Here is a 57671-nt window from a genome sequence, read left to right as displayed (position 1 = left end):
CCCCCTAGTGATAAAACTGCAACTTCCGTAGTGCCTCCTCCAATATCAACAATCATCGAACCGGTCGCTTCCGTTACGGGTAGCCCTGCTCCGATCGCTGCCGCCATAGGTTCTTCAATTAAATAGACATCCCTACCCCCTGCACTTTCTGCTGCTTCTTGAATAGCACGACGCTCAACCGGCGTAGAACCGGAAGGTACACAAATAACAATTGTCGGACCAAAAAAAGAGCGATGATTATGCACCATTCTAATAAAATACTTTATCATTTCCTCTGCACCCTTAAAATCGGCAATAACACCGTCTTTTAAAGGTCTTTTTGCTTCAATATCCGTAGGAGTACGCCCAAGCATCATTTTTGCTTCATGACCATAAGCATAAGGCACAAAAGCACCGTCTTTTTTTATTAACGCAATAACAGAAGGTTCCCTTAGAACAATTCCACGACTTTTTTGATAGACAATAGTATTTGCCGTACCAAGATCTATGGCCATACCGGAAGAAAACCCTTCCAAAAATTTCATTATCATTTTATTTTTTCTCTCTAAATTCTAAAAACGCTTCTATGGGACTGTTTATTTTATTAACAGTCCCATAGTAAATAAAAATTTAATTATAGACGAAGTTTAATTTGGAAAAGAGCAAGAAGCCTCGGAATTTTTGACCGCAGCGTAGGATACTACGTGAGGATCAAAAATGAGAAGCGACGCAGCCAATTTTTCAAATTAAACGAGTATATATTAAATTTCCTTATAATGTAAAATAATAAAGTTACTAATAAAAAATATTAGCATACTAGGCAATAAAATAGCAGCAATTAAAGACAAATTATTATAAGTAAGTATTTTTAATAATATTTCTGATAACGAATATGCTATAAAACCTAAAAATAAACCTAATATCAGTATTTTTTCTTGGGAATTATCACACTGTTTAAGACTAATAAAACAACTTGCTAAAATTACGGTTGCCATCATCATTATAGGCTTAAATAATTGCTTGTAATAATAAATTTGATAATTAATAGCCGGTAAACCTGAATTTAATAATTCATTAATTAATTTAGGTAAAGCCCAAATAGAAACCATTTCAGGACGAATAAATTTATTTACTAAACTATTAATTGATAAATTTGTCTGTATAGTTAAATTATTGTAAGCCTTAGTTTCCTCTTTTGTAAAAACCTTAACTCTATTTAAATGTAACATTTTATTTTCAATAATACCGTATAATGCATCAATTCTCTTTAAAAAAGAATTATTACTATCAACAAATAAAATTGTAATATTATTTAATTTTTTCTCGGCAATATTAATAAACTGTGTTTGGATAATTTGATTTTCATCATTTAAAGATTCAAAAAATAATAAACCTGATTTAGATATTATACCCTCACTCAAGGCTTTTTTAGTTAGTTTTGCTTCTAATAACTCATATTTTTGTAAGCCTATAGTACCGATAGGATTCAATATAGTCGTAAAAACTATACCTAAAATTAAAGTTACAATACATGGAATAACAAGCACTTGCCAAATATGAATACCGCTAGATAACATAGCCGTTAATTCATTATTTTTTGTTAGATTTCTAAGAAAAAATAACATAGAGGTAAAACTAATTAACGCAGATACTTGACCTAGTAAATAAGGAATCTTATATAAAATAAGTCTCCAAAAAAAACTAAAATGAACATAAATATTTTTGAATTTTTGTAAAAAATCAAAAATATTTGAGATGATTAATAGCCCGATTAAAAGAAATAATATAATAAAGAAACACTTAGAATATAATTTAGTAAGATACCAAGAAAGTGTTTTTAGATTAATCATTATAAATTCAGTGCTAATACGAATTTAAATAAGAATTTGTGTGGTGGGGCTGGTAGGACTTGAACCTACGACCACACCGTTATGAGCGGCGTGCTCTAACCAACTGAGCTACAGCCCCTTTTCATTTGAAATTTATATAATTATTATGCCGTTAAGTCTAGTAAAATTTTTATATTTTTGAGGTATTGTCTAAAAAACAGGACAATGTGGATCAGTTTTTTCGTCATTGCAAGCGACTAAAGGCATTGTTGCATGGATTGAAAAACCTATTTTATGTTATTCCTGCTTCCGCAGGAATAACATAACAGGTTATAAATAAAAAAGGTCGAGCTTATTACTCGACCTTTTAGGATACTATAATTAGTAAATAATTTTAGTGATGTACAACTGTTACAGCTCTACGATTATAAGCAAAAGCTTCTTCAGTATTACCCATCATAGCAGGTCTATCTTTACCATAAGAGATTGTATTTAATCTGCTATGGTCGATTCCTTTATGAGCTAAGAATTTTTTCGCTGCTACTGCTCTTCTTTCACCTAAACCTAAGTTATATTCTCTGGTACCTCTTTCATCGCAATGTCCTTCAACAGTAGCTTTTACTTCAGGATGCTTTGATAACCAGCAAGCTTGTCTCTCTAGTTCTTCTTTAGCCTTTGGTGATAAAGCAGAGCTATCAAAAGCAAACCATACTGCATTTCCTGCATGCTTCTCGAAATCTTTCATTAATGAGGTTTCTTCACCTTGGTTCATATTACCGTCAAATTGCGGTGTTCTTTTTGTTGTATTACACCCTGCAAGCACAAATAATGCAAGAAAAGCTAATGTAATTTTTGTTTTCATAATTAAACTCCTTGAGATTATAATTTATTAATATTGAATTCATTTTAGCTAGTTATAAAACTAAACTAACCAAAAGCTATGTGAGTTAGTATATATCATTATTTTATTAGTTTAAAGGCTAAAATATTATAAAATGCAATTACTCATGAATAAATGTGGTAAAAATATCATTTTTATAATATGAGTAGATATTTTGGATAAATAGATAAATGAAGTTTAATGTAGAAAAGAGGAATCGATTTTGAAGCTTATAACCGGCAGCGTATATATAATATGTGAGGATCAAGAAATATTAAACAACGACGACAATTTTTGAAATTCTACCTGAGTATATTCACCATCTAATTAATGCACTGCCCCAAGTAAGACCTGCACCTATAGCTGAGAATAGTAGAATATCACCTTTTTTTATTTTGCCTGATGCTTTAAGAGTACTCAAAGCAAGAGGAATAGAAGCCGCAGAGCAGTTAGCATGTTTTTCTACGGTTTTCACTACTTTATGCTCTTCTATATTTAATAGTTCAGCAAGTTTGTTTATAATACGGATATTTGCTTGATGAGGTATAAAATAATCAATATCGCTTACACTGAATTGATTAGCATGTAGTAAATCTTCTATAGATTGTTGCATTTTTTCTATTGCATGACGAAATAATTTTTGCCCCTGCATAACTATCTTGCCACTAATACCATTCATACTTACACCACCGTTTGTGTATAATATTTCATAATCAGCCCCGCTTGAGAAGATATTACTATCTATTAAACCGGAATCATCACTACTACGCTGCAATATTACGCTACCGGCCCCATCACCGAATAAAACGCAAGTAGTCCTATCATTCCAGTCTAATAATGACGTCATTTTCTCGGCTCCTATAAGCAAAATAGTTTTATATTTCCCTGATGAGATAAGAGAATTCGCTACTTGTAAACCATAAACAAAGCCGGCACACACTGCTTGTAAATCAAAAGACGGTATATTAGTTAAACCAAGATAACCTTGAAGCTTAGAGGCGACTGAAGGGAAGCTATTATCCGGAGTAGTAGTACATGTAATAATTAAATCAATATCATTTGCCGACACCCTCGCATCTGCTATAGCTTTTTCAGCTGATTTTAAAGCAAGATGGGAAGTATATTCTGTATCACCTGCTATATGACGCTGCGTAATACCTGTTCTTGTTCTAATCCATTCATCGTTAGTATCTACAAATTTTGCAAGCTCGTCATTACTAACTATTTTTGAAGGAAGATACCCGCCGCAACCAATAATTTTACAGGTCATAAAATCTTTAGGCTACTTCTTCTTCAGTTTCAATTTTCCTACTTGACGATTATTATAAGTACCGTCGACTAAAGAAACGTGATGCGGAAGCTTATATTCACCGGTTTGCGAGTCAACTATTACGTTAACTTTGCCAAGTGCTAAGTGCGAACGTCTCATGTTACGTCTTGATTTTGATGTTTTCTTCTTTGGAACTGCCATTATTAGCCTCTCTAAATATAAATTAAAAAGTATTTGTCAAATTAGTGAAGCAGTATATTATAATCTTGTAATAAAATCTAGATAAAATTAAACTTATGAAAATTTTTATAACATACATTTTTAGTATATTAGCCTTTTTTTCCTTAAGCGGCTGCAAAACTATCGAAAATAGAGGACAATCCATTGATGATTCGGCACTTGTAAAATTAGAGTCTAAAAAACTAAATAAAACAGAAGTCGTAGAGTTAATAGGTACGCCTACTATGGTACCGGAATATTCCCAAAATACTTGGTATTATGTTGAAAGAGTTATGTCTCAAAGAGCTTGGCTCAATCCAAAAATTGAAAAGCAGAAGATAGTAAAAATTACGTTTGATGCTAATAATTTTATGCAGGAAGTAGTAGTAATAGATGATTCTCATAGACAAGATATAGAAACAGTCCGTGAATATACTAGGACATATGGAACGGAACTTAACGGACTACAAAAATTTGTTAAAAATTTAGGTAGATTCAATAAAACTACCGACGGAAATAAAAACAAAAGCAAGAATAAGAAGAAGAGATAAGTGTCCTTAATTGTTTTTTTATTGTCATCCCGCGGCTTGACCGCGGGATCCAATTGGAAATACTAATAATATTAATATTTTTGGTTATTTTTATGGATACCGTGGTCAAGCCACGGTATGACAACGAAGCAAGAACAACACCAACACCCATAAAACAAAAACTATCTTAATATGATTTCGATATTTAGTAAATTAAAACAAAGTTTATCTAAAACTTCTAATAAAATATCGGAAGGTATCGACAAAATATTTTACAAGAAAAAATTAGATACAGAAACTCTAGAAGAGCTTGAAGAGCTGCTTATTGCAAGTGATATGAGCGTTTCGGTAGTAACTAATATTATTGAAGAGTTTAAAAAGGTAAAATTTGACAAAGAAATAGATAGTGATACAGTAAAAGAAGCCCTAGCTGAATTAATAGAGCAGCAGTTATCAAAATCAGAAATTCCTTTTACACTAAACGAAAATAAATTAAACGTAATTTTAGTTTGTGGTGTTAACGGAGCAGGTAAAACTACCACTATAGGTAAGCTTGCTGCAATGTACTCAGCACAAGGGAAAAAAGTAGCAGTTGCGGCCTGTGATACTTTTAGAGCGGCTGCCGTGAATCAGCTAAGCACTTGGGTAGATAGAGCAAATGCACTACTTATTACCGGTGAAGGATCGGCTGACCCTGCGAGTGTTGCTTACCGTGCTATGGAAGAGTCGATAAAACAAAATATCGATATACTTTTTATCGATACGGCAGGCAGGCTTCATAATAAGAAAAATTTGATGGATGAACTGTCTAAGATTGTAAAGGTTATAAAAAAACTAGACGAGAATGCTCCTACTCATAGCGTTTTAGTAATTGATGCTATTACAGGACAAAATACTTATAACCAAGTAGAACATTTTAATGATGCTACTAATTTGACGGGACTTATCGTGACTAAATTAGACGGTAGTGCTAAAGCCGGAGTGCTTGTCGGAGTGGTACAGAAATTTAATCTACCCGTATACTTTATCGGTATAGGAGAGAAGATAGAAGATTTAAAAATATTCAACCGACATGATTTTGCTAAAAGTTTGGTCGGGTTGTGAGGTTTTGCTACATCATTGCCCGCATAGATCGAAAAACCTACTCGATGTCATTCCCGCGAAAGCGGGAATCCAGAAAAAAAGTATAAATACAGCAAATTTTTGAAATTAAAAGCTCGATTTATCTCGCTTTATGCTGGATTCCCGCCTACGCGGGAATGACATAAAATGAGCCATGCAATAACACTAACGTTCACTCGCAATGACGATAGAATTAAAAATAAAATCACGAGATGACTCAAAAAAATACTTTATTGCTCATAGACGGATATGGATTTGTTTTTAGAGCCTATTATGCACAACAGCCTTTAACTTCCCCGAAAGGTGAGCCTGTAGGTGCTCTTTACGGCTTCGCTTCAATGCTCCTAAAATTGCTGAGCGACTTTAAGCCTAAACATGTCGCTGTAGTATTTGACAGCGGCGGGAAAAATTTCCGCCATCATATTTATCCTGAATATAAAGCTAACCGCCTACCTCCACCTGAGGATTTAGTCGTACAATTACCTTTAGTTCGGGATGTTGCTAGTAACTTAAATTTTCCTATTCTAGAGAAAAACGGTTATGAAGCCGATGACATTATTGCAACCTTTGCCGCTAAAACAGCTGCACTCGGCAAAGATGTAGTCGTTATCTCTTCCGATAAAGATTTATTGCAGTTAATGGGGAAAAACATCAAAATATATGATCCGTTAAAAGGAAAATATATTACAGAGGATGATGTTGTTAAAAAGTTCGGTACTACTTCTGATAAATTACGTGAAGTGATGGCTTTAATCGGCGATAGATCGGATAATATTCCGGGTGTGCCGTCTATTGGATCAAAAACGGCAAGTAGTCTTATAACGCAATTTGGTTCTGTAGAAAATATATTTAACTCTTTAGACCAAGTTTCAAGCCTAAAACAACGTGAAACTTTACAAAATTCTAAAGAAGCGGCGTTAATTTCATGGCAATTAATCGGGCTTGATTCTAATGTTGATTTAGATTTTCAGCTGAATAATTTAGAATGGTCACCTCCAAATAGCGATAAATTAACAGGATTTTTACAGGAATACGGTTTTAAATCTTTATATAAAAGAGCAGAAAATTTATTTGATATTAAAATTAATGACCATAAAGAGATAGTAGACAATAAAGTAACCGAAGCAAAAGAAATCAGTAACGCTAGCGAGTTAGCGGATTTTGCTAAAAAAGCTGAGAAAATAGGAATATTCGGGATATATTTACTGCAGCATAAAGGGGATAATCTTGCCTTTATTTTATCATTGCAAAACCAAAGCTATATTATTAAAATTTCTAACACTTCCCATGATCTATTTTCTTATAATACTAAAAATAATAACGACTGGTTTTCGGAGATAATCTTCAATTTACTAACCGATAAATCTATAAAAAAAATTACCTACTCTCTAAAGCCTCTACTTAAATTCTATGCAGAACAATCTCATGAAATTACGGCTATAGAGGATTTAGAACTAATGCAATATGCGTTATCTGCCGGTTTATCACAGAAAAATTTATTTGAAGAGGCTTTAAAAGAGGAAAATATAATTAATGAATCGGCAAAAATAGTAGCCGATTTTACTTCACTTTATAAACAAAATATACTGGAGCTTAAAGATAATAAAGCCTTTAGACTTTACAGCGATATTGATTTACCTATTTGTTTTATTTTAGATAAAATGGAAAAAATTGGGATTAAAGTAGACGCAAATTATCTAAATCAGTTATCTGCTGAATTTGGTGCAGAAATAGCTAGACTTGAAGAAGAAATTTTTGCTCTTAGCGGAACTAAATTTAATATCGGTTCACCAAAACAACTAGGTGAGATTTTATTTGAAAAAATGCAGTTACCTTTCGGTAAAGCTTCGGCTAAAGCAAGCTCTTACTCAACAGGAGCAGAAATATTAGAAAAGCTTAGCGAGCATGGATATAATATTGCCGACTTGTTATTAAGATGGCGGCAACTTACAAAATTAAAGAATACCTACACTGATAGTTTACCGAAACAGATAGATAATATAACACATAGAGTACATACGACATTTTTACAAACTTCTACTACTACAGGAAGACTTAGCTCACAAGAACCTAATTTGCAAAATGTACCTATTCGCTCTAGTGAGGGGAATAAAATCAGACAAGCTTTTATCGCTGAAGAAGGCTATAAATTAATATCTGCAGATTATTCCCAAATTGAGCTTAGAATATTAAGCCATATCGCAAATATAGATGCACTAAAACAAGCATTTATCGATAAAGACGATATCCATACTCAAACGGCTTGTCAAATCTTTAACTTGCAAAAACATGAACTAACTAGCGAACATAGACGTAAAGCAAAAGCCATAAATTTCGGTATCATTTACGGTATAAGTGCTTTTGGGCTTGCCAAGCAATTAAACGTTAGTAACAGCGAAGCATCCGAATATATCAAGAAATATTTTGCCGAATATAAAGGAGTACAAGAATATATGGAGCAAACAAAAGCTTTTGCAAGTAGCAACGGCTATGTCATAAATTTCTTTGGCAGAAAATGTTTTGTACCTCTAATTCATGATAAAAAGCTTAAACAATTTGCAGAACGTGCAGCTATTAATGCTCCTATTCAAGGAACTAATGCCGATATAATTAAAATTGCTATGATCAATCTAGATCAAGAAATAGAAAAAAATAAGCTTAAAACCAGATTAGTACTGCAAATTCATGATGAATTACTATTTGAAGTGCCGGAGGATGAAGTAGAACTCGTAACGCCTATTATCAAAAAAATCATGGAAAACTCTACTAATATGGATGTACCGATTATAACCAAAATTAGAATAGGTAATAACTGGATGGAGATTCATTGAGTTATATAAAGCTGTGTCAAGGCTTGTTGCATGGCTCTATGTCATTCCTGCTCGATGTCATTCTCACGAAAGCGGGAATCCATTACTTTAAAACTTTTTAAAAGCTCGATTTATCTCGCTTTATAGTGGATTCCTGCTTTCGCAGTAATGACATAAAAAATCATATATTAATATAACATTTGAAGAATTTTAAAAGGAGCGTAATGTATGAAAAATTTTATATTCACATCTGAGTCGGTTTCTGAAGGGCATCCGGACAAAATTGCCGATCAAATTTCAGATACGGTACTTGATGAAATTCTAAAGCATGACCCTAGTGGTCGTGTTGCCTGTGAAACATTTGTAACAACCGGTCTAGTTTTAGTAGGCGGCGAAATTACTACTAGTACCTATGTAGATATTGAGCAAATAGTACGTAGCAAGATACAAGAAATCGGCTATAATAATCCAAATTATGGATTTGACGGTAGCTGTTGTGCCGTAATTTCATCTATCATTAAACAATCACCCGATATAGCTATGGGTGTTGACAATGCAAATGACGATGAAAATAGGTGCAGGGGATCAAGGTATGGTTTTCGGTTATGCTTGTAATGAGACGGATAGCTTAATGCCTGCACCGATTTACTACGCTCATCTTTTAATGAGAAGACAAGCATATTTACGTAAACAAAATGTCTTGCCTTGGCTTAGACCCGATGCAAAATCACAAGTCACGTTACGATATGAAAATAACAAACCTGTTGCCATTGATGCAGTAGTTTTATCAACTCAGCATCATCCGGAAATACAACAAAAAGATCTTATTGAAGCAGTAATGGAAGAAATCATTAAACCTACCTTACCAAGCAGTTGGCTCAATAAAGACACTAAATACTTAATTAACCCGACAGGTAGATTTGTTATAGGCGGTCCTGTTGCCGATTGCGGTTTAACCGGTAGGAAAATTATCGTGGACAGCTATGGCGGAATGGCAAGACACGGCGGCGGTTGTTTTTCAGGAAAAGACCCAACCAAAATAGATAGGTCGGCTGCTTACATGGCACGTTATATTGCTAAGAATATAGTAGGAGCAGGACTTGCCGATCGATGTGAGATACAAATATCTTATGCAATTGGTGTTGCTGCTCCCGTATCTGTTTACGCTGAAACTTTCGGTACTAGCAAATTAAGCAACGAACAAATTACTAAACTAATAACACAACATTTTGATATGCGTCCCGGCAGGATTATTAAACATCTTAAGCTTTGCACTCCATGCTATCAAAAAACGGCTGCTTACGGTCATTTCGGCCGTGAAGACGAAGATTTTACATGGGAGCAATTAGATAAAGTAGATATATTGAAGTGAGTAATTATTGACATTTATTTATTCGTAATACATGATTATTTTTATCCTTGTTTAACTAATTAGTTGAAAATATGGCTGAGAATATAAATAATGATAGAAAGTTCAGTGACTTAGAAAATTATGATAATGAACTTACAAATACTGCTCTAAAAGAGAATAATCAAAATAAGCTGAGAGAGCATTATGAAAATATCACTCAAGCCTTAAATAACATACGGGAATATGAGTATGAAGCAAAAGCAACTCAGTACCGCGAAATGCTTGACGATGCCCGTACCTATGATAAATCCACAAAAGATTATAATTTAGGCTCAGCTCATTTTATAACGGCTAGCGGTTATAAAGCCTTACTTGGAGCTTATAAGGCTTTAAATCCTGACGAAAATACAGATAAAAAATTAGACCATTTTATGAATGGCTTAGATGAGATTTATAAGCAATCCTTTTCAGCACGTAATTTAACTAGCTCAAATAAATTACCACCCGCAGAACAGTTAAAAAAATTTTTAGAAACAACTACAGATGAAATATACGATAAACTGCAAAAAACCGGAGAAGCATATTTATCATATTCTAATGCTCCTACTAATACAGGATTACATGCAAATGTTATAAAATATTCTAAAGAAAACGGAAAAAATTATCGTATTATATATAATGCCGGTGCTGGAGTAAGAGCAGATAATTCAAAGCTAAATCAAACACCAAAAGATCAATTATCTAAAATAAATGAAACAATAGAAGCAAGAAGTAAAGCAAAATTCAGCTCCATTAAGTATGAACTCAAAAATCAAACAGATAAAGAAGTAAAAGATAGTATATTTTCTATATTATCTATAAATGAACTAGAAGCAATAAAAGCTCATAATAACGAGATTAACAGATTCAAATCGAGCAGCTTATTAACCCAAAAGCTGATTCAAGAAGAACAGTTACCGGACAAACTTTAGGGAATTGTAGCAGCAGGTCAATAAGAGAAGCTTTAAGAGACAATGTACCGGATTCAGAATTTCGTGAAATATATGATTTTATTACACAAAATCAAGTATCTCAAATAATATCAAACTTAGAAAGCGAACAAAAAAATTTAGCAAATACTTTAAATATACCTTTAACAAAAGAACAAAGTATCTCAAATACAACTCATCAAAATCAATTTCAAAAAGATATTGCCAATTCAGCTACTAATCATTTTGATGCTTTTTTTTTATAATGAAGGGCATACACCAAGCACAAAGGAAAAGTTATTTAATAAAGTTGCTGAAGAATCCAATTTAAAGTATGTCAAGATTGATCTAGTAGATTTTTTATCTACCGTGTTCCCTATAAGGATACTGATTTACCTATTACCGAGGATCTTTTAAAGCCTGTCATAAACCATATTCAAACTTGTTTTGAAGAACGCGAAATAGCTCCCTCAAAAACAGTTTTAGAAAATTATAGATTATATAAATCTAACAAAGAACAAATCATTAAAGAACTATCAGAAAAATGCTCAAATGATAAAGATGTAAATATACTTATCAAAGCACAAATACAAGCGAAAATAGAAAACCGCCCTTCTATAGATATTTTCCGGCAAATGAAACAAAGTAATACTAACCCTAAACCGCTAGAGCTATCGGAAGAACATAAGAAATTGGATGATGTCATAAAAGATATGGCACAAAAATACAAAATGACCATACCGGAAGCAAAAGCATCTGAAGAAATCACTCAAGTAGTTAAAGATTACAGTGAAAATAAATTTAATGAAGAAATCACACCTATCAAAGCTCAAAAATTAGTAGATGAATTTACACAAGCAACGCTAGATATTTTTGGAGAGAATAAATTAATAGACTCACCTATAATTGAAACAAAAAACGAGCATATTAATATACCTCTCCCGAACATAGAAAAACAAGAAACTACTAATCTTAACTTGGATACAATACACTCAAAAAATTCGCCTGTATCAAGCTTTTTGAATGACACTGTACTTAAAGAAGAAAAACAAAATTTAGTAAATGAACTAATAACTGAAGCTAATAAAAATCTACCTGATAGTACGAAAGTAGTAGACGATAAAAAACAAGAAGTTAAAACTAATAATATATTCAATAAAAATTCAGAACCTAAAAAACAAACTATCAAAAATAAATTTTATAAGTATTTAAGTAAATTAACGGGAAAATTGGGATTAAAATCCATAAGTAATTACTTTAAAGATTTAATTAAAGAGCCAAATCTTGAGCAAAATATCAATTTAGAAAAAGAAGCAAAGTTAATAGCAGACAAACATCGACTAACAAAATATATGGAACTTAGCGATAATAAAAATAATAATGCAGTATTTAGCGGTAAAAAAACATCAAAGAATATTACTCAATTATGAAAACAATACAAAGAATTGCAATATACGAAGATCAACTTCAAAAAGAGCAAGGAGTTCACAAGACGAGGAACGGAGCGTATACTTAATACGTGAGTACCGCAGTACTTGTAGAACGACGTAGCCAATTTTTGAAGTTCATCGAGTATATCCTTTTAAAACCTCAAAATCCTGCCCTTGGAGAAAAAACTTTTCAGGTAATGTAATTTTTGCTACAAAATTCTTTACATCTTCGCTTTGTAAATAGATTGTAGCTTTAGCATTACTCCGGTCCCCATTATTAGTGCGAGCTGCAAGCAAGGTTACTATCTGCCGTAATTCTTCATGATTTTGTGGGTAAAGCTGTAGCTCAAATTGTTTATTATTAATTGCATCCTCAATTGATGAAAAGCTTTTTGCCGTTAGTTTTATTCCTCCTTCATCTTTAACTATATCACAATTAACGACTACCAAACTTTTAACATAGAGTAAATGTACATAATCTTTTAAAACTTCCTCACTAAAAATACTAAGTTCAAATATATTCTCAGGATCGGAAAGCACGAGCGTCACGAATCTACCCCTTGCCGACATACGAGAATCCTTTTTTTGTATTACACCGGCAAGATTTACTCGGTTAGTACCTTCAGGTAAATTATTATGCAAATCCGCACTATTTAAAATATTTAAACGACTAAATATTTCTTGATATTCCGTAAGAGGATGATTAGAGATAAATAAACCCATAGACTCAAATTCATAAAAAGCTAAAGTATTTTTATCGGCATAATCACTTGATACTAAAATAGTTGGACTTAAACTAGAAACTTTAATTAAACTAAATTGATTAGATTCTTGCTCTTCGTGATATGAAGTTGAATAAGCAAGCAATTTTGAAATACTTGAAAATAATTGCAATCGATTATCATGTAACTCATCAAAACAGCCTGATTTAATTAAATTTTCTAGTAATTTACTATTAATAGCTTTTGGCGGTAATCTTTCAATAAAATCGGTAATTGATTTAAACGCTCCTCTTGCTTTTCGCTCGTCCGTCACTAACTTACCGAAATTTGGCGTAACTCCCTTAATAGCCCCTAAGGCGAAGATTATTGCACTCTCGATGTCATCCCGCAACTTGATCGCGGGATCTTTTAAGTCTTTTTCCTGGATACCGCGGTCAAGCCGCGGTATGACAGGCTTTACACTATGCGGGATGGCAGTATCCGAAGACTTTACACTAAAATACCCTTCAGAAATATTAATATTAGGAGCAATAATTTTTATGCCGCTATCTTTTGCTTCTTGTAAAAATAAATTAATTTTATCATGATTATTTAATTCAAGATTTAAACATGCTACTAAAAACTCAGCCGGATAATTAGCTTTAAGATATGCGGTTTGGTATGAAATAACGCCGTAAGCTGCAGCATGTGCCTTATTAAAACCGTAACCTGCAAATTTAGCCACGGTTGCAAAAATGGATTTAGCTTGAGATTCCGAAATATTATTAGCAATTGCTCCTTTAACGAAGATTTCTTCCTGCTCCTCCATTTCTTTTTTTATCTTCTTACCCATCGCTCTACGAAGCAAATCAGCAGCTCCTAGCGTATAACCTGCAAGAATCTGAGCAATTCTTTGTACCTGCTCCTGATATATCACCACTCCATAAGTTTCTTCTAGGATTGGCTTTAATAGCTCATGTAAATAATCAGGCTGTTGTAATTTATGCTTACAAGCTATATAGGTAGGGATATTTTCCATAGGACCCGGACGATATAAAGCCCCAAGAGCTATCAAATCATGTATAGAATCAGGTTTAAGGCGTCTAAGTGCATCTTTCATCCCGATACTTTCAAACTGGAAAACGCCGACTCCTTTACCTTTACACAACATTTGATAAGTCTTATTATCATCAAAGGTCATGTTGTTAAAATCTACTTCTATCCCTTGCTCTTTAAGTAGTTTCTTACAATCGGTAATAACCGTTAGGGTTTGCAGTCCTAAAAAATCAAATTTAATTAAACCGGCAATTTCGGAATATTTCATAGAATAACCGACTACCAGCATATCGGAATTAGCATCTTTATATACCGGTACTATATCGACTAAATCAGTACCTGCTATTACGATTCCTGCAGCATGAGTTGAGGAATGCCTATGTAACCCCTCAAGAATTAACGAAGTATCAAGTACTAGCTTAATTAACTCCGCTTCACCCTCTAAATTATACAACCCATTACCTTTAGCGGCATTTGCAAGCTCCGGAACTTCACGCATCGCCTGTTCAAGCGTAACGGGATTAACCGCACTAAAAGGTACAAGCTCCGTTAGATAATCAGCGAATTTATAAGGTAAGCTAAGCACACGAGCAATATCCTTAATTACGGCCTTTGCCTGCATTTTACCGAAAGTTATAATCTGTCCTACTCTATTATTACCGTATTTAGAGCGTACGTAATTAATTACTTCTTCACGTCTTTCTTGACAAAAATCAATATCAAAATCAGGCATTGAAATACGTTCAGGATTTAAAAATCTTTCAAATAATAAGCCGAATTTAATCGGATCGAGATCAGTAATAAGCAAGCTCCAAGCAACAACCGAGCCTGCTCCCGAACCTCTACCCGGTCCAACTAAAATACCCTCTTTTTTACTCCATTTAATAAAATCGGACACAATCAAAAAATAACCGGCAAAATTCATATTACAGATAATATCCAGCTCATAATTAAGACGAGCAAAATATTCGGTTTTCAATTCTTCTTGATTCTGCAGTGGAATATTTTCAGATTTAAACTTTGTAGCAAGCCTTGCAAGCAACCCTTCTTTTGCATCTTTTCTAATTAAATCCGTTTCACTAATATCTTTGGTGGCAAAATTAGGCAGCATCGGCGGGTTTGCATGTGCTGCAAAATAACAACGCTCTCTTAAATTCACGGTATTTTGGATGGCACTAGGTAAATCAGAAAAAAGCTCTATCATCTCATGCGGTGATCTAAAATAACAATTTTCACTAACTGTTTTACGATCAGGATATTCTTTAGTAACACCGGCTGATATACATAATAATACATCATGTGCATCATGCATGCTTTTTTCGCTAAACAAAACTTTATTAGTAGCAACAAGCGGAATAGCAAGCTCGGCAGCAATTCTAATATAACTATCTTCAATAAACTGTTCTTCCGGTAGATCGTGTCTCATAATCTCAAAGTAAAAACGATCTCCTAAAATTTCCTGTAATTTACGTGCAAATAGCATCGCTTGCTCTTCGCACCGAGCTAGCAAGCATTTTCCGACAATACCGTCGGTATAACAGCATAACGCTATTAATCCCTCTTGATATTCAATTAAATCTTCAAAATCAATGTGATCGCATAGCTTACGATCATTTTTAGTAAAAGTAAGGCTTGATAGTTTGAGTAAATTTTTATAGCCGGTTTCATCTTTAGCTATAAGTAAAATTTGAGCAAAAATATCTATATCGTATTTTATATTTAGAATAACTCCGTGTATCGGCTGCAGTCCTTTTTTTACTGCATATAATGCAAATTCTAACGAGCCGAATAAATTTCCCTTATCTGCCAAACAAATAGCAGGCATTTTATTTGATGAAGCAAGCTCTACTACTTTCTCGATTGTTAATGCACTTTCTAGAAAAGAATAAGAGCTTTGAGTTCTTAAATGAATAAATTCAGGTCGCATTTTTTATTAATGTTAAATTTTATTGTCTTCATGACACTGTGTCACCTAGTTAGCTTGACCACGGGGTCCAGTCTTTTTTAATTTTTTTTGGATACCGTGGTCAAGCCACGGTATGACACCGGGTGTGTTTTCCGTTCCATACACCAAGGCTAAATCTTACTCCCGACTGCATAATATCTAAAACCGATTTTTTTCATTGCTTCATTATCTAGTATATTTCTAAGGTCAATGATTATCGGGGATTTTACTAAATCATAAATTCCTTGCCAATTAAGTTCTTTGAATTCTAACCATTCAGTTGCAATAACTATAATATCTACTGATTTACAGGCTTCAGCTACCGAATCTAAATATAGCAAATTTTTATGTTCTAAATTCTTTTTAGCATTTTCAAGACCGATAGGATCAAATGCTTTAACATATACATCTTTATTTAATAAGATCTTTACAATTTCGATGGCAGGACTTGCCCTAACATCATCTGTTTCTGCTTTGTATGTTAAGCCTAAAATTGCTATATTTTTACCTTTTAAATCTCCGTCTAACAAAGTAGCTATTTTATCTACCATATTACTTGGACGCTGCTTATTACTTTTAATTACTGCCTTAAGAATTTTACAATCGATATGATGGTTTTCTACAAGGTTATTTAATGCTAGGATATCTTTTGGAAAACATGAACCGCCAAAACCCGGTCCTGCATTTAAAAAATTTTGACCGATTCTTTGATCAAGTCCTACACCTTTAGATAAATCTTTAATATTACCGCCGATTTTTTCACATAAATCAGCCATCTCGTTAATAAAAGCAATTTTGGTAGCTAAAAAGCTATTGGAAGCATATTTAATAAGCTCGCTCGTCACTAAATCGGTAACCACGAACTTTGCACCTTGTTCTATTAAAGGTGCATAAATTTTTCGCAATATTTCCTCTGATTCTTTATTATTTACCCCGATAACTATACGATCAGGATATAAAAAATCTTCTACCGCACTGCCCTCTCTTAAAAACTCAGGATTAGAAGCAACATTAAATGAAAAGCCTTTTGATTTTAAATAAGCTATAATATTACTGCAACTATCAGGCGGAGCAGTAGATTTTATGACTATTAAACAATCTTTATTTATATGCTCGGAAACTTTATCAATAGCATCATAGACATATTTTAAATCTGCTTCTCCCGACTCTTTTGAAGGTGTGCCGACCGTAATAAATATTGCCTCGGCATTTTGAAGTTCATTATTATAAATATTTGTAAATTTTAACCTATTAGCTTCTAAAGCTTGCTTAAGATACTCATCAAGTTTAGCTTCATAAATCGGTAATATTTGCTTATTTAATTTGGATATTTTAACCTCATCATTATCAAGACAAGTAACATTATGACCTAAATAGCTCATAATAATACCTGAGACTAATCCCACATATCCGCTACCGATAAATGTAATATTCATAATTTTTTGTGATTTTTATATTAAATTTTTAGATTATACGCTATATTCAACTAACGTGACAAGCCTAAAGCTTTTATCATATTTCAATAGATTTACAAGCTCAAATGAATTTTATTAAAAAAACCTTTATTAGTATTTTTATAATTCTAATTTCATTATCTTTGGCTATAACTCTAACTGTTTATAGTGCAAATAAAGGACACTTAAATGAACCTTTGAAAAAAATAATTGAATTTTATTTAAGTAAAAATGATATAAAGGCTGTACTACATAATTTAGAATTTAAAGAAAACCGATTATCCATAGATAAAATTTCCTTAAGTCTTATAGATAATGCTAGAGGAGAAATTAACGATTTTAATCTTTTCTTTAATTTCAAAAATTTCTTCTCTAATTCGTTAATAGAGGCTAATTTTAATATTGATAAAATTTCCGTAATCTCAAATAACGATGAAGAGATTATAAACACTTCAACAACCGGTGATTATTCGTTAAATATAATTAAAAAAGATTCCCTAACCGACATACGACTAACTTCAATAAAAAGCGATATCTTAACCGATGAGCAAGGAGCGGACTTACCTCTAGGAAATGCTTTATGCTCATATAAAACCGCCTATTCTAAAGATAATCCAAAGACCGTTAATTGCAAACTTACCTTTGGGGACAAAGCTTTTTTATCACTAAGCGGTATAATAACCGATAAAAATATCGATGCAAGTGCAGCTGCCGCAAATATGCCTTTAATAATTTATCAAACAGTCGAAAAAATTATTCCGGATAACCCTATAATCTCATATTTACGAGAACATATAAAACAAGGTTACATCCAAAATGGAGAATTAAATATTAAATTAGATAAAAAATTTTTAAAAAAAAATATTTTAGTAGAAGATAATTTAAAAGCAAATTTACATATCTCGAATTTTGAATATAAATATCATACAGATTTACCGCCTTTGACTAAAGTTGATACTAATATAATCATTTCAGGACCGGAAATAAAATTTCTAATTAATGAAGCATATAGCGGTAAAAGCGTTGTTTCAGACGGTATTATGACTTTCAAATGGGAAGGACCGGATAAATCACAATTTGTTTTTAATGCTACTGCTAAAGGTGAAATTAACGACTTAATTGCCTTTGTTCCAAATGATGCCTATCAAAATATTAAAGCTCAAAATATTGATCTTAAAAAAATCAAAGGAACGGCAAATTCAATAATAGAGCTAATAATTCCTATTAGCCCAAATATCCCTAATAGCTATAATGTTTTGTCGACATTAACAAATATCTCTTTTAACACCTTAGACAATAATATCCTATTACAAAACGGTGAAGCCAAAGGTAGCTTTAAAGACAACAAACTAAATATTAACGGTAAGGGTAAAATTAATAATTATGCAAGCAGCTTTACTTATGATCATGATATATCAGATAAAAATAATGAGTGTTTACTTAAAATAAAAAGTAATATTACGGCAAATAATCAAAGATTTGGAGTATTTAAATTAATTTCAGGCAGCAGCATTTTAAATTTTGAGTATAAAAAACAGCATAATAATGAGAGTTTTATTACCGTTAATTCTAATCTTGATAATTTAGAATTCTATATAGATAAAGTATCTATTCATAAAAAATTATATAAAAAAGCTAATTTATATTTATATACTAAATTAAATGATAAAAATTTCGATAGAAATATTGAATTTAACCTGTCGGGGCAGGATAATCTAAAAATTAACGGTAATGCCCTAATTAAGAAAAATATTTATAATATTAATCTAGCCTCTGTTAAACATAATCATACGGATTTAAAAGGAAAAATAATCATAGATAACCATAATCTTAATACGGAACTTTATGGAAGCGGATTAGATTTATCAAATGCTAATATGATGCAGTTTTTAGAAAAAGAGGGAGATTCTACACGTAATATTAATTTAAAAACTAATATATCAAAAATAATTTTAAAGAATAATATAATTCTAGGTAATCTTGACTTAGCAATTAAATGTGATAAAGTACGGTGTTTTTCCGGTTTTCTAAATGCTAATATCGATAATAAAAAAGTTAAGATGTCGCTTACTGCTAAGGACAGTTTTGAACAATGGCTAATTGAATCCGATAATGCCGGAGCATTACTTAAGGGCCTTGGAATGTATACCACTATGCAAAACGGTCAGATTAACATCAACTTAAATACAAGAAGATATGAAGTAAAAAAAGGGGAAATAGTGCCGATATTAGACGGCAAATTTTCTATAAAACATTTTACGGTAGTCGATACTCCTTTTTTAACACGGCTTGTTTCCTTTGTTTCGTTGCCGGGTTTTCTTAGTTCAATAACTAATAATAAAAATATTTTATTTGAAGATATAACCGGTAAATTTAATTATAGAGGAAATATAATTACAATTTTCGATACGGAAGCACATGGACCGTTCTTTGATTTTACTATGAAAGGTAATATTGATACCAAACAGCAATTAATTACGGTTAAAGGAAATGTTATTCCTTCTTTTTTCTTAATCAGCACTATTGTAACTAAAATACCGGTAGTCGGTAAAATATTTTCCAAAGTAGCACCTTACTCCTTAAAAATGAACTATAAATAGTTATATTCCGTGTACAAAAAATTATATTTAATCGGTATTTTACTTTTAGGCTTAATTTCCGGTCTTACGTTTAATTTAATTTTTTTCACAGTTCCATATCAATTATCCGAAGCAAAATACACCACTGATATAATAGGTTCGATATCACTAGCTGCTTTTCCGTATTGCTTAAAGGTCATATGGTCACCTTTTATAGATAAATACTCTATACCTTTTTTATGTTCTAAATTCGGTCACAGGCGTGGCTGGGCATTGGTATCACAAATATTTTTAATCCTAGCGATGACGGGGTTCTTAAACATAAGCCCTTGTAATAACTTATATATTACTGCAATTATCTTATTTATTATTTCATTCTGCAGTTCTACGCAGGATATTGTACTTGACGCATATAGAATTGAGAGACCTATATCTAAAGAAGAGCTTTCAATGGCTTTTACCTTTAGTAGCATAGGGTTTCGTTTAGGTATGTTACTTGGCAGCGTCGGTGCTTTATATTCATCAATTATTTTCGGCTGGGATACAGTATATAAATTTGCTTTATTTATTACTGTAGTTGGTCCTATAGTAATCTTATGTATCAAAGAACCAAAACCTAAAGAAAAACGTCATACGACTACTAATTTAATAGGATTACAACAATATTTTGAAGTTATTAAAAAAAGTATTATCTCCTTAAAAAATGAACAACAATATTTATTGCTAATTATATTGTTTGTCTTTTTATATAAAGCTGCGGATTCTATACCTATGGCTATGAGTTCGCCTTTATTTCTAGATTTAAGTTTTACTACTCATGAAATTGCCGTTATTTACAAAGCTTACGGGTTACTGATCATGATCGTCGGAGGAGCTTTAGGCGGCGTTTTAGCTACAAAAATGGGTATATTTCATAGTGTCTTAATTGGTGGAGTTATTCAATTATTGTCACCCCTTATGTTTATGATTCTTGCTACTATCGGCTATGATATAAGGATATTTATAATAACCGTTACAGTACAAAACTTTTGTGCAGGCTTTGCAGGAACTATTATCTCTATCTATTTTGCTAGCCTTTGCAATAGTGAATTTGTTGCCACGCAATATTCTATTATTGCATCTTTTAGCTCTCTTAGCCGTATTATTCTAGCTAGCCTTGGCGGTATTTGTGCAAAATATCTTACTTGGTCTGTATTCTTTTTAGGTAACACTCTGTTTAGCATGTTATTTATACCGATATTTTATAAAATATATAGAAAGAAACTAGACTTTGTGAATATTTCTAAAAAGATATGACAATTATTAAAAAAGGTTTATAATATTGATATATATACTTCTGCGAAATGAAGAGTCAAAATTTTTATGAAATTATATAGTTTTCAAGAACATTTATTAGAATTAAAAATAAGACTTCTTAGAATATTTACTGCTTTTATAATTATATTTGCTATTTGCTATTATTTTAGCGACAATATTTATAGTTTTTTATTAAAACCGCTTGCTAAGCTAAGCGGTGATACAGTACGAAATATAATTTATACAGGGCTTACAGAAGCATTTTTTACCTATATTAAACTTGCAGCTTTTACTGCTTTTACTATTATTATACCTATAATTGCTTTGGAGTGTTATTTATTTATCAGCCCAGGGTTACACCGCCATGAAAGAAAAATTATCGCTTTTATTCTTTTTATGTCGCCTATTTTATTTTGGTGCGGTAGTATTTTTGTTTTTTACTTTGTAATGCCGAAAGCTTGGAATTTTTTTCTTAGTTTTGAAAAACGTGATATGATAGTACCGATAGTTTTGGAAGCAAGAATTAGCGAGTATCTAAATTTAGTTATTCATTTAATTATTGCTTTTGGAGTTGCTTTTCAACTACCGGTTGTGATAATAATATTAAATATACTAAAAATAGTTAAGGTACAAACACTTAAGCAAAAAAGACGCATTGCCGTGGTAATTAACTTTATTATTGCAGGAATATTAACGCCTCCTGACATTTTAAGCCAGTTTGCTCTTGCAATACCGCTACTTTTATTATATGAAACTTCAATAATGATATGTAATTTTATAGAAAAACCGAGGACACTAAATGTTAAATATCAAATGGATTAGAGAAAATCAAGAATTATTCGATGAAAAGCTTAGCCAAAGATTTATTGAACCTATGTCTAGTAAAATTGCTATGCTCGACGGAGAGAAAAGAAAAATTACGAGTTTAATTCAAGAATTTCAGCATGCACGTAAGGTAAAATCAAAGATTTTAGGTAATATGGCCTCTAAAAGCGGCGAAGAGTTTGAAGGGCTACAAAGAGATGTCAAACATATAAATGAGAAGTTGGAAGAACTTGAACAGGATCTAAATAATAATAACAAATTAAATGAACTATTAAATATGCTTCCTAATATTCCGGACGAAGAAGTACCTTACGGAATGGATGAAAGTATGAATAAATTAGTTCGTACTTACGGAGAGACAAATCCGAATGCTTTGAATAAACAGCATTTTGAACTAGGTACAAAATTAAATTTAATGGATTTTGAACAAACTGCTAAAATTTCTGGAGCTAGATTTGTAACGTTAAAAGGTGATTTAGCAAAGCTAGAACGTGCTTTAATTAACTTTATGATTGATGTTCATACTAAAGAGTTTGACTTCTTTGAGATATCACCTCCGGTATTAGTTCGAGATAATGCTATGTATAATGCAGGACAACTACCTAAATTTGCCGAAGAGTCTTTTGCAACAACAAATGGTTATAGACTAATTCCAACCGCAGAAGTATCTTTAGTAAATATAGTCGCCGATACTATTATACCAAGAGAAAAATTACCGATGCGTTATGTTGCTTACACCCCGTGCTTTAGATCAGAAGCAGGTAGTAGCGGTAGAGATACAAGAGGTATGATTAGATTACATCAGTTCGGTAAAGTTGAGCTAGTATCTATTACTACCCCTGAAGAATCAAAAAATGAGCATGAATATATAACTAATGCATCAGAGACTATTTTACAAAAACTGAATCTTCCTTATCGTGTTATGTTACTTTGCACCGGAGATATGGGATTTGCAGCAAAAAAAACCTATGATATAGAAGTATGGCTTCCGGGACAAAAGCAATATCGCGAAATTGCTAGCTGTTCTAATTGTGGAGATTTTCAAGCACGTAGAATGAAAGCAAGATATAAGGAATTCGGCATTAACGAAACTACCTTAGTTCATACTTTAAATGCTTCAGGATTACCTATCGGAAGAACTATGGTTGCAATACTTGAAAATTATCAGAATGAAGATGGATCAATAACTATACCTGATGTCTTGATAAATTACATGGGAGGGTTACAAAAAATCACTACATATAGTGAATAATTGTTTATTAAATATAAATAATAAGGTAAAGTTTTGTGATATACTCGTTTAATTTGAAAAATTGGCTATGTAGTGTAGAAGATGCGGTTGCATGAGTTGATTTTTCCGTTGTCACCCCGTGGCTTGACCACAGGGTCCAGTTTATAATACTAAAAATTAGTATTGTAAGTTTTTTGCTGGATACCGTGGTCAAGCCACGGGGTGACACAGTATACAAAACGATAATTTAAATTCAGGTTATTTGTGTTTAGTGATTTACGAAAATTTGACAAAGATATATATAATTATAATGCTCCTCATTTTATACCTATAGCATGTCATTATAATGAAAATACTTTACTCACCAAAGACGGTAAATTACTACAAATTATAAAAATACACGGCATTAACTCAGAGAAAATAAGCGATAACATACAAAATTTACGTGAAATGGTTAGAGTTTCTATAAAAAAGAATATAACCGATTATGATTTTGCTTTTTGGCTACATACAATACGAGAAAAACAAAATTTAGATGATTCCACTCCTTACAAAAAATTATTACCGGCAAATATTCATGCACTATGGCAAAGAAAAAACCATTGGAATGATAAATTCGTTAATACTTTATATATATCTATAGTACATGATTCTGCTAAAGTTGACATCAAAAATTTTAACTCTTTAATAAATTCTTTATCTAATAAATTAATTACTGATTTTGAAAATAACTACTTAGATTCAGCTTTTCAAAAACTAGAAAATATCACTAATAATATTTTAAACGATTTAAACGAATTCGGTGCTGAGAAACTCGGCATAATATTTGAAAATGATAATGTTTTTTCTAATCCTTTATTTTTATATAATCGAATAGCTAACCTTAATAATAATGATTGTTTGGTACCTATAATAGATTTATCCGATGCACTAGGTAGAAGTATTTATACAATTAGCGGCGATAAAATGGTAGTTACGGATCATGAGAAAAATAACAAATTCGCTTCTTTACTATCTATAAAAGAATATCAAGAAACTCCTTCTAATACACTAGATAAATTTTTACAGTTACCGATTGAATTAATAATAACTGAAATATTTTACTTTGTTAGCAAAAAACAAGTAATATCCAAATTGCGTGGTCAAGATCATATTCTAAAAATTACTAATGACTCAACTTTACTTAATCATAAAGGGATTAATAAGCTTGATGCAGCTAATTTAGATTTTCAATTTTGTAATCAGCAAATTTCAATTGCCGTTATAGAAGAAGATGAAAATAAACTAGATGCAGACGTAGCTAAAGCATCAACCGAACTTTTTAAACTTGGTATTATTCATGTAAAAGAAGATCTTAATATTGAACAAATATTTTGGTCACAATTACCTGCTAACTTTGCCTTTATCCGCAGAATGTCACCATTATCCGTAGAATATATTGCTTCTCTTACCGCTCTTCATAATACTACACTCGGTAATCAATATAATCCTTGGGGTAAGGCTATAACTTTACTGCGAACCGAGAAAGGTACTCCATATTTCATGAATTTTCATGATAAAACGAATAAAGGTAATACTTGCATCTTTGGTACGGAAAAAACCGGCAAAACCGTATTATTGAACTTTCTAATATCAGAATCGACTAAATACAATCCAACAATAATTTATATTTCTAATAATAATGATTCTAAAATTTTTATCGAGTCAATAGAAGGCAAATGGTTAGAACCGGACAAACAAATTATCAATCCATTTTTAGTAGATGATACAGAAAAATCACAAGCTTTCATTTTAGAATTTTTAAAATTAATCAGCGGTCATTACATTGCACCTCTTAGCAAAATAGAGATATCATTTCTAGAGAAATTAAAAAATAAAATTTTATCAATTGAAAAAGAAAAACGTATTTTTTCCGATATTTTAAAATTAGAGGATTTTAAGGAGGAAGGAGGAATACAAATACTTGATAAACTTAAAGTTTTTACCGAAGGACAATTATATTTCGGATTATTTGACGGACCATCTCTTAACATTGAAGAAGGGAAAGTTATAGGGTTCAATTTATATAAACTTTCTGATGAGCCGTTTTCTAAACAATTTTACCCAACGGAGAGGAAATTTTTAGAACAATTTAATAATAATTTAAAGAAACATCAAAGTATTAGTGCAGCAGTAATTTATACTTTTACTTATCATTTAAGCCTAGTTGGCACAAAACCTAAAATATTTGCTGCCGATAATTTTGATAAACTTTACAGACCTGAAGTTTATTATGATAATATAAATTTAATCTATAATAATTTATCTCAAAATAACGGTATTTTCGTCAGTAATTTCAATTTTATTTATCTTAAGTCATATCCAAAATATACTATAAAACCTTGGCTTGATTTAATTAATACGAAAATTATTCTACCGTCTGACGTTAAAATAGAAGATTTAGATAAAATTTTAGGTTTAAGCGAGGCGGAAATACGAAAATTATCACAGCTAATACTTTCTGCAAGAATGTTCTTAATTAATAAGGATAATGAATCGATAGCTTCTGAATTAAGTATTGCCGCTTTAATAGGAATTGTCCGTATTTTATCAAGCAGACAAGAGGAAATGGATATTTATAACAAAATACTTGAACAACACCAAGGTCCTCCGGATAATTGGATTAATTACCTATATAATGAGTTAAATACGGACTGATGTTAATAGCTACTAAAACCATTGTCATTGCGAGACGGTGTTGCATGCGTGGATACCCAAATCGTCATTGCGAGGAGGCGTTGTTGCGTGGACCGATAAAACCCAATGTGTCACCCCGTGGCTTGTCCACGGGGTCCATAAAAACGATAAAAAATACTAATAATTTTAGTATTTTTAACTGGATCCCGTGGTCAAGACACGGGATGACAAAGGTGAAATTGGTCCACACAACAATGCCTTGCGAGGAGCGAAGCTTTGTTGCAATCTAGTTTTAATTTCATGAGATTGCCACGCTCCTTACAGTCGCTCGCAATGACGGAAAATCGGTCCACACGGGCAATGCTTTCTCACAATGACAACAAAACAACGAACATAAAGAATACTCAAAGTGTTAAAAAAATATTTACTACTTTTCTTATTTTCATTTTTCTCATTTAATGTGCAGGCATCTATTTGGGGTGATATAGCCGATTGTCTTAGCGATCCCTGTAATTGCGGACAAAGCGATAGAACGGAAACTTGGAATAGAGGCAGCAAAAATGAAGTAAAAAGAGGACCCTTTAAACCAGGCACATTATGTCCTCCTTGGAATAAAAGCGACGGTCGCGATAATGATACTTGTTTATTAAAATTTGATTACCCAGGTACATTTATCGGTTTTTTACTTAATAGATGTGCGGAAGAAGCCCCTGATAGTAGTTACTTTACTCCAAAAATTCGTATTAGAGTTCAAAGCTGTAATGCCGCAGCTTGTTGGAATCAAAACTCCACCTTAAATTGGGATGGAGAATGTGTATTATGGCCTACAGGTTACGGTCTACCTCTAACTAGAGTCTGTGCTAGAGTTGCCGTACCGGATATGCCTCCACCTCCCGGAATAAACGCCACACCTTCCCCTGCAGATCCAGGTTATACCGATGGAGTACATCTCAATAAAGTCGGTTATACAGAAACTGATAATAAGATAATAGGTGTAGACGGAAAAATAGTTACTTTAAAATCTCCTAAACTTTGTGCTTATAGCGACCCTGGACTTGTTAACCTTGTTTCAGATTCCGGTGTACATCTTGATCCGATGGACTGGAATCCTAATCGTCAACCTCTTCATCAAACTAACGAACTTAGTCCTATTGCAAAAGTATTAAAATTTTTAGTTGAAACGGTAAAAGGAGCAAGTTTACCAAGTTTATTAGGGCAGCTTCTTGGTATGATAGATCAAGATTTAGAATTTATAAAAGTACTTCAATCAATACTTAACGCAATAGGAGAGGTTTTTAATTTTTTCCCTAGTTTAATAATAACAGTTATTGAAAAACTTGGATCATTAAACGGTTCTGTAGATAGCTATTCTTTTGGTTGTGTACAATTACCTTTAGGACCTTTTCCACCGCCATATTGTCCAAATTTAGATTATATTAGTATTAATGCTAATGCTAATAATATATGTAGCATAAAAAATACCCCAGAGGATATTCAGAAAGGAAAACCTGTATTTAAACAATCTTCAACTTTGCCGCCTTGTGTAGTATCAAATGTTAACAACAATATTGTTAATAATACCATACGTGTTAGCTTTAGCAATCTTGTTCCGCTTTGCACGAGTTCTACCTCTGATCTCAAAACTTGTGTAGAACCACGTAATACAGATTTTCTTTCAGCAAAAATTACTCATACTAATACGGCTTTTAAAGATTTAATTAAATCATGTAAGAATACTTCAGGAGGTACTCCATGTATTAATACAGAAATTTCTACGCCATGTAGTGTTACGGCTAACGGTTGTAATGAGGGATTTAGAATAGTATATTCGCAGAAAATTGGAAATGTAGAAACACCTAGCGATTATTACATAGAGGATATACCGGACTGTCCAAGTTCTAGTTCAACTACCTGCCAAAAAGTATGGGGAGTTAATATAGGCGAATTTAAGGATGTAAGCGTAAAGTTTCCTAAGATACAAGGGCAAGATACAAATAGCTTAATACCTATAAAGACAGATGTCACCCTAAAAGACAATAACGGTAAAGATAGAAAACTTTATGTCTCTATTAGTAATACCGAAGACGATAAGCAAAATCCTAATAATATTTGCTTATTTGAGTCCGGTAAATTAATAGATTGCGTACCGAGAGTAAATCATTCTTATAGTCTAGCTGCTTATGAATGTTCAAGACAATATGCCGGAATTACCTGTACTAATAACAATGCCAACGATGCTTATTATAAACCGCAATTCATTGCTTCAGTGCAAGTAAGAGAGAAACAAACAGATGGGACTATTAACATTATAGATGAAACAAGCACTCTTGTAACACCGTTAGCATACGCCGGACCTCCACCTCCCAACCCCACGGACACAGAAAGTATAGTAATGCTTGCCGGTTATAAGTATAGTTCTTCCGTTGCGTTTATACCTAAAGATCCACCAAAAGATCCGACAAATGATAAATATATTGCTATGCCGTTTTCAGGAGAGAATGCTCTAAATCAGTTGACTATTCACGGTAAATATAAAGACGATAAAGAACCTTATGATAGCAATGGAAAACCTGACTCAAGTGCGGTATATTTAAAATATTTAGAATATATAAACGGTAAATATATCCAAGGTGGAACGCATGCCTGCTTGATGCCGAAAAATTTCCAACATTGTAATCCTATGCCGATTCCTACTTTACCTGATGGATCACCTATTCCCGGTTACAATAATGACTCGATAAATTGTGTACTTGCTAAACTAAACAATAACAATACTATAAATTGTAAGAATTTTAAAAATACATATAGCCTTAAATATCCAAACCTTGGTTTATGCAGCAAAGATATAAATACAAGTAGCTGTACTCTAAAAGAAACAGTGGAAGGTATTACTATTTATGCTTGCAATATAAATAATATTCCAAGTAACTGCTATACTAATAATAAAAGCCCTAATACTCCAGTATGTGTTTTAAGTAGGGATTATAAAGATAGAATCGAGCCAGGACCTGACAAAGGACCAAAATTAGTACCGTTAGATGATAAATCAAAATATTATACAGTGACATACACAAAAGGAGATGAGAACACTCCTCCTGAACCGACATATAAAGCTAAGACTGAGGATGTAAGAGATAAAACTTGGCAAGAGCTAGATCTTTGTGCTCCTATATTAGTACCTACTTGTGCTAAAATTCCTAGCACAGCTGATGCTCCTTCTGGTAGCACCCACGGTAATGCAGAATGGGATGAAAGCGATATAGGTGAACTTGCAATAGGAAGATGCCCGACGAATTGGATAGTTATTGATCCTAGTAAACCTTTAGAACGCCATTGTTTATCATACTTTGATAGAAAAGTTGTTGAATTTGAACCTTTAGGTCAAAATGTCGGCTGTAGAGAATCTACAGGATTGCCTATAAAAGTTGGTTATAACGACTTTCCATCAAGTCAATTACCTGAGACCCCTTATAATCCGGTAACTAAAATAGGTGACTATATCTTAAACAAAAAACCGGTACCACAGGGGAGCATTATGGCATTTCCAAAGGATGGGGCATTTATAGATGCAACAAATAAACCGGAAAATACAATATTGCATACTGTAGAATTCAAAGTAACTTTAGATGCAATAATGGACGATATTGAGTATTTTGAAGTAAAAGATTTATGGTATGATGATTGCACATTAATATATGTCAACGGCCAAAAGCTACTTAGCCTCCCCACTGACGTTAATTCTCTAGATGAGAAAAGGTACTGTAACAATGGAAATGACCAAGGTCAAGCATTACAAGCTAAGAACTTACCGATTGATATAAAGCGTTATTTAAAACAAGGAGAAAATACTATCAGATTCCAGCTAAGAGTTATGTTTGGTGGGGGGCTATATTTCCACATGCAATATAAAATGAAGAGATAAATAAATGAGTTGGATTATTTTTTATACGGTAATCTCTGCTTTACTGGTTCTCGATTTGGGAATAGTACACAAAAAAAATACCGTAATGAACTTTAAAGAAAGCGTACTTTTTAGTCTTTTCTATTTTGTAATAGCTTGTTTATTCGGTATCTATGTTTATTATAATACGGGAGCAGAACATGCTCGTGAATATTATACTAGCTTTCTCATTGAGAAAGCTATGTCCCTTGATAATATTTTTGTTATCTCTATTATTTTCCAATTTTTTAAAATTCCCGGGAAATATCAACATCGTATTTTATTTTTTGGTATAATAGGCGTAATAATATTCAGAGCCATAATGATTTACGGCGGTATTATTCTTATAAATAAATTTGCTTGGTTATTATATATTTTTGCCGTAATACTTATTGCTACAGGTATAAAAACTTTCTATGTATCACATAAAACTTTTGATATACAGAATTCTTATATTTACAAGTCAATAGTAAAAAATCTAAATATTACTCCTAATCTTGAAGGGGATAAATTTGTTGTTAAACGTAATAATAAACTATATTTTACTCCCCTTTTTATATCGTTAATGCTGATAGAAGCAATAGATTTAGTCTTTGCTATAGATAGTATACCGGCGATATTTGCAATTACTAATGATGTTTATATAATTTATACTTCAAATATTTTTGCTATTTTAGGGCTTAGAGCGTTATTCTTTTGTTTAGCAGAAATTGTAGAACGTTTCAGTTATATAAAATATTCTTTGGCTTTAATTTTAATATTTATTGGCTTTAAAATATTTATTCATCATTATATAGCAATTCCGGCATATGTTTCGCTCATTGTAACTATTACTTTATTACTATTTGGTATAATTGCTTCCATAATTAGAAAAAATATGATTGACCATTAATAAAGGGGGTATATAATATTTTTTTATTTTTTAAGCAATTATAATGACTAAATTACTAAAATTATTTTTTATTACTATCATCATTTTTAATAACATTGCTTTTGCAAAAGAAACAGGGTTCTATATAGGAGCAGAAGGCGGAATAGTTGAACCGGTCGTTAGTAAATTCCGACATAAACACTCAAATACCGAAATAATTTTAAAAAAATCAAGTATGTATAGCGGAAAAATAGGCTATATAATATATCCACAGATAGCTATTGAATTCTCAGCAACTTATCAACCTAAATATCGTCTGCATTACGTATTACCTCAGCAAAATTTAAGTAATGGTCTCACTATTCCTAAAACCCCAGGTAATACTACCGTATTATCAAATATATATATGCTAAATCTTATTTGTGATTTAGAAAAAATAAAAACTTTCACACCTTTTGTAATACTTGGAGGTGGAATAGCACAAGTAAAAGTTAAGCCTACCTCCTCTAGGTGGAGTGTTATAAATGGTGATTATTTTAAAGTAAGAAGAACTCATAAAAATTGTGTTGCGTGGCAAGCAGGTCTTGGAGTCTCACAAGATGTAACTTCAAATTTAAGTATTGATGCAACCGCAAAATTACAAACGGCATATAGAGTAAGAATTAATTATGATACGCTTGATATGAAAACAGGACAATTCGTGCCGGCAAATCCTATCAAAAAAACTATAGCCGTTGGAGAATTTGGCGTAGGATTTACTTATAGATTACCATTTTAAGAATTCTGTGAAATATTTATATAAAGCTGCAATGTCATCCCGTGGCTTGACCCCGGGATCTCAGGACACAGCCTGTGATACAAGATCCCGCGGTCAAGCCGCGGGATAACACGAATAATCCAACTATATAAGGAAAAAATATGTCCTCAAAAACTACTAACTCTTCTTCTACCCCTAACGCTCATGATAAGACAGCAAAAACTACCAATCCTGTTCTGAATGGTGCGGTTTCAAATCATAACACTTATGATGAAGTGCCGTATGAAAGCTACCCATATGCTCTTACAAATCCTTATCACTTAAGTACACTTGCAACTCTTTTCGGTGTGAATGCTCCTGAAGTCGAGAATGCAAAAATATTAGAGCTTGGTTGTGCAGCAGGGGGTAATTTAATACCACATGCAGTTCTTTATCCAAAAGCTCATTTTGTTGGGGTTGATTTGTCTAAGGTACAAATTGACGAAGCAAATAAAAATGTTAAAGAACTAGGATTAAAAAATATAGAGTTCCATCATTGTTCGATAACCGATATTGATGATTCTTTCGGTAAGTTTGATTATATAATTTGCCATGGCGTAATTTCTTGGGTACCAAAAACCGTTAGAGATAAAATTTTTGAAGTTTGTAATAAAAATCTTAGTCCAAACGGAATAGCATATATTAGCTATAATACCCTCCCTGGCTGGAATATGGTCCGTACTATTAGAGATATGATGATGTATCATTCTAGCTCATTTGCAAATGTACGTGATAGAATAGCTCAATCTAGATTGTTACTAGAATTTGTTAAGGATAGCTTAGAAAACTCTAAAACTCCTTATGCAGAAGCATTAAAAACCGAAGCAGGGCTGCTTGCTAAACAAACCGATCATTATTTACGTCATGATCATCTAGAAGAAGAAAATGCTCAATTCTATTTTCATGAATTTATGAATGAAGCAAGAAACCACAATTTACAATATTTAGCCGATTGTAATCTTTCGACTATGTATCTTGGTAATATGCCGCCAAAAGTAGTAGAGCAGTTAAAAGCGGTGAACGATATAGTTAGAACTGAACAATATATGGATTTCATTACGAATCGTCGTTTTAGAACCACTTTACTATGTCATAGTGATATGAAAATTAATAGAAATATTAATAATGATGATATAACGAAATTTAATATAATCTTTAATATAGTGCCTGAAAAGCCGATTAAAGAAGTAGATCTTAATAATGCTTCCGAAGCCTTAAAATTCTTCTTAAACGGTAATAAAGATTCTAATTTAACAACTAGTTCGCCTTACATGAAAGCTATTTTATACACTTTCAGCGAGAATCTAAATAATCCGTTAAGCTTTGAGAAAATAACCTCTGAAGCCAATAAAAAGCTACATAATACTAAATTAAACGAAATCAAAGCTGAGCTTTTAAATAATGCAATGAAGCTAGTACTACAAGGTTATATTAGTATTACAAATCAGAAGCATCGAAATAACCCTGAGCTTGATAAGCCTAAAACAACAAAAATGGTGATACATCAAGCAACCCATACACCTTCTATGTGGGTTACAAATTTAAAACATGAACCGATCGGCGTTAATTTCTTTGAGAAGTTTGCACTTAGATATATGGACGGTAAACATGATAAAAAAGCAATCATTGAGGCTGTACTTGGTCATGTAGAAAAAGGCGAATTAACTTTAAGTAAAGAAGGTCAAAAAGTAGAAAATAAAGAAGAAATACGCAAAGAACTAGAAAGCTTATTTACTCCGATGATCGAGAAATTTTCTTCTAATGCTTTGTTGGTGTAATATATATTTCGTCATTGCGAGCGACTGTAAGCATTGTTGCATGGATCGTTTTATGTCATTCCCGCGTAGGCGGGAATCCAGTAAAACCTATAAAAACAAGTTTTTATAGGTTTACTTTGTCAAATATGATTTATATTAAGGTTATTTTCTAGATTCCTGCTTTCGCAGGAATGACATCGATGACGATGTAAGCGGTACTCAAAAACACAAAATAACTCATGTTCATATTTTTTTATTTATTTGCAACATTAATAACTATCAGCAGCTTATGCGTTGTTTTAAGCAAAAATTCCGTATATTCGGTATTATGGTTAATTTTTGCATTTATCAACGGTGCAGGACTTATGATTTTGCTTGGAGCAGAATTTTTAGCTATGATGCTGATAGTGATTTATGTTGGAGCTGTAGCAGTATTATTCTTATTTGTGATAATGATGCTAGATATGCATTTTAATAAGACAATAACACAGTTAAAAGAAAATCTTGCTTTAAGTATTTTTATAGCTCTAATAATGTTTGCTGATTTAGTAACAATTATTTTACTTGGCACTAAAAATATTAATTTCAGTTCGGAGGTATCGTTTGCCATAACAAATAGTATCTCAAATACTAAAGCAATAGGTAACGTGCTTTACACCGATTTTATGCTACCGTTTCAAATGGCGGGGCTTATTTTATTTGTCGCTATGATTGCATGTATTACATTAACGCTAAAGAAGCGTGAGGGAGTAAAACATCAAGGTATTACAAAGCAACTCTCCCATAATAAAAGTAATGTTGTATTGATGACAAAGCCTACTCTAAATAAAGGGGTCGAGAATATTAAATATGAATGAATATATTTCGCTTAATCATTATTTAATCCTAAGCAGCTTAGTTTTTACTATTGGGATGTTTGGATTATTTATGCATCGCAAAAATATTATCAATATATTAATGTCCATTGAGTTAATGCTGCTTGCAGTTAACATAAATTTTGTTGCATTTTCCATATATATGCAAGAATTATCAGGACAAATTTTTAGTATTATAATCTTAACCGTAGCAGCTGCCGAAACCTCAATAGGGCTTGCGATATTACTAATATATTTCCGTAATAAAGGCTCAATTGAAATCACTGACATTAATCAGATGAGGGGATAAGATGTATCAAAATCTTGCCATAATGATCATCATGTTACCGCTTGCATCTAGCTTAATAAACGGGTTATTCGTAAAGATAATAGATAAAAAATTAGCTCAAATAATTGCAACCGGCCTCTTATCTTTATCTGCCTTATTCTCATTAATAATATTTTGCGATGCGGGTCTAGACGGGAATATAATCCATATTAAATTATTACCATGGATTGAGGTTGGAAATTTTAAAGTAAATTGGTCGATTTATATCGATCAGCTCACTAGCATAATGTTTATAGCCGTAATATGGGTATCTAGCGTCGTGCATATCTACTCGCTTGGCTATATGGCGGAGGATAAGGGAATTGTACGCTTCTTGTCTTTCCTTTCTTTGTTCACTTTCTTTATGTTAATGCTAGTATCAGCTGATAATTTCTTACAGTTATTTTTCGGTTGGGAGGGCGTCGGCGTTTGCTCATATTTACTAATTGGTTTTTGGTATTCAAAAGAATCCGCCAATAAAGCAGCGATTAAAGCTTTTATAACTAATAGAGCCAGCGATTTTGCTTTTATCTTAGGCGTAATAACGATTATTGTTTATTGTGGTTCGGCAAATTACAAAGATGTATTTTCATCTGCAGAGTTATTATCTAATACAAAAATATTTTTACAATTTTCTATTCTAGATGTTATTTGCTTGTTATTATTTATCGGCTGTATGGGTAAATCTGCACAGATCGGTTTACATGTATGGCTGCCTGATGCGATGGAAGGACCGACTCCGGTATCTGCACTTATTCATGCGGCAACCATGGTAACGGCAGGAGTATTCTTAGTAGCACGCTGCTCATATTTGTTTGAATATAGCCCTTTAGTTCTACAGTTTATTACAATAATAGGCGGTGTTACTTGTCTTTTTGCCGCAAGCATTGCTATTATGCAAAGCGATATTAAGAAGATTATTGCTTACTCAACTTGTAGTCAGCTTGGTTATATGTTTATGGCTTGCGGGGTATCTGCCTATAATAGCGGGATATTTCACTTAGTAACTCATGCCTTTTTTAAAGCCTTATTATTCTTATCAGCCGGCAGTGTAATACATGCAGTTCATGAGCAGGATATTTTTAAAATGGGTGATTTAAGAAATAAAATGCCGGTAACTTACGGAAATTTCTTAATCGGCTCACTTGCATTGATAGGTATTTATCCTTTGGCAGGGTTTTACTCTAAAGATTCGATTTTAGAAGCAGCCTATAGTAGCGGCTCGTTTATGTTCATTTTTGGGATAGCGGCAGCAATACTTACCGCTATTTATTCAATGAAGATTATTATGTTGGTATTTCATGGTAAAACTAAGCTAGAAAAAGATGTTTTTGAGCATGCCCATGAACCAGCTAAAATAATGAATAATCCTCTTATATTACTTGTCGCTGGGAGCTTTTTTAGCGGTATGATCGGCTATTATTTACTTTCTATGGACAAACCAAACGGCTATTTCCATGAAAGTCTATTTAATTTACATATTTATAAACTACTAATTAGCCACCCGCCTTTATATATAAAATTATTACCTATGGTTGTCGGCGTAGTTGGGATTGTTATTGGTATTTACTTATATAAGTCAAGTACTATTATGTCATATCCATCTTCTTCTATGTCATTCCCGCGAAAGCGGGAATCCAGCAAAAATATTAAAAAAGGCTGGATGTCGTGGTTGGGTCACAGTATGGCATTTATATCCAACATACTAAGAAATAAATATTACTTCGACGAAATATATAATTTCTTAATTGTGAAACCTATTAACTGTTTAGCTTCTTTATTTTATCTTGGCGATCAGAAAATAATCGATCGTTTTGGACCAAACGGTTTTTCACGAGTTGTTAATTGCTTTAGCGTTCTTACTGGTAAAACACAAACAGGATATGTTTTTAATTATGCTTTGTATATTGTATCGTTTATTGTTGTTGTAATTAGCGTTTTCGTTTGGAAAGGTTTTTAGTGTCATACCGGCGGCTTGACCACGGTATCCAGCACTTTTGTCATCCCGCGAGCTTATAGCGGGGTCCAGTTAAAAATACTAAATTATTAGTATTTTTAGTTCTTTTTTGGATACCGTGGTCAAGCCACGGTATGACACCGAATGCGTTTTTCGATCCACGCAAGAATGATATATACTACTAAAAAAACTCATAAAATCTTAAAAGAATGTTAGAATTACCTATTATATCTATCAGTATTTTCCTGCCGCTAATAAGCGTGCTATATATTTTGCTGTTTATTAGTCAAAGTAAAAAGGCAGATAAAGCGATATATGTAATGTATGTTGCAGTACTTAGTTCTGTTTTAACATTCATCTCAACTATTTATATTTTAATAGAGTTTGACTCCTCAAACCCCGCTTATCAATTTGTTGAACGCTACGCTTGGCTTGATAAAATCGGGCTTGAATTTCATGTTGGTGTTGACGGTATATCAATATTTTTTGTGGCTCTAACTTCTTTTCTTACTCTTATTTGTATAATCGGAAGCTTATTTACCGTTAAAAAATATATTAAAGAATATTTAGTATGTTTTTTATTAATGGAATCTTTTTGTATAGGGGCATTTACCTCAGTAAATTTATTATTATTCTATCTCTTTTTTGAAGCAATATTAGTGCCGATGTATATTATTATCGGCGTTTGGGGAGGTGAGAATAGAATATATGCGGCTCTTAAATTCTTCTTATATACTTTCTTTGGTTCGGTATTTTTCCTACTTTCATTAATTTATATTTATAGCAAAATTCATAGTTTTGATTTAACCTATATTTCTGAACTTACCTATAACATCCCGTTATTTGCTCAGCAAATTTTATGGTGGGCTATATTTATTGCTTTTGCCGTTAAAATTCCTATGATTCCATTTAATACTTGGTTACCCGATGCACACGTACAAGCTCCAACCAGTGGCTCTGTTATACTTGCCGGTATCTTGCTAAAACTCGGCGGCTACGGTTTTTTAAGAGTATTACTACCGCTATTTCCAAGTGTATCACAAGAATTTGCAATTTATGTAATTTACCTTAGCGTTATTGCTATAATATATGCGTCCCTTATTGCTCTTGCTCAAAAAGATATGAAGAAGATGATAGCCTATTCATCAATTGCACATATGGGATATGTTACGATAGGTATTTTTAGCTTTACTGAAGCCGGAGTTAGCGGAGCAATATTTCAGATGCTTAGCCACGGCGTGATTTCCTCATGCCTATTCTTAATAGTCGGTACTTTATATGAAAGATTGCACACCAAAGAAATAGCTAAATACGGCGGTGTAGCAAGTAAAATGCCAGTGCTTGCCACATTTTTTATGATTGCAATGCTTGGTTCTGTTGGGCTACCCGGAACTAGCGGATTTATCGGAGAATTTTTAAGCTTGCTTGGGATTTATAAGGTGAACGTAATAGCAACCTTTATAGCGGCTCTCGGCATAATCCTTGGGGCGGTTTATATGCTGAAATTATATAAAGAAGTTATGCTTGGTGAAATTACCAATAAAGAAATTATGCATTTCAGAGATTTATATAAATATGAAATAATCTCAATAGCTCCTTTAATATTATTGATTATTTACTTTGGTCTAATGCCCAGTTCTATTTTAAACGTATTTCGTTTATCGGTGGAGAATTTATTGGTTAAATTTTAATTGCTTACAAAAAATATAAATGCTACTCTAATTATAGAACTTAAAATTGAGGTCTATATGTTAAAAGAAATAGGAAAAATAAATAAAAAATTAGATGAAGCAGCTAGAGATATAGGTCAAGAAGCTAATAAGTTGGTAGGTACAGAGATAAGTCAAGCTCTTAAGCCTAATGCATCTCGTCACAAAGAAGCATTAAAAGATGCTCAAGCCAAACTTAAAGGCGATAATAATCAACAAGATAATACAGAATTAACTGGGGCTACACCAGAAGAGCATCATGAAAATTAAATTTAGTGTTGCGATGTCATTCCTGCGGAAGCAGGAATCCAGAAAAAAACAACTTACAGTATTGGTACAAAAATTATATATTTAATAAAAAGCATATAAAAATTCTATATGTTTTACTGGATTCCCGCTTCTGCGGGAATACATAGTAACAAAAACATGCTATCACTTCATCAATTACAATTTAATATAGAACAAAGAAATTTATTTGATCTATGTATCACTTTTCTTCCTTCTTCTATCACCTATATAAAAGGAGCTAATGGTTGCGGTAAAAGCTCACTACTGCGAATGATAGCAGGGATTATGCAACCGAGTAGCGGTAATATCTACTATAAAAATAGTAATATCAACAATATCCCTAAACCATACTGCAATTATATCGGTCATAATCTAGGTCTAAAACTCGAAATGACTGTTTTGGAGAATCTAAAATTTTGGTCGGAAATTTATAATTCTGCCGAAACTCTATACGCCGCTATTCATTACTTTAAATTACAAGATTTATTAGATGAAAAATGCTATAGTCTATCTAGCGGAATGCAGAAAGTCGTAGCCGTATCAAGGCTTATTGCCTGCCAATCTGACTTATGGCTACTTGATGAAGTTGAAACTAATTTAAGCAAAGAAAATAGAGATTTGCTAAATAATTTAATTGTTATGAAAGCAAATAGCGGAGGTATTGTTCTTCTATCCTCTCACCTAGAAAATTCCATAAAATCTGCACAGACATTACAGCTGGATATATAATATATGAAATTTCGAATGCAAAGTTCGAGATTTCATGGTATAATCTTCTCAAAGATAAAATTATAATTTATGAAAGCTATTGTTAAACGCCCTCATTATTTAGAAAAGATAACAACACAATTTTTAAGTCATAAAATTGTAGCTCTTTTAGGACCAAGGCAATGCGGCAAAACTACTTTAGCCCGTCAATTTGCGAAAGGACAAAAAGAAATACATTTTTTTGATTTGGAAGATATAAGAGATTTAGCTGCTTTAGAAAATCCTTATATAGCTCTTGAAAGTAAAAAAGGCTTAATTATTATTGATGAAATTCAAAGATTACCGGATTTATTTCCTATTTTGCGAGTTCTAGCTGATAAAGATACAGAGCAGTGTTTTTTAATACTCGGTAGTGCTTCAAAAGATTTAATTAGACAATCGTCAGAAACACTTGCAGGCAGAATAGCTTATATAGAAGTGCATCCTTTTTCTTTATTAGAAGTAGATAATGTAGAACAATTACATCTATTCGGTGGATTTCCAAATTGTTATCTCTATCCAAAAACAGGCTTTGATTGGTTAGAACAATATATTAGGACTTTTCTAGAGCAAGATATTCCAAACCTTGGCTTCTCTATTCCGCCTGCTACATTACGTCGTTTTTGGACTATGCTTGCTCATTATCACGGAAATATTTTTAATGCTTCTGAAATTGGGAAGTCTTTAGGAGTGAGTGACCATACCGTCAAAAATTATCTAGATATTTTATCAGGTACTTTTATGGTGCGTCAATTATATCCTTGGTTTGAAAATATTTCCAAACGTCAGAAAAAACGACCTAAAATATATTTTACTGATTCAGGAATATTTCATCATTTAATTGATATTTATTCACCTGAGCAATTATTAAGACATCCAAAACTAGGAGCAAGCTTTGAAGGATTTGCTCTAGAGCAAATAATACGCATTTTTAATAAACGCAGTGAGGATTGTTATTACTGGGGGATACATCAAGAAGGAGAACTAGATTTATTTATAAGACATAAGGGTCTAAAGCTGGGTTTTGAGTTTAAATTTAGCGATGCTCCTACTCTTACTTCTTCGATGTATAAAGCCATAGACTATTTAAAATTAGATGAATTATTTGTTATATATCCAGGTAAAAAAAGATATCAATTAGGAAGCAATATAACCGTTATGCCGGTTAAAGATATAGTAACGCTTGTGTAATTCTATAGTACTGGATCATTTTTACTCTATGTCATTCCTGCGAAAGCAGGAATCCAGTTAAAATAAAGCTTTTAGAAGCTTTATTTTAAAAAGATAATCTAATTAAAAAAAACCTTTAAAACCAAGATTTTTTTAAAAGCTCGATTTATCTCGCTTTATGATGGATCCCTGCTTTCGCAGGGATGACATCGAGAGCTTTTTCAAAAACTATCCGGTACTATAACTATAATTACCTATATTCATAATCCTTATGTAGCTTATTAGCGAGTGCCTGCTCCCATTTGTCACCGTTTTGCAGTAATCTTTCTTTATCGTAAATAAGTGCCGTATGAGTTAGAGTTGCAAACTCAAAATTAGGACCTTCAACTATCGCATCTACAGGGCAAGCTTCTTGGCATAACCCGCAATAAATACATTTTGTCATGTCTATATCATAACGAGTGGTACGTCTACTGCCGTCATCTCGTTCATCCGCTTCAATCACTATCGCTTGTGCCGGACAAATTGCCTCACAAAGCTTACAAGCAATACAACGCTCTTCACCGTTTTCATAGCGACGCAGTGCATGCTCACCCTTAAATCTAGGGCTAACAGGACTTTTTTCATAAGGATAATTTATGGTAACTTTGGGCTTAAAGAAATACTTTAAAGTCAAAGCCATTCCCCTTATTATCTCATATAGAAAAAATGATTTTAAATAGTTTATCATAATATTAAAAAAATACCTGTCATCCCGTGGTCAAGCCACGGGATGACAATGTAGAGCAATGATACTCTCCCCCTCTAAACACCCGGCAAATTATCAGTGTAAAAAAGCACACTCGACACTAACACCACCCAAAATAAAGTTAGAGGTAAAAATACTTTCCAGCCGAGTCTCATTAATTGGTCATAACGATATCTCGGCAAGGTTGCTCTAATCCATAAAAAGCAGAACAATAAGAATCCGACCTTAAATACAAACCAAAAGAACCCCGGAATACAATCTAACCATGATATATTAAACGGCGGTAAGTAACCTCCTAAAAAGAAAGTCGTAGTCATTGCACTAACTAATATCATATTAGCATATTCACCTAGAAAAAATAAAGCAAATCCCATAGAGGAATATTCAACATTATAGCCGGCTACTAATTCCGATTCTGCTTCAGGTAAATCAAAAGGCAATCTATTTGTTTCGGCAAGCACCGAGATAAAAAATACGACACCCATAGGTAGTAGCATTAAATCAATCCACCACGGCATTGTTCTTTGTGCTTCAATAATCCCACTTAAATTGAGAGTACCGGTAGTAAGTAGCACGGTAATAATAACTAGTCCCATCGATACTTCATAAGAAATCATTTGGGCCGAGGAACGTATAGCACCAAGGAAGGCATATTTTGAGTTACTAGCCCAACCGGCAATAATAATGCCGTAAACGCTTAAAGAAGATATAGCAAGAATATATAAAACACCGACATTAATATCTGCAAGAACTACGCCCTTTGCAAAAGGTATAACTGCCCAGCCGATTAAACTTAATATAAAAGTTATCATCGGTGCTAAAATAAATAATATTTTATCGGAATTGGTTGGAATTATCGGCTCTTTGAATAAAAGCTTAACCGCATCAGCAATAGGCTGAAGTAATCCAAACGGACCCACGACATTCGGTCCACGTCGTAGCTGCATTAATCCAATAACACGACGTTCTGCATATGTTAAATACGCAACGCATAAAATTAAAGGGATAGTGATCGCCACCACCTTTAGAGCGATTATAATTAACGGGAAAATATATTCAAAAAAGATTTCTGTCATAATGTTATTTGATTGTCATCCCGCGACTTGATCGCGGGATCTAAGCAAAATTATTTTATAATATCTTCATATAAATCATACCAATTAGGGTTGTTAGCTTCTATTAAATCTAATTCCATTTTCTTTTATATTCTTTTAAGCGTTTCTCACGACTAATTGCTAGATTAATATCATTAAACTGTTCAAAATAAACTAATTTATCTAAATTATATTTTGTAGTAAATCCCTTTATTATTTTTTGTTTATGTTGCCAAACACGTTTTATAATATCAGAAGTAACGCCGATATATAAAGTACCGTCATATTTATTTGAAAGTATATAAACATAGTATTCTTTCATGTTTATTTTTAATTATTAGATCCCGCGATCAAGTCGCGGGATGACAATTTCCTCTTGCTTCCTTAGCCTCTATGCACTTAGCCATAGTGACCGAGTTTTTACTAATTACATCAGTCATATAATAATTAATAGGTTCTGTAGTTATAGGCTCTTTTGATAACTTATCTTTAGAGCTAAATTTAGCAAATTTACTCTCTACAATTTTATCAATATTAGCAAATATCTTATATTCTTTAGCAAGCCTTACTCTTACTTCTTGTAAATCACTCATTCCGATATCTATTTTCAGATAACCGGCAAGCTCTTTAATAATTTCTATATCTTCTTTAGCTGTTCCTACAAGCGATACTGCTTTTTCCACTATTTGAGGTCTTCCTTCTAAATTTACGTAAATTCCGCTCTGCTCTGTATAAGCAGCCGCAGGTAAAATTACATCAGCATTCGCAGCACCTGCATCCCCATGATGTCCTTGATATATTATAAAAGCCGATTTTAGCTTATCAAATGGGAGTTCATCAGCTCCAAGTAGGTAAGTGAGTTCTAACTCTTCAAGCTTAATAGGATTATTAAAACCGATGTCAAGACCGCCGACTATAGAAGCATGGTTATGCAATATATTAAAGCCCTTCCAATCATCACGCATAATATTATATTCAGCCACTATCTTATGAATAAGCGACAATATAGCATATCCGTCATCTCTTGCATATACGCCGTCACCTACTATAATCATCGGATATTTTGCTGCTTTTAAGGATTTCGTAAACTCATGAGTACCAATGGCTAGTTCCTCAATAATCTTAATATCACTTCCTAAATCTTGAATTTTATAAGTTTGATTATGCCCTTCGCCTATCCGCACTACTTTTAATGAGCCGGCACGTACTCGCATGCCTATTCTGCTGTTTAATACCGGAGCTATCTGTCTTGGATTCGCTCCGATCAGTAAACATAAATCAGCCTTTTCTACGCCGGCAATAGTTGTATTAAATAAGTAGTTTCCTCGCTCGTTTGTATCTATTTTATAGTTAAACTGATTAACGCTATAATTATTACAGCCAAGCTTTTGCAGTAATGTTTTTAATATAAACATTGCTTCAACAGAAGCAAGAGAACCTGCAATAGCTGCAATTTTCTCCGGTTTTATAGATTTAATTTTATCTGCTATCGTTTTTAAAGCTTCGTTCCAGCTGGCTTCTACTAACTTACCGTTTTTTCTGATATAAGGGCGATCTAAACGCTGATATTTCAAACCGTCATAACTAAAACGGTTTTTATCTGAAAGCCACTCTTCATTTATTTCTTCATTAACACGAGGTAATATTCTCATTACCTCATCGCCTCTACTATCTATACGAATATTGGAACCTTCAGCATCATGTACGCCAATGCTAGCAGTATGTTTTAGTTCCCATTTACGAGCTTTAAAAGCATAAGGTTTGGAATTTAAAGCACCGACCGGACAAATATCTATCATATTACCGGATATTTCGGAATCGAGCGTTTGCTCTAAATATGAAGTTACCTCCATATGCTCGCCATGATGGATAGCTCCCATTTCTTCTATTCCGGCTATATCATTTGCAAATCTAATACATCTTGTACATTGTATACATCTAGTCATCGCTGTTTTAATCAGCGGTCCCATATATTTATCTTTAATAGATCTCTTATTTTCATGAAATCTATTAGTACCTTTACCGTATCTAAAAGCCTGATCCTGCAAATCACACTCACCGCCTTGATCACAAATAGGGCAATCTAGAGGATGGTTAATAAGTAAAAACTCCATCACCCCTTCACGTGCTTTTTTTACCATAGGCGTATCGGTGTGAATAACCATACCGTTACTTACCGGCATTGCACAAGAAGCTATAGGCTTGGGTGATTTTTCCATTTCAACCAAGCACATACGGCAATTACCGGCGATTTTTAGACGCTCATGATAACAAAAATGAGGAATTTCTTTACCTGCTTGTGTACAGGCTTGATAAACGGTGCTACCTTCTGATACTTCTATTTCAGAGCCGTCTACGTTCAGTTTTATCATCTTATTTAATCCAATAAGTCATAGGGTTTGGGTATGCATGATCCTCTATCATATATTTAAAACCGATGGCAACACGAAGTACATACCAAACAGCAAGTGCAAAGTATAGTACTACTCCAATAATGATAAACGTAAATATGAAACATACAATCCACCCAAGTACCCCAAGGCAAAAAGTACGAAATAAAAACATATAATGACTAACTGCAAAATTATCACCTTTATCTTTATTGAGATATGCAAAAAATACCCCTATTAATGGTAATATAGGTGCTACTATCCCGCATAAATATAATATATATACTACAATTAAGTTTTTCTTACCGCTCTCGGTATATTCTTTAAGATGCTTGTCCATATGTTTTTCCTTTTTATGTCGTTCCTGCGTGGCTCGAGAAAAGTGTTGGATGTCATTCCTGCTTTCGCAGGAATGACATAAACGACCCGCCCCGTACAACAATGCCCCTATCCTTTCAAACTCTCTACCACAAAATGCATAATACTGCCGTGCTTTATATAATTTATCTCATTATCCGTAAATATTTGCAATATTAAATCGATTGTTCTTGTTTCGCCAGTTTGTTTTTTTATCACGCATTTAACAGGATTATAAGGCTTTATTTGTTCAGTTAAGCCTATAATATCAATAGTTTCCGAACCGTCTAACTTTAAATCTAATCTTGTATTATTACCGGTAAAAGTTAGCGGTAAAATACCCATACCAACTAAATTTGAACGATGTATTCGCTCAAAGCTCTCGGCAATCACTGCCTTTACTCCAAGCAGTTGCGGACCTTTTGCCGCCCAATCTCTAGACGAACCGCTACCATATTCTTTACCGGCAAAAATCACTACAGGTACATCATTAGCTTTATAGTCCATAGCCGCATCGTAAATAGTTTGCTGCGTACTACTTAATTGGTTTATAGTAAAGCCGCCTTCTACTCCCTTACACATTTCGTTTTTTATACGGATATTAGCAAATGTGCCACGCATCATCACTTCATGATTCCCTCTACGTGATCCGTAAGAGTTGAAATCTAGAGGCTCTATATGATGGTCCGTTAAATATTTAGCAGCAGGGCTGGTTTTACTAATACTTCCTGCCGGCGAAATATGATCGGTAGTAATAGAATCACCGAAAATTGCTAGAATTTTTGCAGATTTTATATCTTTTATATTATTCTTGCTGCCTATATCCTCAAAATAAGGCGGATTATTAATATAGGTACTGTTCTTATTCCAGTTATAAGTAGAGCTAGTTGTAATCTGTAAATCTTTCCACTCTTTCGTTCCGCTAAATATATCGGAATATTTTTCTATAAACATAGAGGAACTAATTGAATTTGCAATAACTTCATCTATCTCTTCTTTGCTTGGCCAAATATCTTTTAAATAAATATTTTTTCCTATCGGCTGATTATTTAAATCTATATTAAGAGTGCCACTAAGTGCATATGCTACGACTAAAATAGGCGAACCGAGATAGCTTGCTTTAGTAAGTGGATTAATTCGCCCTTCAAAATTCCTATTACCAGATAAAACAGAAGCAACGACTAGCCCGTTTTTGTTAATAGTTTCCTCTATTTCCGGATTTAGAGGTCCGGAATTACCGATGCAAGTAGTGCAGCCATAACCTACTAGATTAAACCCTAATTCATCTAAATATTTATCAAGACCGCTAAGCTTCAAATATTCCGTTACGACTTTTGAACCCGGAGCAAGAGAAGTTTTAACCCAAGGCTTTACCTTTAATCTTTGTTCTAGTGCTTTTTTAGCAAGAAGTGCTGCACCAATCATCACGCTAGGATTAGAAGTATTAGTACAGCTAGTAATTGCTGCAATTACCACATCGCCGTTACCGATTTCGTAATTCTGATTTGCTACAACATACTTTTTATCAATGTCTTTATTTTCTAAAGCAAAATTCGGTAATTCATGTTTAAAACTGCTTGCTACATCATTTAGATTTACCCTATCTTGCGGGCGTTTTGGACCGGCGAGTGAACTTTGTACTTTCGATAAATCTAGCTCTAAAATTTCGGTATATTCTGCCTCATGCTCAAAATCATACCAAAGATTCTGCTCGTTTGCGTATTTTTCTACTAATTTGATTTGCGTTTTTTCTCTACCTGTTAGCTCTAAATATTTTATAGTTTCTTGGTCAATCGGGAAAAAGCCACAAGTAGCACCGTATTCAGGCGACATATTAGAAATGGTAGCACGATCGGCAATCGTTAGATTTTTTAGCCCCTCACCGAAAAACTCAACAAATTTACCTACTACTTTCTTTTTCCGTAGCATCTCGGTAACGGTTAAAACTAAATCGGTTGCTGTAGCTATGCCTGTTAATTTTCCTGTTAGTTTTACTCCAATTACTTCCGGTAGAATCATAGTAAGAGGTTGTCCAAGCATTGCAGCTTCTGCTTCTATTCCGCCAACTCCCCAACCAAGCACCGATAACCCGTTTACCATGGTTGTATGGCTATCAGTTCCAACTAAACTATCAGGGTAAGCAAGTCCGTCTTTATGCCACACGACTTTTGCTAAATATTCTAAATTTACCTGATGACAAATACCCGTACCAGGCGGCACTACTTTAAAATTATTAAATGCCTGTTGCCCCCATTTAAGAAATGCATAACGCTCTATATTACGTTTCATTTCCATCTGTACGTTTTTATCGAATGAATCCTTAGCTGCATAAGAATCAACGCTTACGGAATGGTCTATTACCAAATCAACAGGAATAAGCGGGTTAATTTTTAACGGATCGCCTCCTATTTTCTTCATCGCATCACGCATAGCAGCCAAGTCTACAATAGCAGGCACACCAGTAAAATCCTGCATCAAAACTCTTGCCGGCATAAAATCTATTTCCGCATCAGATTTTTTAGTTTTTAGCCATTCTTTAAATACAAGTAAGTTTTGTTTTGAACCATTAGAACGTAATACATTCTCAAATAACACTCTTAAACTATATGGAAGCTTTTTTAATGGAAGTTCGATATCGCTTGCCGCTTTATTTATATCGTAAATTTTGTAGGAAGTATTATCAATTGATAGTTCTTTAAGATATTCTGAATTATGCACTTTTGACATTTGTTTCTCACTTGATTGCGTGAATTGATTTTCCTATTGTCATCCCGTGGCTTGACCACGGGATCCAGTAAAAACATCAAAGCAATATAATAAGCTTAAATTGCTGGATGCCGTGATCAAGTCACGGCATGACACCTTAAACCTTATCCCAAAACGTAGATTTTTCAAACAAATTAATGTTGTTCTGATAAAGGTTTTTGAAGTTCTAGGAGCTTGTTGCTATTTCTGCTTCATTTAAATTTGTAACGTTAATAGCAGTTTCCGTTGCTATATTAACATAACTTCCCGTTACTTCGGTTACACCGCCGGAAACAAGATAAGTAATTTGTGGGTTGTGTATATCATCTATATAAACCTGTACTAAACCGGCTTTTAAACTAACGATCATCAGAGCGTGATTCGGCAGCACTCCAAACATACCCTCCTCACCCGGCATTGTTACCATTTTAGCTTGCTTTTCAAATGCAATACTTAAAGGAGTAATTATTTTGACTAGAGTTGTTTCGTTCATATTTTAGTTTATCCTTAATGTCACCTAGTTCGCTTGACCACGGGGTCCAGAAAAACGACTTGTTATATTGCTACTTTCACTGGATCCCGCAGGTACAAGCCACGGGATGACAATGACTACATCTTCAGAGTTTTCGCCTTCTCAATAGCCTCGTCCATAGTTCCGACCATATAAAAAGCAGCTTCCGGTAAATCATCGTATTTACCCTCTACAAGCCCTTTAAAGCCTGCTATAGTATCAGCTAAATTAACAAATTTGCCTTCAGCTCCGGTAAATACTTCAGCGACATGGAAAGGCTGTGATAAGAAACGCTGTATTTTTCTAGCACGCGACACGGTTAGTTTATCTTCTTCGGATAGCTCATCCATACCTAAAATAGCAATGATATCCTGCAACGATTTATAAGTTTGTAAAATCTGCTGCACTTGTCTTGCTACGCTATAATGCTCTTCACCGACAATCATCGGGTCAAGTACCTGAGAATTACTATCTAACGGGTCAACTGCCGGATAAATTCCAAGCTCGGCTATCTGACGGCTAAGTACTGTTGTAGCATCTAAATGTGCGAAAGAAGTAGCAGGAGCAGGATCGGTTAAATCATCTGCCGGTACATATATAGCCTGCACGGAAGTTATTGAGCTGTTCTTAGTAGAGGTGATACGCTCCTGTAGCTCTCCCATATCAGTAGCAAGAGTAGGCTGATATCCTACCGCTGACGGAATTCTACCAAGCAACGCCGATACTTCAGAACCTGCTTGAGTAAAACGGAAAATATTATCTACAAAGAATAAAACATCTTGCCCCTCATTCATATCTCTAAAACTTTCCGCAATGGTCAGACCGCTTAACGCAACTCTTGCCCTTGCTCCCGGCGACTCGTTCATTTGTCCATAAACAAGAGCTACTTTTGAATTTTCCGGTTTCTCAAGGTCAATCACACTGGAGTCAATCATTTCATGGTAAAGATCATTACCCTCTCTAGTTCTCTCACCGACTCCTGCAAATACCGTATAACCGCCATGTGCCTTAGCTACGTTATTAATAAGCTCCATAATTAACACGGTTTTACCGACCCCTGCACCACCGAATAATCCTATCTTACCGCCTTTAGTATAAGGAGCAAGTAAATCAACAACTTTAATACCGGTTACTAATATATTACGCTCGGTTGACTGATTGGTAAAATCAGGAGCAGACTTATATATAGAAGAAATATTTGAGCTTTTAATGTCTCCTTTACCGTCAATCGGCTCACCTACAACATTCATAATACGCCCAAGCGTCTCAGTACCTACAGGAATACGAATAGGACTGCCTGTATCTATTACTTCTACACCCCGCACTAATCCTTCAGTAGAATCCATAGCAATACAACGCACCGTATCATCGCCTATATGTTGTGCTACTTCCAGCACTATCCTTTGTTTATCGTTATAGCATTCTAGAGCATTTAAAATTTCCGGTAACTCACCGTTATTCGTAAATTTTACATCCACCACCGCTGAAATAATCTGAGTAATTTTACCGATATTTTTTGTCATAATTTTTTCTTTTGTTTTGTCATCCCGTGGCTTGACCACGGGATGACACAGTCTTATATCTACACCGCCTCAGAGCCGGCTATAATCTCTATCAACTCCGTAGTAATAATAGCCTGTCTTGATCTATTCAACTTTAAAACTAATTTACTTATTAAATCATTAGCATTATTTGTTGCATTTTCCATAGCGGTCATTCTAGCTCCCTCTTCACTTGCTCTACTTTGTAGTAAAGCATAATTTATTTGGGAATTCACATATAAATTAATTAGATTAGAAATTAGATTTTCTCCCTCATACTCATAGTGGTCATTCTCTATTTTAGAATCATCATGATATTTTTCTACCGGTAAAACCTGTTGTCTAGTCATAATTTGAGTCATTGCGTTCTTAAATTTATTAAAATATATAACACAATTACTAACTTCTAGATTTGCGACTAGCGACATAATTTTTTGTTTTACTTCCAGCATTAGATTTTCATCATGAATTTTGGGTAACTCAAAATAACTATCAATATAATTTGCATATTGCCTTTTTAGTGCTTCGTAACCTTTTTTTCCTATAATGATAAGCTTTATTTGTTCGCCTTTATTTTCTAACTCTTTAATATCATTCTTAACTTGCTTAATTATACTGTAATTAAACGTTCCGCATAAACCACGCTGTGATGTCATAACTATCAATAAATTTGCTTTATTCGGTATAGTATTAAAAAATTTCTGCTCTTCTATAGATAACTCATACATATAAATTGATAATATATCAGACATCATTTTACTAATAGCCTCAATATAAAAATTTGAATTGGCTATTTGACTTTTTATTTTTGCCATTTTAGAAGCTGATACTAGTTGCATTGCTTTAGTAATCTTTTGTGTAGATTTAACGCTTTTAATTCTAGTTCTTAATTGCTTTAAATTTGACATATAGTTTTATTTCTTTATAAACCTATGTCACTCCCGCGTAGGCGGGAATCCAGTAATTAAAAAATACAAACATACTAAATTTTTAAAATTAAAAGCTCGATTTATCTCGCTTTAAACTGGATTCCCGCCGTTGCTGGAATGACATAGAGTACGGTAATAATATAACACTAATTAACCTGCTTTCACAAATTCCTTAACGAAATTTTCTAAAAATGCTTTTAGTTTCTGCTCGGTTTCTTCGGTTATACGTTGCTCGTTTTTTATTGATTCCAAAATATCTTTTTTATTTAACCTTATCTCCGTAAGCATTTTATCTTCAAATTCTTTTACTTTCTGAAGCGGTACATCATTTAAATATTTCTTAGTTCCGACATAAATACTTACTATTTGTTCTTCTATCGGAAAAGGATGATATTGAGCTTGTTTTAATATCTCAACTAATCTTTTACCGTGATCGATTTGTGCTTTAGTGGCAGGGTCTAGATCTGATCCAAATTGCGAGAAAAACTCCAGCTCTCTAAATTGAGCAAGTTCTAGCTTTACCGAACCTGCTACCTGCTTCATAGCCTTTATTTGTGCTGCAGAACCAACACGGCTTACTGAAATACCGACATTAACGGCAGGTCTTACGCCTTTATAAAATAACTCACTTTCTAAGAAAATTTGACCGTCGGTAATTGAAATAACATTTGTTGGGATATATGCGGATACATCACCTGCCTGCGTCTCGATTATAGGAAGAGCAGTAAGTGAACCGTTGCCTTTTTCCTCTGACATTTTAGCAGCTCGCTCAAGCAATCTTGAATGCAGGTAGAACACGTCACCGGGATAAGCTTCTCGCCCGGGCGGTCTTCTAAGTAATAATGAGATTTGTCTATATGCGACGGCATGCTTACTTAAATCATCATAAATAATAAGTGCATGCATACCGTTATCACGAAAATATTCGCCCATACTACAGGCAGAATAAGGGGCAATGAATTGAAGAGCTGCAGCTTCCGAAGCAGTAGCCGAAACAACGATTGTATAGTCCATTGCTCCAGCATCTTCTAGTTTTTTTACTATCTGTGCAACACTTGATCTTTTCTGCCCAATAGCTACATAAATACAATAAATTTTATCGCTTTCATTAGTAAGTGAATGAGCTTGTTTTTGATTAATAATAGTATCAACCGCTATCGCCGTTTTTCCGGTTTGTCTATCACCGATTATTAACTCTCTTTGCCCTCTACCTATCGGAATTAACGAATCTATAGCCTTTATTCCGGTTTGTACAGGTTCGCTTACGCTCGTTCTTTCTATTATTCCCGGAGCCTTCATCTCGATATGTCTGTACTCTTTACTTGCAATATCGCCTTTGCCGTCAATAGGGTTACCAAGAGCATCAACAACACGACCAAGCAAAGCTTTTCCTATCGGTACTTCTAAAACTTCTTTAGTTCTTTTGACATTATCGCCTTGCTGTACTTGGTTATCATCGCCCATAATTACAGCACCGACGCTATCATTCTCCAAATTTAAAACAAGACCCTTAACACCGGATTTAAACTCTACTACTTCACCGGATTTTACATTAGCAAGACCGTAAATTTTAGCTATACCGTCACCGACCGAGATTACCTGCCCAACTTCTTCAAGTTCACTCAAGCAATTAATATTAGCTATTTCCTTTTGTAATATTTCAGCTACTTCAATAGGCTTTAGTTTCATGTGGGGTGACTCCTAATTACGCGTTGTCATCCCGTGGCTTGACCACGGGATCCAGTTAAAAATGACAAAATAATATATAGCTTTAGATTGCTTATGGATCCCGTGGTCAAGCCACGGGATGACAATAGTACTCAAGCAGCAACCCTAACTTTCTTTAAAGCTTTCGTTATTTTCTCTAAACTACCTTTTATTGAGTAATCTTGCAACATACTATCATATTTAATTACAATACCGCCGATAATAGTAGAATCAATGTTAAAAATTATTTCTGTTTTTTGATTTAATTCTTTTTCTATACGAGATTTAATCCACTCTTGCTCTTTAGGTTGTAACTTATTTGCAGAAATAACCTGAACTATCTTTATGTTTTTACTTTCATATAGTAAAGTATTATAAGCATCTACTATATTAGATAAAATAGCAGTACGAGAATTTTTTACCAATAACAATAAAAAATTATTCACTATTTTGTTAAATTTAGTATTTTTTACTAACGAATTAACCACATTAATTTTATCATCCTTATTTACTATAGGAGAAAATAGGAATTCTCTAATATCAAAATTATCGGTAATTATACGATTTATAGCGGTAATTTCTTCAAAGATTTTATCTTGTATATTATCAACCATAGCGTTATTAAATAACGCCACTGCATAATTCTCGATTAAATTATCTTTGTTCATACATGTATTGCCCTATCAAATGCAGCTAACACCGACTCGTGCATCATTTCCGATAAAGTCGGATGCGGGAAGATAGTATTAATTAAATCCAACTCCGTTCCTTCTAAATTTTTTGAAACCACATATCCTTGTATTAATTCTGTTACTTCCGAACCTATCATATGAGCTCCGAGTAACTCACCGGTTTTAGCATCAAATATAGTTTTAATTAAGCCGTCGCTATCACCGCTTACTAAAGCCTTACCATTAGCCATAAAAGGAAACCTGCCTATTTTAAGCTCATAACCTAAAGCTTTCGCCGCTTCTTCCGTAAGTCCGACGCTTGCTATTTGCGGCGAAGAATAAGTGCAACCCGGTATATTATGCTTATTGATAGCATGGGGCTTTAAGCCAGCTATACTTTCCGCTGCAATAATCCCTTCATGGCTTGCTTTATGAGCTAAACAAGGTACTCCTGCTACATCCCCTATAGCATAAATTCCCGATTCTGCAGTTTGCATTAGTCCGTTAGTAACTATATAGCCATTTTCTATTTTAATTTTGGTCTTTTCAAGTCCTAAATTTTCTGTATTTGCCGTAATACCTACTGCCATAAGTAAGATTTCAGCTTGTAATTTTTGTGTTTTACCGTATAACTCTAGCTCAACTTCTATCTTATCTTTTGATTTTGTTTGCTTAATTAACTTAGCATTTGTAATAATTTTTATTCCCTTTTTCTCAAAATTCTTATGAGCGATTCCGGCAATTTCCGTATCTTCAGCAGGTAATATTCTATTATGTGCCTCAATTACGGTAACATCCACACCAATACTATTATAAAATGAAGCGAATTCTATACCTATTGCACCTGAGCCGACAATAATCATAGATTTCGGTACATGCTGCGGTATCATAGCTTCTTTTGAAGTCCATATTTGCTTGCCGTCAGGCTCAAAGCCTTTTAAAACTCTAGATCTTGCTCCGGTAGCTATAATAATATTATCTGCTTTTACTATAGGTTTATCATTTATACTTATTACCTTACTTCCTGCAAGGCTTGCTACTCCGTCTATCACGGTAACTTTGTTTTTTTTCAGTAGTAACTTAACGCCACCTGCAAGTTTATTTGAAATCTCTCTTGAGCGTTCGACTATTTTCTTAATGTTGATTTCAGCACCTTTAGAATCAATTCCATAATCTTTAGCATGTTTTATATATTCAAAAACCTCAGCAGATTTAAGCAGGGATTTAGTCGGTATACATCCCCAATTAAGGCACACCCCTCCTAAATGTTCTTTTTCTATTAATACAACTTTTTTCTTTAATTGTGCTGCTCTAATTGCCGCAACATATCCACCAGGACCACCGCCTATAACGGCTACATCGTATTGTTCCATTTTATTTTTGTTTTGTTAGTTAGGTTTATTGCCATCTCTGTATGAACTTATGTCATTCCCGCGAAAGCGGGAATGACACTAGAGTATACTACTCTTCAGCATCCATCTGTTTTTTTCATGCACCTTAATCCGCCCGATAATCATATCGGCTGTCCCTTCATCACCTTCTGCTTGTGCTACTTTGAGTCCCTTATATAATGTATCTCTAATAATATCTTGATCTTTTGTTAGACTTTTAAGCATTTCGTTTGCTGTTACGTTTGGATTTGCCTCATCTATAGATGCAAGCTTTATTAAATTTGATAATGCGGGGACTTTAGCACCTAAACTTCTCACTCTTTCAGCAAGTTCATCTAAGCTTTCAGCTAAATCTTCATATTGTCCTTCAAATAATAAATGTAGACTTCTAAACTCTGCTCCTTCTACATTCCAGTGATAATTCTGTGTTTTAAAATATAAAGCATAACTATCTGCTAAAATTTGTTCTAAAGCTTTTACTACTTGCATAATATCCTCAAATTTTTATGAACTTTTTGACTTTATAACATTTCTTTAGATACTTCAAGAGATAACAGGGTTTATATAAATTCCTGATATATTTCTTTTCTGTGTTTGATTGCAATAATAATTACCGTAGATGTTTCTTGTTCAATACGGTATATAATACGATAATCACTTATTCGGAATCTTCTATGACCTTTCAAACTATAGCGTAACGGTTTGCCAAAAGCTATGGGATCAAACATTAATCGTTCTTCAATTGCACATTTGATAAGAGTTTTTGCATTGGAGTAAAGCATTGGGATATGCTTATTTGTTACTTCTTCTAGATAACATATTTTATAATTCATTTCCACGCTTCTTCGTGAGAGTAAGTTTTAGCATTCTCTTTATCAAGCTTTTTAGCAACTTTTGACAGAAATAAATCTTCTCTCATTTCAAGAGCTTCAAGTGTTAATTCTCTGACTAAACTCGATAAAGATTTATTTTCTTGAACTGCTAAATTACTAAGCAAAGTGGAAATTACCGGCTCAAAAGTAACATTAACTCTTGGACTTTTAGACATATAGAATTATTTTTATTGATTAGTATTATTATTGTAACACTTTTACATCACTCAAACAATAAAATTATCAATTAAGACTAAAATTGCAATGATTATATATTAAATATTAATTTTTATTAGTAAGTTCTTGACTAATCTATTAGTTTTATCTATTGTGCCACCTTAATTTAAAACTTAAGGGATAGAACGGCATGAATTACATTTTTCTTTAACTACCGCAGCAAGACTTAACTAATACAATAAAAACAATTGGTGGTCAAGGATACCACATGCTTAAAATAGGGCATAATGTGGCCAGTTACTATCTAACTACCTTTAGTTTAATTGAACCAACTTGCCATAAAGAGAATATATTAACAACTCTGTGTAATAAAGGAATTGAATTATTAAATACTGAAACAAGCAATTTTGTATTTGAAGGAATGTTCAAAATAAAGGAAGTATTAACTGTAAATAAAGCTATTATTACAGCGATTAATGATAATGGAAAGACTATACGGGATTATATATTGCAAAAACAAGGTGATAAGACTTATATATATGAGGAACGCTTGCTTAAAATATGTCAAGAAAATCTTCAAGGAAATCTTACTATTGAGGGTATACTTAATATCGCAGTGGATAATAACCCTATTATAGGAGATATTAAAGGGTGCGAAATATTTGAAGTAGAGAAAGAAAATGCTCTACAGGCGATTCTCTCAGAAATAAAGGATTTAATAGCTAACCCGATATCTAGCACTACTCAAGCAAGTGATATTAATACAACCGAGGGATGGACAGAGTCCGTAACAGAATATTTATCTGAAATGGCGACTAATGCAGTTAATAATACAATAACAAATTCTACTGCTGAAATTTCTGAATCAATCTTTTCCGATAACACTGAAAGTTGGACTGAAACGGGAATAAATTTAATTAATAACACCGTAGCAAACCTTACTAATACTGCTTTCAATTCAACTTATAACCCTCAAGAAAATATGTTTGATGAGAGTGATAACGATACTTCCTTAGTTGCTCCGTATATAAAATTTGGTATAGCTGGAATTGCCGTTATCGGTGTAGCAATAGTTGCAGGATTAACTTGGTATGTTAGAAATAAAAACGCAAAAAAAGCTAAATTAAAACAATATATTGATGAAATTGAAGCTGAAAGAGCTGCTGAAGATAAACTTGCTGCTAACGATACTGAAGAGCATAACGCTCCTCTACTTAACAACAATACAGAGCATAATGATCACACTACGGTAGATATGACCGGACTCTCCTATGAAGAGGCTCTAGATATATAAGTGTGTAAATTCTAAAATAGGCATTAAATTCGCCCCTCAAATTTTATCAAAAAGTGAGCCATGGCCTCTCCCCAATTTTGGATAGGCATATTCCATTTTCGCGTAATATAGTCAATTGTCAAGTACAAAGTCTTAAATACAGAGTCGTCGTTAGGAAAACCCCTTTTGTTATTAGTAACCTTGCGTAATTGACTATTTAAACCTTCGATTGCATTGGTTGTATAAATGATACGCCTAATCACTTCTGAGTATTGTAAAAAAATTATCAAATTCTGCCAATTATTTTGCCATGATTTTGCAATATGTGGGTACTGTTTGCCCCATTTCATATCAAAATCAGATAAGGCAGTAAGTGCTTCATCCTCAGTGATAGAGCTGTATACTAGCTTCAAATCTGCTGCAAGTTCTTTACGATCTTTATAGCTTACATATGACAAACTATTTCTGATTTGATGTACAATGCACAGCTGATGCTCAGTTTGTGGATATACTGCAGATATCGCCTCACTCATGCCCGTTAGATTATCGCTACAAGCAATTAAGATATCTTTTAATCCCCTGTCTTTCATTTCAGTAAAATTATTTAACCAAAATTTAGCTCCCTCATTCTCGCTAATACACAAGCCTAAAATATCTTTCCTTCCGGTTAAATCTACACCTAAAGCTACATATACTG

The 57671-nt window shown here is 33.3% G+C and carries 48 protein-coding genes, 1 tRNA gene and 6 pseudogenes (2 of these 55 cut by a window edge); 27 read left to right on the top strand and 28 right to left on the bottom strand.

Going from position 1 to position 57671, the window contains the following annotated elements:
* From AC5587_RS00645 to rpmF, 6 genes are all read right to left on the bottom strand, one after another.
* Positions 1-530, bottom strand: partial view of a rod shape-determining protein gene (locus AC5587_RS00645; RefSeq protein WP_410526891.1) — the 5' portion only. It extends 511 nt beyond the left edge of the window; only the first 530 of its 1041 coding nucleotides appear in the window; the start codon lies at positions 528-530; the stop codon falls past the left edge of the window.
* Between the two features lie 210 nt (positions 531-740).
* Positions 741-1829, bottom strand: a complete 1089-nt coding sequence (locus AC5587_RS00640) for an LptF/LptG family permease (protein WP_499162521.1) — start codon at positions 1827-1829, stop codon at positions 741-743.
* Between the two features lie 41 nt (positions 1830-1870).
* Positions 1871-1947 (bottom strand) — tRNA-Ile (locus AC5587_RS00635).
* Between the two features lie 255 nt (positions 1948-2202).
* Positions 2203-2670, bottom strand: a complete 468-nt coding sequence (gene pal / locus AC5587_RS00630) for a peptidoglycan-associated lipoprotein Pal (protein ID WP_499162520.1) — start codon at positions 2668-2670, stop codon at positions 2203-2205.
* A 334-nt stretch (positions 2671-3004) separates the two neighbouring features.
* Positions 3005-3958, bottom strand: a complete 954-nt coding sequence (locus AC5587_RS00625; protein WP_410526893.1) for a beta-ketoacyl-ACP synthase III — start codon at positions 3956-3958, stop codon at positions 3005-3007.
* Positions 3959-3970: 12 nt separating this feature from the next.
* A complete protein-coding gene (gene rpmF, locus AC5587_RS00620) occupies positions 3971-4159 on the bottom strand; it encodes a 50S ribosomal protein L32 (protein WP_499162519.1) in 189 nt (62 codons plus the stop codon).
* Between the two features lie 95 nt (positions 4160-4254).
* Between rpmF and AC5587_RS00615 the strand changes: the two genes are divergently transcribed.
* The 8 genes and pseudogenes from AC5587_RS00615 (at position 4255) to AC5587_RS00580 (ending at position 12388) form a co-directional block, all read left to right on the top strand.
* Entirely contained in the window at positions 4255-4728 is a 474-nt protein-coding gene (locus AC5587_RS00615; RefSeq protein ID WP_202069301.1) for an outer membrane protein assembly factor BamE, read from the top strand.
* Positions 4729-4781: 53 nt separating this feature from the next.
* The gene (locus tag AC5587_RS00610) at positions 4782-4898 is read left to right on the top strand and encodes a palindromic element RPE4 domain-containing protein (protein ID WP_499162518.1); all 117 of its coding nucleotides are present in this window, start codon (positions 4782-4784) and stop codon (positions 4896-4898) included.
* Between the two features lies 1 nt (position 4899).
* On the top strand, positions 4900-5811 hold the full coding sequence (ftsY, locus tag AC5587_RS00605; protein WP_499162517.1) for a signal recognition particle-docking protein FtsY: 912 nt from the start codon (positions 4900-4902) through the stop codon (positions 5809-5811).
* A gap of 230 nt (positions 5812-6041) precedes the next feature.
* Positions 6042-8660, top strand: a complete 2619-nt coding sequence (gene polA, locus AC5587_RS00600) for a DNA polymerase I (protein ID WP_499162516.1) — start codon at positions 6042-6044, stop codon at positions 8658-8660.
* Positions 8661-8867: 207 nt separating this feature from the next.
* Positions 8868-10011 (top strand): annotated as a pseudogene (gene metK, locus AC5587_RS00595) (methionine adenosyltransferase).
* A 71-nt stretch (positions 10012-10082) separates the two neighbouring features.
* A pseudogene (locus AC5587_RS00590) lies at positions 10083-10346 on the top strand (hypothetical protein); the annotation flags it as partial.
* 75 nt (positions 10347-10421) lie between these two features.
* Positions 10422-10686 (top strand): annotated as a pseudogene (locus tag AC5587_RS00585) (hypothetical protein).
* 1501 nt (positions 10687-12187) lie between these two features.
* Complete coding sequence (locus AC5587_RS00580) at positions 12188-12388, top strand: hypothetical protein (RefSeq protein WP_039595571.1); 201 nt, start codon at positions 12188-12190, stop codon at positions 12386-12388.
* 135 nt (positions 12389-12523) lie between these two features.
* Here AC5587_RS00580 and dnaE read toward each other — a convergent pair whose 3' ends face one another.
* The 3 genes from dnaE to AC5587_RS00565 are packed head-to-tail and all read right to left on the bottom strand — an operon-like array spanning position 12524 to position 17526.
* Complete coding sequence (dnaE, locus tag AC5587_RS00575) at positions 12524-16072, bottom strand: DNA polymerase III subunit alpha (RefSeq protein WP_499162515.1); 3549 nt, start codon at positions 16070-16072, stop codon at positions 12524-12526.
* Between the two features lie 45 nt (positions 16073-16117).
* Complete coding sequence (locus AC5587_RS00570; protein ID WP_410526464.1) at positions 16118-16216, bottom strand: permease; 99 nt, start codon at positions 16214-16216, stop codon at positions 16118-16120.
* A gap of 5 nt (positions 16217-16221) precedes the next feature.
* Positions 16222-17526, bottom strand: coding sequence for a UDP-glucose dehydrogenase family protein (locus AC5587_RS00565; protein WP_499162514.1), 1305 nt, complete (start codon positions 17524-17526; stop codon positions 16222-16224).
* A gap of 104 nt (positions 17527-17630) precedes the next feature.
* On the opposite strand from AC5587_RS00565, the gene AC5587_RS00560 reads away from it, so the two are divergent.
* The 4 genes from AC5587_RS00560 (at position 17631) to serS (ending at position 23496) form a co-directional block, all read left to right on the top strand.
* Positions 17631-20144: a transporter AmpG 3 gene (locus tag AC5587_RS00560; RefSeq protein WP_499162513.1), complete on the top strand. Its 2514-nt coding sequence runs from the start codon at positions 17631-17633 to the stop codon at positions 20142-20144.
* A gap of 9 nt (positions 20145-20153) precedes the next feature.
* On the top strand, positions 20154-21419 hold the full coding sequence (locus AC5587_RS00555; protein WP_410526459.1) for an MFS transporter: 1266 nt from the start codon (positions 20154-20156) through the stop codon (positions 21417-21419).
* 66 nt (positions 21420-21485) lie between these two features.
* On the top strand, positions 21486-22241 hold the full coding sequence (gene tatC / locus AC5587_RS00550) for a twin-arginine translocase subunit TatC (protein WP_011271548.1): 756 nt from the start codon (positions 21486-21488) through the stop codon (positions 22239-22241).
* The gene (gene serS, locus AC5587_RS00545) at positions 22219-23496 is read left to right on the top strand and encodes a serine--tRNA ligase (RefSeq protein ID WP_499162512.1); all 1278 of its coding nucleotides are present in this window, start codon (positions 22219-22221) and stop codon (positions 23494-23496) included. Before tatC ends, serS begins: the two co-directional genes overlap by 23 nt.
* 7 nt (positions 23497-23503) lie before the next feature.
* On the opposite strand, the gene AC5587_RS00540 is transcribed toward serS, so the two are convergent.
* On the bottom strand, positions 23504-23713 hold the full coding sequence (locus AC5587_RS00540) for a hypothetical protein (RefSeq protein WP_499162511.1): 210 nt from the start codon (positions 23711-23713) through the stop codon (positions 23504-23506).
* A gap of 26 nt (positions 23714-23739) precedes the next feature.
* On the opposite strand from AC5587_RS00540, the gene AC5587_RS00535 reads away from it, so the two are divergent.
* The 10 genes from AC5587_RS00535 to nuoL all read left to right on the top strand — a co-directional run bounded on the left by AC5587_RS00535 (position 23740) and on the right by nuoL (position 36657).
* Positions 23740-26172, top strand: a complete 2433-nt coding sequence (locus AC5587_RS00535; protein ID WP_499162510.1) for a VirB4 family type IV secretion/conjugal transfer ATPase — start codon at positions 23740-23742, stop codon at positions 26170-26172.
* 44 nt (positions 26173-26216) lie between these two features.
* Entirely contained in the window at positions 26217-26441 is a 225-nt protein-coding gene (locus AC5587_RS00530; RefSeq protein WP_499162509.1) for a hypothetical protein, read from the top strand.
* A gap of 119 nt (positions 26442-26560) precedes the next feature.
* Positions 26561-30073: a hypothetical protein gene (locus AC5587_RS00525; RefSeq protein ID WP_499162508.1), complete on the top strand. Its 3513-nt coding sequence runs from the start codon at positions 26561-26563 to the stop codon at positions 30071-30073.
* A gap of 4 nt (positions 30074-30077) precedes the next feature.
* Positions 30078-30983: a TerC/Alx family metal homeostasis membrane protein gene (locus AC5587_RS00520; protein WP_499162507.1), complete on the top strand. Its 906-nt coding sequence runs from the start codon at positions 30078-30080 to the stop codon at positions 30981-30983.
* 43 nt (positions 30984-31026) lie between these two features.
* Positions 31027-31740, top strand: a complete 714-nt coding sequence (locus tag AC5587_RS00515; RefSeq protein WP_499162506.1) for an outer membrane protein — start codon at positions 31027-31029, stop codon at positions 31738-31740.
* 140 nt (positions 31741-31880) lie between these two features.
* Positions 31881-33536 (top strand): methyltransferase regulatory domain-containing protein, encoded by a 1656-nt coding sequence (locus AC5587_RS00510; protein ID WP_499162505.1) that lies wholly within the window; start codon positions 31881-31883, stop codon positions 33534-33536.
* Positions 33520-33645 (top strand): hypothetical protein, encoded by a 126-nt coding sequence (locus AC5587_RS00505; protein WP_499162504.1) that lies wholly within the window; start codon positions 33520-33522, stop codon positions 33643-33645. Before AC5587_RS00510 ends, AC5587_RS00505 begins: the two co-directional genes overlap by 17 nt.
* A gap of 109 nt (positions 33646-33754) precedes the next feature.
* The gene (locus AC5587_RS00500) at positions 33755-34372 is read left to right on the top strand and encodes an NADH-quinone oxidoreductase subunit J (protein WP_499162503.1); all 618 of its coding nucleotides are present in this window, start codon (positions 33755-33757) and stop codon (positions 34370-34372) included.
* Positions 34365-34679 (top strand): NADH-quinone oxidoreductase subunit NuoK, encoded by a 315-nt coding sequence (gene nuoK, locus AC5587_RS00495; protein ID WP_011271556.1) that lies wholly within the window; start codon positions 34365-34367, stop codon positions 34677-34679. Before AC5587_RS00500 ends, nuoK begins: the two co-directional genes overlap by 8 nt.
* Before the next feature lie 31 nt (positions 34680-34710).
* Complete coding sequence (gene nuoL, locus AC5587_RS00490; protein ID WP_499162961.1) at positions 34711-36657, top strand: NADH-quinone oxidoreductase subunit L; 1947 nt, start codon at positions 34711-34713, stop codon at positions 36655-36657.
* Between the two features lie 40 nt (positions 36658-36697).
* On the opposite strand, the gene AC5587_RS00485 is transcribed toward nuoL, so the two are convergent.
* The gene (locus AC5587_RS00485; RefSeq protein ID WP_499163047.1) at positions 36698-36820 is read right to left on the bottom strand and encodes a hypothetical protein; all 123 of its coding nucleotides are present in this window, start codon (positions 36818-36820) and stop codon (positions 36698-36700) included.
* A 43-nt stretch (positions 36821-36863) separates the two neighbouring features.
* On the opposite strand from AC5587_RS00485, the gene AC5587_RS00480 reads away from it, so the two are divergent.
* From AC5587_RS00480 to AC5587_RS00465, 4 genes are all read left to right on the top strand, one after another.
* A complete protein-coding gene (locus tag AC5587_RS00480) occupies positions 36864-38345 on the top strand; it encodes an NADH-quinone oxidoreductase subunit M (RefSeq protein ID WP_499162502.1) in 1482 nt (493 codons plus the stop codon).
* Positions 38346-38633 carry a hypothetical protein gene (locus tag AC5587_RS00475; RefSeq protein ID WP_499162501.1) on the top strand — a complete coding sequence of 96 codons (288 nt, stop codon included), beginning with the start codon at positions 38346-38348 and terminating at the stop codon, positions 38631-38633.
* Positions 38634-38789: 156 nt separating this feature from the next.
* Positions 38790-39380, top strand: coding sequence for a heme ABC exporter ATP-binding protein CcmA (gene ccmA, locus AC5587_RS00470; RefSeq protein WP_499162500.1), 591 nt, complete (start codon positions 38790-38792; stop codon positions 39378-39380).
* A gap of 69 nt (positions 39381-39449) precedes the next feature.
* The gene (locus tag AC5587_RS00465) at positions 39450-40589 is read left to right on the top strand and encodes an ATP-binding protein (RefSeq protein ID WP_499162499.1); all 1140 of its coding nucleotides are present in this window, start codon (positions 39450-39452) and stop codon (positions 40587-40589) included.
* A 229-nt stretch (positions 40590-40818) separates the two neighbouring features.
* Here AC5587_RS00465 and nuoI read toward each other — a convergent pair whose 3' ends face one another.
* From nuoI to AC5587_RS00385, 16 genes and pseudogenes are all read right to left on the bottom strand, one after another.
* Positions 40819-41298, bottom strand: a complete 480-nt coding sequence (gene nuoI / locus AC5587_RS00460) for an NADH-quinone oxidoreductase subunit NuoI (protein ID WP_410526446.1) — start codon at positions 41296-41298, stop codon at positions 40819-40821.
* 74 nt (positions 41299-41372) lie between these two features.
* Positions 41373-42392, bottom strand: coding sequence for an NADH-quinone oxidoreductase subunit NuoH (nuoH, locus tag AC5587_RS00455; RefSeq protein WP_499162498.1), 1020 nt, complete (start codon positions 42390-42392; stop codon positions 41373-41375).
* 50 nt (positions 42393-42442) lie between these two features.
* Positions 42443-42732: pseudogene (locus AC5587_RS00450) on the bottom strand (GIY-YIG nuclease family protein).
* Between the two features lie 28 nt (positions 42733-42760).
* Positions 42761-44782: an NADH-quinone oxidoreductase subunit NuoG gene (gene nuoG, locus AC5587_RS00445; protein WP_499162497.1), complete on the bottom strand. Its 2022-nt coding sequence runs from the start codon at positions 44780-44782 to the stop codon at positions 42761-42763.
* A gap of 1 nt (position 44783) precedes the next feature.
* Entirely contained in the window at positions 44784-45140 is a 357-nt protein-coding gene (locus tag AC5587_RS00440) for a DUF4870 family protein (protein ID WP_499162496.1), read from the bottom strand.
* Between the two features lie 107 nt (positions 45141-45247).
* Positions 45248-47884 carry an aconitate hydratase AcnA gene (gene acnA / locus AC5587_RS00435; protein WP_499162495.1) on the bottom strand — a complete coding sequence of 879 codons (2637 nt, stop codon included), beginning with the start codon at positions 47882-47884 and terminating at the stop codon, positions 45248-45250.
* A 173-nt stretch (positions 47885-48057) separates the two neighbouring features.
* Positions 48058-48395, bottom strand: a pseudogene (locus AC5587_RS00430) (F0F1 ATP synthase subunit epsilon).
* 116 nt (positions 48396-48511) lie between these two features.
* Complete coding sequence (atpD, locus tag AC5587_RS00425) at positions 48512-49936, bottom strand: F0F1 ATP synthase subunit beta (protein ID WP_499162960.1); 1425 nt, start codon at positions 49934-49936, stop codon at positions 48512-48514.
* Between the two features lie 59 nt (positions 49937-49995).
* Positions 49996-50862 carry an ATP synthase F1 subunit gamma gene (gene atpG / locus AC5587_RS00420; RefSeq protein ID WP_410526437.1) on the bottom strand — a complete coding sequence of 289 codons (867 nt, stop codon included), beginning with the start codon at positions 50860-50862 and terminating at the stop codon, positions 49996-49998.
* Between the two features lie 171 nt (positions 50863-51033).
* A complete protein-coding gene (atpA, locus tag AC5587_RS00415) occupies positions 51034-52572 on the bottom strand; it encodes a F0F1 ATP synthase subunit alpha (RefSeq protein ID WP_499162494.1) in 1539 nt (512 codons plus the stop codon).
* 12 nt (positions 52573-52584) lie between these two features.
* Complete coding sequence (locus tag AC5587_RS00410) at positions 52585-52707, bottom strand: hypothetical protein (RefSeq protein ID WP_499162493.1); 123 nt, start codon at positions 52705-52707, stop codon at positions 52585-52587.
* The gene (gene atpH, locus AC5587_RS00405; RefSeq protein WP_499162492.1) at positions 52704-53258 is read right to left on the bottom strand and encodes an ATP synthase F1 subunit delta; all 555 of its coding nucleotides are present in this window, start codon (positions 53256-53258) and stop codon (positions 52704-52706) included. Before atpH ends, AC5587_RS00410 begins: the two co-directional genes overlap by 4 nt.
* Positions 53255-54634, bottom strand: a complete 1380-nt coding sequence (gene lpdA / locus AC5587_RS00400) for a dihydrolipoyl dehydrogenase (protein ID WP_499162491.1) — start codon at positions 54632-54634, stop codon at positions 53255-53257. Before lpdA ends, atpH begins: the two co-directional genes overlap by 4 nt.
* A gap of 78 nt (positions 54635-54712) precedes the next feature.
* A complete protein-coding gene (locus AC5587_RS00395) occupies positions 54713-55141 on the bottom strand; it encodes a Dps family protein (protein WP_410526434.1) in 429 nt (142 codons plus the stop codon).
* Between the two features lie 71 nt (positions 55142-55212).
* Positions 55213-55485 (bottom strand): type II toxin-antitoxin system RelE family toxin, encoded by a 273-nt coding sequence (locus AC5587_RS00390; RefSeq protein ID WP_410526433.1) that lies wholly within the window; start codon positions 55483-55485, stop codon positions 55213-55215.
* The gene (locus AC5587_RS00385) at positions 55482-55700 is read right to left on the bottom strand and encodes a DUF6290 family protein (protein WP_485440729.1); all 219 of its coding nucleotides are present in this window, start codon (positions 55698-55700) and stop codon (positions 55482-55484) included. The genes AC5587_RS00390 and AC5587_RS00385 overlap by 4 nt, the downstream gene beginning before the upstream one ends.
* A 269-nt stretch (positions 55701-55969) precedes the next feature.
* Here AC5587_RS00385 and AC5587_RS00380 point away from each other — a divergent pair, with 269 nt between their 5' ends.
* Positions 55970-56995 carry a hypothetical protein gene (locus AC5587_RS00380; RefSeq protein WP_499162489.1) on the top strand — a complete coding sequence of 342 codons (1026 nt, stop codon included), beginning with the start codon at positions 55970-55972 and terminating at the stop codon, positions 56993-56995.
* Between the two features lie 23 nt (positions 56996-57018).
* Here the strand turns inward: AC5587_RS00380 and AC5587_RS00375 are convergent.
* Positions 57019-57671 (bottom strand): annotated as a pseudogene (locus AC5587_RS00375) (IS256 family transposase) (its annotated part continues 55 nt past the right edge of the window); the annotation flags it as partial.

Source organism: Rickettsia endosymbiont of Hedychridium roseum, assembly GCF_964028255.1.
In the GTDB taxonomy this organism is placed as follows: Bacteria; Pseudomonadota; Alphaproteobacteria; order Rickettsiales; family Rickettsiaceae; genus Rickettsia; species Rickettsia asembonensis.
The sequence above is the reverse complement of the archived record's forward strand: the minus strand, read 5'-3'. Positions and strand labels throughout refer to the sequence as shown.

Bases quoted from the DNA above. Each gene is read 5' to 3' on its own strand.
- AC5587_RS00510 (WP_499162505.1), top strand. From the start codon at position 31,881: ATGTCCTCAAAAACTACTAACTCTTCTTCTACCCCTAACGCTCATGAT.
- atpG (WP_410526437.1), bottom strand. From the start codon at position 50,862: ATGTCAAATTTAAAGCAATTAAGAACTAGAATTAAAAGCGTTAAATCT.
- ftsY (WP_499162517.1), top strand. From the start codon at position 4,900: ATGATTTCGATATTTAGTAAATTAAAACAAAGTTTATCTAAAACTTCT.
- nuoH (WP_499162498.1), bottom strand. From the start codon at position 42,392: ATGACAGAAATCTTTTTTGAATATATTTTCCCGTTAATTATAATCGCT.
- AC5587_RS00505 (WP_499162504.1), top strand. From the start codon at position 33,520: ATGCTTTGTTGGTGTAATATATATTTCGTCATTGCGAGCGACTGTAAG.
- AC5587_RS00390 (WP_410526433.1), bottom strand. From the start codon at position 55,485: ATGAATTATAAAATATGTTATCTAGAAGAAGTAACAAATAAGCATATC.
- AC5587_RS00500 (WP_499162503.1), top strand. From the start codon at position 33,755: ATGTTCATATTTTTTTATTTATTTGCAACATTAATAACTATCAGCAGC.
- dnaE (WP_499162515.1), bottom strand. From the start codon at position 16,072: ATGCGACCTGAATTTATTCATTTAAGAACTCAAAGCTCTTATTCTTTT.
- AC5587_RS00615 (WP_202069301.1), top strand. From the start codon at position 4,255: ATGAAAATTTTTATAACATACATTTTTAGTATATTAGCCTTTTTTTCC.
- tatC (WP_011271548.1), top strand. From the start codon at position 21,486: ATGAAATTATATAGTTTTCAAGAACATTTATTAGAATTAAAAATAAGA.
- nuoK (WP_011271556.1), top strand. From the start codon at position 34,365: ATGAATGAATATATTTCGCTTAATCATTATTTAATCCTAAGCAGCTTA.
- pal (WP_499162520.1), bottom strand. From the start codon at position 2,670: ATGAAAACAAAAATTACATTAGCTTTTCTTGCATTATTTGTGCTTGCA.
- AC5587_RS00560 (WP_499162513.1), top strand. From the start codon at position 17,631: ATGAATTTTATTAAAAAAACCTTTATTAGTATTTTTATAATTCTAATT.
- lpdA (WP_499162491.1), bottom strand. From the start codon at position 54,634: ATGGAACAATACGATGTAGCCGTTATAGGCGGTGGTCCTGGTGGATAT.
- polA (WP_499162516.1), top strand. From the start codon at position 6,042: ATGACTCAAAAAAATACTTTATTGCTCATAGACGGATATGGATTTGTT.
- ccmA (WP_499162500.1), top strand. From the start codon at position 38,790: ATGCTATCACTTCATCAATTACAATTTAATATAGAACAAAGAAATTTA.
- AC5587_RS00530 (WP_499162509.1), top strand. From the start codon at position 26,217: ATGCGTGGATACCCAAATCGTCATTGCGAGGAGGCGTTGTTGCGTGGA.
- atpA (WP_499162494.1), bottom strand. From the start codon at position 52,572: ATGAAACTAAAGCCTATTGAAGTAGCTGAAATATTACAAAAGGAAATA.
- AC5587_RS00625 (WP_410526893.1), bottom strand. From the start codon at position 3,958: ATGACCTGTAAAATTATTGGTTGCGGCGGGTATCTTCCTTCAAAAATA.
- AC5587_RS00515 (WP_499162506.1), top strand. From the start codon at position 31,027: ATGACTAAATTACTAAAATTATTTTTTATTACTATCATCATTTTTAAT.
- AC5587_RS00440 (WP_499162496.1), bottom strand. From the start codon at position 45,140: ATGGACAAGCATCTTAAAGAATATACCGAGAGCGGTAAGAAAAACTTA.
- AC5587_RS00565 (WP_499162514.1), bottom strand. From the start codon at position 17,526: ATGAATATTACATTTATCGGTAGCGGATATGTGGGATTAGTCTCAGGT.
- nuoG (WP_499162497.1), bottom strand. From the start codon at position 44,782: ATGATAAAACTGAACGTAGACGGCTCTGAAATAGAAGTATCAGAAGGT.
- AC5587_RS00465 (WP_499162499.1), top strand. From the start codon at position 39,450: ATGAAAGCTATTGTTAAACGCCCTCATTATTTAGAAAAGATAACAACA.
- AC5587_RS00640 (WP_499162521.1), bottom strand. From the start codon at position 1,829: ATGATTAATCTAAAAACACTTTCTTGGTATCTTACTAAATTATATTCT.
- nuoL (WP_499162961.1), top strand. From the start codon at position 34,711: ATGTTACCGCTTGCATCTAGCTTAATAAACGGGTTATTCGTAAAGATA.
- AC5587_RS00385 (WP_485440729.1), bottom strand. From the start codon at position 55,700: ATGTCTAAAAGTCCAAGAGTTAATGTTACTTTTGAGCCGGTAATTTCC.
- AC5587_RS00380 (WP_499162489.1), top strand. From the start codon at position 55,970: ATGCTTAAAATAGGGCATAATGTGGCCAGTTACTATCTAACTACCTTT.
- atpD (WP_499162960.1), bottom strand. From the start codon at position 49,936: ATGACAAAAAATATCGGTAAAATTACTCAGATTATTTCAGCGGTGGTG.
- AC5587_RS00395 (WP_410526434.1), bottom strand. From the start codon at position 55,141: ATGCAAGTAGTAAAAGCTTTAGAACAAATTTTAGCAGATAGTTATGCT.
- rpmF (WP_499162519.1), bottom strand. From the start codon at position 4,159: ATGGCAGTTCCAAAGAAGAAAACATCAAAATCAAGACGTAACATGAGA.
- serS (WP_499162512.1), top strand. From the start codon at position 22,219: ATGTTAAATATCAAATGGATTAGAGAAAATCAAGAATTATTCGATGAA.
- nuoI (WP_410526446.1), bottom strand. From the start codon at position 41,298: ATGATAAACTATTTAAAATCATTTTTTCTATATGAGATAATAAGGGGA.
- AC5587_RS00520 (WP_499162507.1), top strand. From the start codon at position 30,078: ATGAGTTGGATTATTTTTTATACGGTAATCTCTGCTTTACTGGTTCTC.
- atpH (WP_499162492.1), bottom strand. From the start codon at position 53,258: ATGAACAAAGATAATTTAATCGAGAATTATGCAGTGGCGTTATTTAAT.
- AC5587_RS00480 (WP_499162502.1), top strand. From the start codon at position 36,864: ATGTTAGAATTACCTATTATATCTATCAGTATTTTCCTGCCGCTAATA.
- acnA (WP_499162495.1), bottom strand. From the start codon at position 47,884: ATGTCAAAAGTGCATAATTCAGAATATCTTAAAGAACTATCAATTGAT.